The following is a 57,428-nucleotide window of genomic DNA, read 5'->3' as shown; positions in this document are numbered from 1 at the left end:
GAATAGCAATGAGAAAAATTTTACCATTGGCCTTACTGATTTTAAGCAGTCATGCTTTTGCCAGTGAGTTACGGTGTGGCTGGTTACAAAATCCTACGCCATCTAATCAATGGCTTATTGATAAAGATGGTACTTGGGATATTTCGTTGCAAGGTGGATATTCTGCCCCAGGCATCGAAAAATTAAAGGATTTCCCGGATGAACAATTTGTTAAAACCAACGGAAACTATGGGTATGGTTGCTCATGTATTCGAGTTGATGTAAACAAAAGCGATAAGAAGGTTACACAGATTTATAGCTCTAAAGTTCTACCTCTTAGCCGTTGCGAAACAGATAAAACTCTCCCAAAACCCTAATTTCTAGCCTAAGCGGAGGAAATTCAGCCTCCGCTTTGCACTCACATAGTTTTTTGTTCTACAGAACCTCTACCAGTTCAACCAACCGCGAGACATCAACACCTTTTCCGTATCGGTTATAAGTTATCGTCGCGTTAGAATGTCCGAGTACCTGCGAGGCGGACTGTTCAGGGAAGCCATTTTGTTTGAATGTTGTGGCGGCGTAGTGACGTAACGAATGATATTCAGGTAAACCATGCTTGCCCCGGAACCTTGTGAACCAGCGGCTGAAATAGTGACCATAGCTACCAAGATGCAAAGTTAGCTCAGGGAACAGATGCCCTTTTCTGTCTTTGATGAAATCAAGCAGACCAAGCGTCAGCAGTTGAGAATGAATTGGTACAAACCGCCGCGAACTGTCCGTTTTAAGCGTCTGATTTGGGTTCAGGTTATCGATACGGAAACACCCGATCCCGTCGATCTTCATCACGTCGTTGTGATAAAGCTGGCAGTTTTCATTCTGTCTCATGCCAGAATAGCGACCAATCAGAATGATCCACCGCTTCCAATCCTTCACACCATGTAAAGCAATGTGCAAGCGTTTCAAATCGTTGAGTGTATACGCTGGACGGCGATCCATCGGTGCGGTTGTTTCCTTAACGCCCATTCCCTCGATGGGTTTCGAATGTCTTCATCTGGACGAGTCGCAAACCATTTGAAAAACGCCGAGTTCTTTTTGATGTAACGGTTTCTGGTGGATTCTGAACCTTCAAGACCATCAACAAACGCCGCCGCGCTTCTTTTACTAAAAGGCTCTTTTGTAGAATTCAGATATGCATTCACGCACCTGTTGATGGTCAGTATTTCCCGTTCACCAACTGATCCCACTTTGCTTTTCGTATACTTATCAAGCTCATTCTTCAGGCTCTTGAATGGCTTTTTCTGTTGTGGCTGTTGGAAGGAAGCAGACGGGGTTGCTGTGTGTGCCGGGATGGACTGCGGAACGCAGTGGAAAGGTTGTGAGATGACATATTTCTCCACACGGAGCAAAGCTTCACGCTTGGAACGTGTGCGAAGAGAAATACGAATTTCACGGCGTTTCCGAGGTGCCAGGTAGACCCTTCGGTAGTACCAGATCCCGTGACGGGAAAGCATAAGATGCGACATTGATTAGCGTCCTAAGTGATACACAAAAGTTGTATCACCGCCGTTTCAATGCACTAAAAAAGAGGGTTACATGATGGGCATCATGCAGTTAGCAGAATTGGGTGGGGGCCCTGCCAGCTACATCCCGGCACACGCGTCACCTGCTGCGGCTGCTTCCTTCCGGATCTGACCGAGTTCACAAGTTAGCATTGCGGGAGAACCAACCGGGCCCCCATTGAGTGCTCCATCAGATGGAGCGAGGGCATTATCAATGAAGCCCCAGGCAATTGCAAGCCCGTGCCTGGCAACCGTTGCTTTCTTGCGCAACCCCCTGTCATTCTGCCTATCTGATTGTTTTCAAAGCCGATACGTCACCTCCCCAGCCGCTGTTATAACGTCATGAAATCGCTTCAGATGTTCCTCACTTTCGATTACTGTGGTGAATCATTGAGGGAGGACAGATGGATCGCCACGACAGCTTTCAACAACGTGTTTATCAGATACTCGCCGCAATCCCCTACGGTAAGGTCACCACCTACGGCGATATTGCTCGTCTTGCTGGTTCTCCGCGCGCGGCTCGCCAGGTCGGTGGCGTGCTGAAGCGACTGCCGAAAGGCAGCAAGCTTCCCTGGCATCGGGTGATTAACCGGCTTGGCGAGATTTCGTTAAGCGGCGACAATCTCGATCGCCAGCGCCAGGCGCTGCTGGAGGAAGGTATTGAGGTTAGCCCGGAAGGCAAGATAGTGCTAAAGCAGTACCGCTGGGAAGGTGACTAAATCCGCCCCTTGCGGGGCGGAAAGGCTCACAGTGAGGAAGGCGCAGGAATAGCTGCTGAAGGATTCACCTGCGTCGGTGAGGTTGAAGGTACGGTTGTTGCCGCTCCGCCTTGCGTTGGCATCGCCATTGAAGGCACCGGCACTAACAGCAGCTCCTGCTTAGTGCCGCCATTGTTTATCACCGGCTTAACCGCATCGGTAATAAACATCATTTTGCCGTCCAGGGTGATGGCCGCACTCAGCAAAATACGGGCGTTCGGCTGAATATCTGCCGGATTATAGGGCAGAATAAAGGCGAACGGCGCCTGCTTACCGTCCGTTCTTACCACGCGCTGAGAGATGACCCTGGAAGGCGCATCGGCAAGCGAAGCATCAGACAGCGTGACGGTCAGCACCGCATCAGGCGGCAGGGCTATACGCTGACGAATAAAGACAGAACCGCTAACGTTAGGCTGGCGAAGCGTTGACTGCTCCCCCGCTACCTGTGAAGCCAGCGTCGCCGTCGGCACATCTTTTCCTTTGTCAGCACACCCAGAAAGCGCCACCGCCAGCGCGGCACCAGTTAGCATTGGCCAGATTTTCATTGATTTATTCTCCTTATGATCAATGCAGATAGTGATGTTTCAGTTAGCCTGAAAACCGTGATTTACTGTTCTGTAAGCCTTAATTCTGGCACAACTTACTGATTTTTTCCTGGTCGCTCCCTTTTCCCGCACGGTGGTAAAGATAATTAGCCCGCCCCGTTGACGGTAACTGGTCGGATCTCGCAAAATGAATGCAGTGTATCACCGAGGAAAAACCCCATGAGTCAGGCCCTGCAAAACCTGTTAAACCTGTTGAACCTGGAAAAGCTGGAAGAAGGCCTGTTTCGCGGCCAGAGTGAAGATCTTGGCCTGCGCCAGGTCTTTGGTGGTCAGGTCGTAGGGCAGGCGCTGTATGCGGCCAAGCAGACCGTCCCGGCCGACCGCATCATTCACTCCTTCCATAGTTACTTTTTGCGCCCCGGCGACAGCCAGAAGGCCATTATATATGACGTGGAGACGCTACGTGACGGGCAGAGCTTCAGCGCCAGAAGAGTCAGCGCCGTGCAGAATGGGCATCCTATTTTCTATATGACGGCGTCGTTTCAGGCACCGGAGAGCGGCTTTGAGCATCAGAAAACCATGCCCAACGTTGTCGGCCCGAATGACCTGCCCAGCGAAGGCGATCTCGCCAGACAGCTGGCCCATTTTATTCCTGAAAAAGCGCGGGAGAAATTTCTCGCCGAGAAGCCATTTGAAATCCGGCCGGTTAAGTTCCACAACCCGCTGAAGGGCCACGTTGACGAGCCCACCCGCCACGTCTGGATACGGGCAAATGGCAACATGCCCGATGACAAACGGATCCATCAATATCTGCTGGGCTACGCTTCAGACTTCAACTTCCTGCCCGTTGCGCTTCAGCCTCATGGTAAAGGATTTCTTGAACCCGGTATGCAGGTTGCCACCATCGATCACTCGATGTGGTTCCACCGCCCGTTCGATTTGAATCAGTGGCTACTCTACAGCGTCGAGAGCACTTCAGCCTCCGGTGCCCGTGGTTTTGTACGCGGGGAGTTTTATACCCAGGACGGTACGCTGGTTGCCTCAACGGTGCAGGAAGGCGTAATGAGGGTCCGCAACGGCAAACAGCCGTAAACAGCAGAAAAAGAAACGGCTCCCGCAGGAGCCGTTTTTCATTGTTGTTGAGCGCACTACTTTTCTGATTTTATCTTACTGGTTGTAAGCATTCTCGCCGTGGCTGTTCACGTCCAGACCTTCACGCTCCTGGTCTTCAGGTACGCGCAGACCTACGATCATGTCAGCAACTTTGAAGGCGACAAAGGCGACAACGCCGGTCCAGACAATGGTCACGCCCACGCTGAACAGCTGAACCCAAACCTGATGGCCCATGGTCACACCTTCGGCATAACCTACGCCGCCCAGTGAAGAGGAAGCGAAGACGCCGGTGAGGATACAGCCTACGATGCCGCACACGCCGTGAACACCGAACACATCGCAAGGGTCATCGACACGCAACCATTTCTTCAGGGTGGTCACACCCCACAGTCCGGCAAGGCCACCGACGATACCGATAATCAGCGCACCGCCGACGCCAACATAACCACAGGCAGGGGTGATAGCAACCAGACCAGCGATCACGCCTGAGCAGACGCCCAGCAGGGAAGGTTTGCCGCGCAGCGCCCACTCACCGAAGGTCCAGCTGAGCATTGCGCCAGCGGTAGCCATGACGGTATTCAGGAACGCCAGGCCAGCGATTTCGTTGGCGGCACTGGCTGAGCCAGCGTTGAAGCCAAACCAGCCCACGTAGAGGATCGCGGTGCCGGTGAAGACCATTGGCAGATTGTGTGGCTTAAACGCTTCTTTGCCGAAGCCAGCGCGTTTGCCTACCAGGTAAGCCCCCACCAGGCCAGCAACTGCGGCGTTGATGTGCACTACGGTACCACCAGCGAAGTCCAGCGCACCGTCCTGTGCCAGCAGACCGCCTGACCAGACCATATGCGCAATCGGCAGGTAGGAGAAGGTCAGCCAGATAGCCACGAAGATCAGCACCGCAGAGAAACGTACGCGTTCAGCGATGGAACCCACAATCAGACCCACGGTGATACAGGCGAATGAAGCCTGGAAGGCAACGTGAATATACTGATAGAAAGAACCGACCAGCGCGGTCAGCTGAATGTTTTTCAACATGGCCAGGCTGAAGCCGCCGAAGAAGGCATTTCCTTCACTGAAGGCCAGAGAATAGCCATAAATCATCCACAGCACGCAAACCATAGCAAAGGTCACGGCGACCTGAGTCATCATGGAAAGCACGTTCTTTCCACGAATCAAACCGCCGTAAAACAGGGCAATGCCTGGCAGCGTCATGAACAGCACCAGCGCGGTGCAGATCATCATAAAAGCATTATCGGCTTTATCTGCCACTGCCGGGGCTGCCGCCATAGCAAGCGACGGTAACAATGCCAGGCTGGCGAGGCCAAATACAGCAAGTTTTTTCTTCATTTTATCCCATCCCATCACAATTCTAAGCCCCGAGATTACAGCGCTGCTTCGTCTGTTTCGCCAGTGCGAATACGGATGACTCGCTGCAGCTCTGCAACAAAGATCTTACCGTCACCAATTTTGCCGGTATAGGCAGCCTTGCTAATGACATCAACCACTTCATCAAGCTGGTCGTCTGCAATCGCAATATCTATTTTTACTTTTGGCAGGAAGTTCACGCTGTACTCAGCACCGCGATAAAGTTCTGCATGTCCCTTCTGGCGACCAAAACCTTTTACTTCGGTAACGGTCAGCCCCTGAATACCGATAGAGGACAGTGCTTCACGCACGTCTTCCAGTTTAAACGGTTTGATTACCACGGTAACCAGCTTCATACGATCCCCTCCAGGTATTGAAAATGGTTGTTTAGCCCGACACGGATGGATTAAAGCAAAGGCTGTGCCATATATTAAAAATTGGCATTTTTCAGACGATTAGTCAGTCTGGCCCTGAGTTCCTGTCAGCGCCGTTTCGCGGGGAGTGAGAAACAAACTGAGAAGCAGGCAGAAAAAACGCACCCTAAAAGTGCGTTGCGCATTAAGAAAGTGCATGTGAGGTGTTTTGCCAATTTTTATGCCCGATTGAGGTGCAGCGAAGCGGCAGCGTTTATACCGCTTCACCTGCCTCCAGTTCCTCACCGACCTGCTGTAATTGATACATTTGCCAGTAGCGGCCCTGTTTCTCCAACAGCGTCTGGTGGCTCCCCTGCTCAACGGCACGGCCACGGTGCAATACCAGGATGGTATCGGCATCAACAATCGTCGAAAGCCGGTGCGCAATGACCACCAGCGTGGTTTTTTCACCTACGGCTTTCAGCGCCTGCTGGATTGCCTGCTCGGTGCCGGAGTCGATATTCGCCGTGGCCTCGTCCAGGATCAGTATTTGCGGTGAAGCAACCAGCACTCTTGCCATCGCCAGCAGCTGCTTTTGCCCTACCGAGAGGGTATTCCCCTGCTCACCCAGGCGGGTGTGAATCCCCTCCGGCAAGCCGCGGGCCAGCTCAGCAAGCTGGACCGTTTCCAGTGCGGCCCAGACATCCTCTTCCGGGATTGCCCGCCCCAGCGTCACGTTGGCAAAGAAGGTGTCGGCCAGGACCACCGGGTCCTGCTGGACCATCGCCACGCCCTGGCGCAGGACGCGATGGCTAAGGCTGGACAGCGGCCGTTCATCAAGGTAAATCTCTCCCTGCTGCAACGGGTAATAGCCCATCATAAGATTAGCCAGCGTGCTTTTGCCGCTGCCGGTATGCCCTACCAAAGCAACGAAGTTGCGCGAGGGTATGTCCAGAGAAATGTCGCTCAGCACGTTGCGCTCGTCCCGGTAGGCAAAGGTGAGATCCTTCACCGCAACCTTCCCGGAGGCCAGAGGCCTTTCATCAGTGCCATAGCGCTGGCGAGGGGCATCGATTAGCTCGAAGATGCGCTCCCCGGCCACCACCGCCTGCTGTAGCATTGACTGCTGCGTGGTCAGCTCGATCAGCGGTTCATTAAGCCGGCCAAGGTAGTTAATAAAGGCATAGAGCACGCCGACCTCGATACTGCCCGTAGAAGAGAAGCCAAACAGGATCATCAGCCCGCAGAGGATCAGCGCTGAAAACAGGCTCAGCAGCGGTCGCAGCAGGAAGCCATCCAGCTTCAGGGTTTCCATCCGCGCCAGGTAGTGCGAACGGCTGGCTTCCCCCATCCGTTCGCCAAAGCGCGCCTGCTGGCGAAACTGCTGGATTACGCTCATACCGTTGATGACTTCATTAAAACCGTTATTGATATCGGCCAGATAGCTGCGAACGCGACGCACGATAGGCGTGCTGTAGCGCTGATAAATCAGCATCACCGTCAGCACTGCCGGAAAAATGAGGATCGCCACCAGCGCCATGCGCCAGTCCAGGCTGAACATCGCCACCAGCATCGCGCCGATCAGCGCGGCGCTGCGCAGCACCGTGGCGACAACCGTGACGTAAAGATCGCGAACCACTTCGGTATCGTTGGTCACGCGTGAGATAATTTGCCCAACGGGTTGGGTATCAAACGCGCTGAGCGGCTGACGCAGTGCCGCGTCCATCACGTCCATACGGAGCTGCTGGACGACGCCTACCGCCGCCTGATTAAACAGCAGTGACTGCCAGTAATGCAGAGCTGCCGCGAGGATCTGCAGCAGAATAAAACTGGTCGCCAGCCCGGCTACCAGCGCTACCGGCATACGGTGTCTGGCTACCATATGATCAATGAAATAGCTGACCAGGACCGGCCCCATCACCTCTGCCGCCGCCGCAATCCACAGCAGCAGCACGGCCAGGCCAAGCGACTTGCGCCATGGCGATCCGTAACTCAACAGGCGTTTCAGCGTGGGCCAGAGTGGGTTAAGACTAGCCATGCGAAACGCCCTTTTCGTTCTCTTCTTCATCCAGCGCCGCCTCAAGCTGCTGATAGCGATACATATCCTGATACCAGCCCTTCACGGAGACGAGCTGCTCATGCTGGCCGCGCTGTACGAGCGCGCCTTTCTGCATCACCAGGATTTCACTGGCTTCCGTCAAAGCAGACAGGCGGTGCGCGCTGATAATCACCGTTCTACCCTGCCCCCAGCGCCGCAGATTATGCAGGATCTGATGCTCCGTTCGGCCATCCACGGCCGAAAGCGCATCGTCCAGGATCAGGATTTCGGCATCCAGCAGCAGCGCCCTGGCGATCGAGATACGCTGCTTTTGCCCGCCGGAAAGCATCACGCCTCGCTCACCAACCGGCGTCTCGTAGCCCTGCGGCAGCCGCAAAATGTCTTCATGGACGTTAGCCAGCCTGGCAGCCTGCTCAATCTCGCGAAGCTCCGCGGTTGGGCGACCCAGCGCGATATTGTTCGCCACGGTATCTGAAAACAGGAACGGCGTCTGGCTGACGACCGCCAGGCGGCTCCGCCAGCCATCAAGGCGAAGCTCGGTCAGGGGAATATCGTGAAAGCGAATATCGCCCTGAGCAATATCGAAGTGGCGCTGAATCAGGCTCAGCAAAGTACTCTTCCCTGAGCCCGTTGGGCCACACAGCCCCAGCATATGCCCCGGCTTGAGCTGCACGTTAACGTGCCGGAGGGCAGGATGCTGCGAGCCAGGATAGCAAAACTCCTTAATAGCAATCTGTAACGATCCGCGCTCTTCCGGAAGAGTCTGGCTGCCCTCCCCGACCGTCGGCGCTTCTGACAGCAGCGAACGAATCCGGCTCCAGGCCGCGCTTCCTCGCTCTACAATATTAAACATCCAGGCCAGCGCCAGCATCGGCCATATCATCAGGCCGAGGTACATTACGAAGCTGGTCAGCTGCCCCAGCGTCATCATCCCGTGCCAGACCAGCCAGCTGCCGCCGCCAATCGCCAGCAGGTTAGACATGCCGATCGCGATATAGATCGTCGGGTCGAAACGCGCATCGACTCTGGCCACCCGCATATTTTTCCTGCCGGTATCTCTGGCAATATCCGCGAACTGTCCTGACTGGTGATCTTCAAGACCAAAAGCCTTAATCATCCTGATGCTGGTTAAGCTTTCCTGAGTCTGGTCGTTGAGCGAGGAGAACGCCGCCTGCGCCAGCTTAAAACGGTTGTGCAACTGGTCACCATAGCGCTTGATCACCAGCGCCATGATCGGCATCGGCAGCAGAGCCAGCAGCGTCAGCTGCCAGCTAATTTGCGTGCTCATGACGAACAGCACCACCAGGCCCATCACCAGGGAGTCCACCAGCGTCAGTACGCCTTCGCCTGCGGCAAAGACCACCCGGTCGACATCATTAGTGGCGCGGGCGATCAGGTCTCCGGTACGGTGGCGCAGATAAAATTCGGGATGCTGTCGGCTTAGCTGGCGATAGAAATCCTGGCGTAGCTCAACGGCCAACTGATAAGAGGCCCCGAACAGCAGCACCCGCCAGACATAGCGCAGCAGGTAGACCACCACAGCGGCGATCAGCATCACGCCGACCCACATCAGTAGCTGCGAGGTGCTCATCTGCTGGCGGGAAACGCCGTCAACCACCATCCCGACCACTTTGGGCGGCAGCAGTTGCAGAAGAGCGATAACAATCAGTAGAGCAACGGCCCCGAGGTAGCGTCGCCATTCGCGAATAAAATACCAGCTTAATTGGCTAAACAGTCGCACAGAAAACGTCCTGGTTAAGATTGAGCAGAGGCGACCGACTCATTTCAGCGGTAGCGCCGTGGTGTATTTTATCTCTTCCATCGCAAAGCTCGAAGTCACATCCAGCAATCCTGGAACCCCGTTCACTAAACGTTTATAGAAGGCGTCATAGGTTTTCATATCCGCCGCCTGAATCCTCAACAAATAGTCATATTCACCGGCCATGCGATAGCACCCCATCACTTCCGGCATCGCCTGCACAACCTCTACAAATTGCTGATACCAGCTGCTGCTGTGCTGCTGCGTTTTGATCAGCATAAATGCCGTCAGCGACAGATCGAGCTTGTCCGCGTCCAGCAGCGCAACGCGGCCGCGAATATAGCCTTCATCCTCCAGCCTTTTCAACCGTTTCCAGCAGGGCGTGGTGGTCAGATGCACGGCGTCGGCCAGCGCCTGGAGCGACAAGGTGCAGTCCTGTTGCAGGAGCGCCAGCAGCTTAAGGTCAGTTTTGTCTGTCATTGCCATATCCGGGAGAATATTTTTCTCTTAATGGGTCATTTTACAGGAAAGAGAGTAAACCTTTTTTCCGCTGAGTGCCGTACTCTTTAATAAATTTTTCCGGGGAAGAAACATGTCAGATTCATGGGTATCGCACGCAATAAAAGAGATTAATGCCGACATTCAGCGCTCGGCTGATACGCATCTGATCAGGCTGCCGCTGGCTGCTTTTCCAGGGATTTGGCTCTACCTGAAAGATGAAAGCACGCATCCCAGCGGCAGCCTGAAGCATCGCCTGGCGCGATCGCTGTTTTTATTCGGCTTATGCAACGGCTGGATTAAAGAAGGCACGCCGATCGTTGAAGCTTCTTCCGGCAGTACCGCCGTTTCTGAGGCTTACTTTGCCCGGCTACTCGGCCTGCCGTTTATCGCCGTCATGCCTGCCACCACCGCCAGACGTAAGGTCGAACAGATTACTTTTTACGGCGGGCGTTGCCATTTTGTCAGCGATCCCTGCCAGATGTATGCCGAATCGGAGCGACTGGCGAAAGAGTTGAACGGCCATTTTATGGATCAGTTCACCTTTGCCGAGCGGGCCACCGACTGGCGCGGCAATAACAATATTGCCGACAGCATTTTTCAGCAGATGAAGAATGAGCCGTTCCCGGTGCCGGAAAGCATTGTGATGAGCGCGGGCACCGGCGGCACGTCGGCCACCATTGGCCGCTACCTTCGCTATCAGGGCTATGCCACACGGCTGACGGTGGTCGATCCTGAAAACTCCGTGTTCTATGATTACTGGCTGCAGCGGGATAAAACGCTGCGTAACCCCCTGTGCGGCAAAATCGAGGGGATTGGCCGCCCGCGCGTCGAACCTTCGTTTATTGCCGACGTGGTAGATGAGATGATCCGCGTCCCGGATGCCGCCAGCATTGCCACCATGCTCTGGCTGGAAAAACAGCTTGGCCGCAAGCCTGGCGCTTCAACCGGTACCAACGTCTGGGGTGCGCTACAGATTGCCAACAGAATGGCCGAAGAAAAACGTCAGGGGTCGATCGTCACGCTGCTGTGCGACAGCGGGGAGCGCTACCTGGACAGCTATTATAATGCCGACTGGGTCAGAGAAAATATCGGGGATATCAGCCCGTGGCAGCAAATGCTGGGCTAAAACGCCGGACTATCCCGTCCGGCTCGAGTGACACAAGAACTACATGACCAGACCATCCTGTCCGGTAAGCTGACCTCAGTATTCGGGGGAATAGTCGAGGTTAGGGGTGGAAAGCCAGTGGTTTAGATAGTGAGAAACGCCCTGCGTCTCGCAATGGCCGATAACCGGCAGATGAGGCAGCAGGGATTTCAGCTGACTCATCGCGTTGCCCATAATGAAACCGCGCCCGACGGTTTCAAGCATCTCCCGGTCATTCATCGCGTCGCCAAACGCCATGCACTCCGCCAGGCTGATCCCCAGAGATCCCGACAGCGAAGCCAGCGCGGAGCCTTTATTGCAACCGGGAGGTAGAACTTCCAGACAGTCTCTGGCTGAGAAGCAGATATGGGCGCGCTCGCCCAGCGCATCCCTCAGCTGCCCCTGTAGCTGGCAGAGATCGTTATGCTCCGCAATAAAACACAGCTTGGTGACCTGATGCGCCGGAATGCGCTTCAGGTCTGCCAGCTGATAGCGAAAGCCGCTCATCTGATGCGCATGGAGGATCTGCGGCAGGTCGTGCTGAGTCAGCCAGCCGTCATCGTTAAACAGATGCAGACTGGCCGCGGTATTCCAGTGGGTGTGGATAACCTCTTCCGCAACCTCTGGCGAGAGGTCGCTGGCGGACAGTAGATTGCCCTGCCGGTCGTGTACGCGAGTGCCGTTGCCGGTGATCAACCAGGCGTCAAGCTTAAAATCGGCAATCAGCGGCTGCATTTCAAGCCAGTGGCGACCAGTAGCGAAGGTCAGCAAAACGCCCCGCTCATCCAGCGCGCGCAGAGCCGCGAGGGTTCTCTCCCCCAGCTGATGGTCGGGCATCAGCAGAGTACCATCCATATCAAATGCCGCCAGACGGGCCATCGTTACTCCAGTGTCTGTTTTTTCATCGAGCGCTGAGTATCACCTGGTATTTACGGAACTAATAGTGAATACTTCCTGAAAAGCGTTCCGGGTTTACTCTATGCGTCAGCTTAACCGACTAAATCAGTATCAGCGCCTGTGGCAGGCCAGCCTTGGCAACCCGCAGCTGACCAGCGTGGCCGGGATTGCCCTGCGCTGCATCTGTAGCGAGCGTCATGCGCGAACCCTGCTCAATCAGTGGCAGAGGCTGGGCTGGCTGGACTGGAAAGCACAGCCCGGACGCGGGAAGCGCGGCGAACTGACATTTATACACTCTCCAGAACAGCTCAGAACCGCCCTGCTGCAACAGCAGTTGGATCGCGGCCTGTCTCATCAGGCGCTGGAACTGGTACAGATTGCGCCGGAACAGTTAAACCAGCTGCTTAAGCCGTTTATGGGCGGGCAATGGCTGGACGACCGGCCGACATTACGTATCCCCTATTATCGCCAGCTCGATCCCCTCAATCCCCTTGATATGCCGGGCAGAGCAGAACAGCACCTTGCAGGGCAGATTTTTTCCGGACTGACCCGATTTCAGGACGATCGGGTGGTGCCCGATCTGGCGCATCACTGGCAGTGCAGTAAAGACGGACTGAGCTGGTTCTTCTTTCTGCGGCCACAGCTGTTCTGGCACAGTGGAGAGCGCGTTTCGTCGCAACAGCTGATGCAGCGCCTGCAACAGATCGTTGCCAGTCCACTGGGCGCACGCCTGCTGGCGAGCGTTAAATCTCTCTCGCTGCCGCAAACAATGTGCCTGCGCATTGACCTGCACCGTCCCGATCACTGGCTGATCTGGCGGCTGGCAACGGTGCCCTGCCTGTTGACTCACCCCGAAGAGAGCTCGCTGGGCACCGGTCCCTGGCGGCTGAGCCACTGGTCACCTGAGCTGGTACGGATAGAAAATCATGAGCGCTACCATGGCCCTCAGCCTTTGATGCAAATGGTTGAATACTGGATCACTCCACAGCTTTTTGACAAAACGCAGGGGACAAGCTGTCGCCATCCGGTACAGATAGCCATCGGGGAACTGCATGAGCTGTCGCTGCTGAGACCGGTCAGCCGTCGGATCAGCCTGGGATTTTGCTATCTGGCGCTGAAAAAGAATGCGGCGCTTTCTCCTGCCCAGGCGCAGAAAATACTGACATTGATCCGCAGCAAAAACGTGGTTGCCGGGCTGCCGCTTGAAGAGGGTCTGATCACCCCAAGCCAGGAGATGCTGCCAGGCTGGCCGGTGCCGGAAGTGAACGACAGCGAGCCCATCGGGCTACCCGCTACGCTCAGTCTCCACTATCATCTGCCCGTAGAACTGCACGCGATGGCGGAAAAGCTGAAGGACGTGCTGGCCGAAGAGGGTTGTACATTAACGCTGCACTTTCATCCGGGGAAAAACTGGCAGGGTTATACCGGGCTGGAAACTGCGGACATTATTATGGGTGACCGCCTGATCGGTGAAGCGCCGGAATTCACGCTTGAAAGCTGGCTGAGGCTGGACCCGCTCTGGCCCACGCTGCTGGGCGAGGGTGCGTATCGCTCGCTGCTTGGCGGGCTTGACGATATTCAGTGCAGCAGATTGCAGGACGAACGCCAGCGGGGACTTCAGCAGACTTTTCATCAGTTGATGGCGATGTCGGTGATCACTCCGCTGTTTAACTATCGCTATCAGGTTAGCGCCCCGCCCGATGTCGAAGGTATCGCGCTGAATGCCTGGGGATGGTTTGATTTCTCCCGCGCGTGGATCCCGCCGCCGGTTGCCATTTCCTGAGCAGAACTACCCTTCTGCCGCTTCAGGCAGTACCATACGGCGTAACTGATGATTAAGGTGATAAACATGAAGCGTGCGGTAGTGGTTTTCAGCGGTGGCCAGGACTCAACAACCTGCCTGATTCAGGCTCTGCAACAGTATGATGAGGTGCACTGCATCACCTTCGATTACGGTCAGCGCCATCATGCGGAAATCGATGTTGCCCGCCAGCTCTCGCTCTCTCTTGGCGCGCGTGCGCATAAGGTGCTCGACGTAACCTTGCTGAATGAACTCGCCGTCAGCAGCCTGACTCGCGACAGCATTCCGGTTCCGGCTTACGATGCCAATGCCAGCGGGCTGCCAAGCACGTTTGTGCCGGGGCGCAATATTCTGTTTCTCACGCTGGCCTCCATCTATGCTTATCAGGTGGAAGCCGAAGCGGTGATTACCGGCGTCTGCGAAACGGACTTCTCAGGCTATCCAGACTGCCGGGATGAGTTTGTGAAGGCGCTGAACCACGCTGTTGCGCTGGGCATGGCGCGCGAGGTGCGCTTTGAAACGCCGCTGATGTGGCTGAATAAAGCCGAAACCTGGGCGCTGGCTGATTACTGGCAGCAGCTACCGCTGGTGCGTAACGAAACGCTGACCTGCTATAACGGCATCAAGGGCGACGGCTGCGGGGAGTGCGCTGCCTGCCATCTGCGTGCCAACGGCCTGACGGGCTATCAGGCTGACAGCGACGTGGTGATGGCTGAGATGAAGCGCAAGACCGGCCTACGCTGACAGCATCTCCTCCATTCGTCTTTTCAGTTCGCCCTCCATCGGCTGTGCCTTTTGCGTGCGCAGATCGATGCAAACAAAGGTCAGCGTGGCGTCGGCAATGGCTTCACCGTTCGGCGCCAGCGTCACGTTCTGACCAATAACGCCGCTTTTGCCGCCCAATTGCACCAGCCTGCTGTGGATGTCCAGTACGTCGCCCATTACAGCCGGGCGACGATAGTTGATGTTAATGTTCACCACCACAAACGCCAGACGGTTTTCCTGTAGCCAGCTGAATGACTCCAGCCTTTCCAGCCACTCCCAGCGGGCTTCCTCAAGAAACTCCAGATAACGGGCATTATTAACATGTTGATAAACATCCAGATGATAACCGCGAACTTTAATAGTGGTATGCATAGCGACGCTGCCCTTTCAAGTAGAGGCCACACCAACTGGTATGACCTCTACAGATTAGCAGCCGTTTTCCATGCGGTGCAGAGAAAGCGTTAAAGTCGCGAGAGAAATCACAGTTTCAACCGCGACAGGTTTCTCTCCACCAGCGCATTGCCGATCCCCGGCACTTCTCTCAGCTGCTCAAGATCGGTAAAATCCCCGTACTGCTCGCGATAGCTGACGATGGCCTCGGCTTTTTTTAAGCCTACGCCATTAAGCGCCGCGACCAGCTCCTCAACGCTTGCCTGGTTCAGACTGACTTTCTCGTTCGCCTGCCCAGCCATTTGTCGGGCAGCCGGAGAAGATGCCGCAGGCAGAACGTCCGCCGCACTTACCGACTGCGCAACCATCATCACTGCGCCCATCACCCCGGCAAAACAGAGCGCCTTTAGTGTTTTTTCCATGCTGTATTCCTCCATGTGTTTGACAGCACGACTACCCTACTGTGGCCCTGGAAAGGAAACAAACGCCGGATGACAGAAATGGAAAAGGCCGCGTAAGCGGCCTTTAGGATTACAACTCGTTGCAGAAAATTTGCGAGGCTTACTGAGCCTGCGCCGCCGCACCGTATTTGATCTTAGCGTCCTTACGCAGGTTGCTCAGCAGCGCTTCAAAGGCGATCTGCGCATTATTTTGCGTCACGCCCTGAACCATCGCCTTCTTCTGCGCCTCCGGCATTGAGCCGCTGCGGACCTGATCCAACGCCAGCAGCAGCACGTTACCTTCACCATCTTCGCCGGTCGCGTAAGAAGGCTGGCCCTTTTCAGGCAGGCTCATAGTAAACACCGTCTGCGCTGCAGCATCCTGGCTGTTACGAGTCAGCGTTTTCTGGCTACCGAAGCTCAGGTTACTGGCTTTCATCGCCTCATCGCCCTTGCCTGCCTTCAGATCGGCCAGCAGTTTATCCGCCTGTGCTTTGGCTTCTTTCTGCGCCTTCTGCGTTTTCAGCGTATCGGTAATCTGCGCCGTCACCTGATCCAGCGGCTTAACGGCCTCCGGCCTGTGCTCGCTAACGCGCAGAACAAAGGCGCGGTCGCCGTCGACGGTAATAATGTCAGAGTTGCTGCCCGGCGAGCCGTTTTCACCGACTAAGCCGCCGTTGAAAATCGCCTGCTCAACCTGCTTGAAGTTCAGCTCCGCTGGCGGATTGTCATGGCTGAACCAGCCTGTCTCCACCGCTTTCACTCCGGCAGCCTGCTCAGCTCCGGCCAGCGACTCATTATCATTACTCGCTGCATCGCTCACTTTCTGCTGCAGTTTATAATAAGCATCAATCGCTTTTTCCTGTTTAACCTTCGCCGCGATATCGTCATGTACCGCAGAGAGTGGCTTAATCTGCTGTGGCTGCACGTCGACCAGGCGAGCGACAAGGAAGCCGACGGAAGATTTGATCACCCCGGAAAGCTGCCCCTTCTCGTTCAGACCCGCATTTTTCAGCTCGTCAGGCGTAGTCTCCGGCTCCAGCCAGCCCATATCGCCGCCGTTGCGGGCAGAAATCGGGTCAGCGGACTTCGCCTTAGCCAACGCGGCAAAGTCACCGCCCTTATGCAGTTCGTCCAGAATTGCCTGAGCTTCCGCCTCGGTTTTGGTCTGGATAATACTGAAGCGGCTGCGCTGCGGCTGCGTGTAGTCAGCCTGGTGCTGATCGTACCAGCTCTGGATATCGCTCTCGCTGGCCGTTTCCTGCAGGGATGCCGCATCCAGCTTGATGTAGCTCACGCGGAACTGCTCGGGAGACATCAGGCTGGTTTTGTTCTGCTCGTAATAGTTTTTGATCTCTTCAGGGCTGACGCTCTGCTTCGCCACCAGCGCCGCCACGTTGATCGTCGCTTCGCGCACCAGACGCTCCTGAGAAACCAGCGAGGCCAGCGCGTCCGTTTCACCGGTCAGCATAAAGTCGGTGCCGGTCACCGCAGCAATCAGCTGCTGAGTGGTCAGCTGCTTACGCAGCGCTTCCGCATAGCGGTCGGCAGAGAAGCCCATCTGGTTGATCAGACCAAGGTATTTGGCATTATCAAATTTGCCGTCGGTCTGGAAGGCTGGCTGGCTGAAGATCGCCTGTTTGATTTGATCGTCGCCGATCGCCAGGCCCAGCTCATTGGCGTAGCCGGTCAGCAGCGATTCATCTACCAGCTGAGACAGCGCCTGCTGGCGGACCTGTTGCACCCAGGCAGGATTGCCAGCCAGTTGGGAGAACTGATCGCCCAGCTGCTGCTGCTGACGTGAACGCTCGTTGGAGAAGGCGTTCTCAAGCTGCGCGCGGCTGATTTCCTGTCCGTTAACCCTGGCGGCATAATCTCCGTTACCGCCAATAAGGTAGTTGCCCACCCCGGTCAATACAAAAGACAGAATGATCAAAGCCAATATAATTTTGAGCACGACATGGTTCGACGCCGCGCGTAAATTGTCCATCATGGTGTGACAACACTCCGCTGTAGTATGAATGTAAAACCCTTGCGCTTTCGTCCCGACTTCCTGGGGACGCTCCACGCCGCTGCGTAGCAAACCGCACGCCATTATGACAACCGCATTGAGCAAATGTCATCGAAACATAAAAAAAGGCACATCGTTTTTTTGATGTGCCCCGTATGGTACATGAGAACGCCAACACAATCCTCACTCCACCGAAGAATTTACTGGTGGATACATACCGCCGTTAGTTTACGGCGTCTTTCAGCGCTTTACCGGCACGGAAGCCAGGTACTTTACCCGCAGGGATAGTGATCTCTTTGCCAGTCTGTGGATTACGACCGGTACGTTCTGAACGGGCGCGCACGGAGAACGTGCCGAAACCGACCAGCGCAACTTCATCGCCCTCTTTCAGCGAATCTGAAACGGAGCCCATAAATGCATCTAAAACGCGTCCTGCTGCCGCTTTAGAAATGTCGGCGCTTGCAGCAATTTTGTCGATCAACTGTGACTTATTCACTCAATAATCCCCTCTTTTATTATTCACTTCGTAACCGGGCTTCCCACCCGATACGAACGCGTATCAATTATCTGGATTCAGTCTTTGTTATGCCGACCACGACCACAGCCGCCACTGGCCTAACAGCACTCTAAATTAACGGCACAAAAAAACGCTGGCAAGTCCCAATTTGCCTGCCAGCCCGGCTTTTGGCCTGTTTTTGCCTTAAATCACTATTTTGCCGTCGCAACCTGCATCCCGTAAGGGGCATTTTGCAGGGCCAGGGTCAACACTTCCTCAATGCGCTTCACCGGATGGATGTCCAGGTCGGCAATAATGTTATCCGGGATTTCTTCCAGATCGCGCTTATTTTCATCAGGAATTAGTACCGTTTTAATTCCACCACGATGGGCAGCCAGCAGCTTCTCTTTCAGCCCGCCAATCGGCAGAACCTGACCACGCAGGGTGATCTCTCCGGTCATCGCCACGTCGGCGCGTACCGGGTTACCCGTCAGGCAGGAGACCAGCGCGGTGCACATTGCAATACCGGCACTTGGGCCATCCTTCGGCGTAGCGCCTTCCGGAACGTGCACATGGATATCACGCTTTTCGTAGAAATCACCATTGATACCCAGCTTCTCAGCACGCGCGCGGACGACGGTCAGCGCTGCCTGGATGGACTCCTGCATGACTTCGCCCAGCGATCCGGTATAGGTCAGCTTGCCTTTGCCCGGTACGCAGGCGGTTTCGATGGTCAGCAGATCGCCACCCACTTCGGTCCAGGCCAGCCCCGTAACCTGACCAACGCGGTTTTCATTGTCCGCACGGCCATAGTCGTAGCGCTGAACGCCCAGATAGTCTTTCAGGTTATCCGCGTTGATCACGATATGCCTGACGGTTTTATCCATCAGCAGCGTTTTCACCGCCTTGCGACACAGTTTGGACAGCTCGCGCTCAAGGCTACGGACGCCAGCTTCACGGGTGTAATAGCGAATGATGCTGACAATCGCACTGTCTTCCACCGTCAGTTCGTTATCCTTCAGCGCGTTACGTTCAATCTGCTTCGACAGTAAATGCTGTTTGGCAATGTTGAGCTTCTCGTCTTCGGTATAGCCGGACAGGCGGATAACTTCCATACGGTCCAGCAGCGGCGCAGGAATGTTCATCGAGTTAGAGGTTGCCACGAACATCACATCGGAGAGATCGTAATCCACTTCCAGATAGTGATCGTTAAAAGCAATGTTCTGTTCCGGGTCCAGAACTTCCAGCAGGGCTGAGGCCGGATCGCCACGCATATCGGAGGACATTTTGTCAATTTCGTCCAGCAGGAACAGCGGGTTTTTCACGCCCACTTTGGCCATTTTCTGGATTAACTTGCCCGGCATGGAGCCGATATAGGTACGACGGTGACCGCGGATCTCCGCCTCATCACGCACGCCGCCCAGTGCCATACGCACATATTTCCGGCCGGTGGCTTTAGCAATGGACTGGCCCAGCGAGGTTTTACCCACCCCCGGCGGTCCAACCAGGCACAGAATCGGCCCTTTGATTTTGCTGACGCGACTCTGCACCGCCAAATATTCCAGGATACGGTCTTTCACCCGCTCCAGGCCGAAATGGTCGGTATCCAGCGTTTCCTGCGCCTTCACCAGGTCTTTCTTCACCTTGCTGCGCGCGTTCCACGGAACCTGAACCATCCAGTCGATATAGCCGCGCACCACGGTCGCTTCGGCGGACATCGGCGACATCATTCTCAGCTTTTGCAGCTCGGCTTCGGTTTTATCCCGCGCCTCTTTCGGCATTTTTGCCGCATCGATTTTGCGTTTCAGCGCTTCATTTTCGTCAGGCGCATCATCCATTTCGCCCAGCTCTTTCTGAATCGCCTTCATCTGTTCGTTCAGATAGTATTCGCGCTGGCTTTTTTCCATCTGCTTTTTGACGCGATTGCGGATGCGTTTTTCCACCTGGAGCAGATCGATCTCTGACTCCATCATCGCCATCAGGTATTCCAGCCGCTCGTTGACGTCTGACATCTCCAGCACGGACTGTTTATCCGCCAGCTTCAGCGGCATATGCGCCGCCACGGTATCCGCCAGGCGCGCGGCATCTTCGATGCTGTTCAGCGAGGTCAGAACTTCCGGCGGGATTTTCTTATTCAGTTTGATATAGCCTTCAAACTGATTGATCGCGGTGCGCACCAGCACTTCCTGCTCGCGCTCATCAATATCCGGAGACGCCAGGTATTCCGCCTGGGCGGTGAAATGGTCACCATTATCAGCAAGCGTGGTGATATGCGCACGCTGCAAGCCTTCCACCAACACTTTTACCGTGCCGTCCGGCAGCTTGAGCATTTGCAGAATTGAGGCCACGGTCCCTACCGAGAAGAGATCGTTAATGCCAGGTTCATCCGTTGAAGCTTCTTTCTGTGCGACCAGCATGATTTTTTTATCATGATCCATGGCGGCTTCAAGGCAGCGAATCGATTTCTCACGACCGACAAACAACGGAATTACCATGTGCGGATAAACCACTACGTCACGCAACGGCAACACAGGGATTTCAATGCGTTCAGAACGCTCAGGATTCATAGAGCTCTCTCTTAGTTTAATTTCCGCCAGGGTGATGGGAACCGCAACAGACAACTAAAGTGCAGTTTTACCCACAGGTAGTTGAGTATATGGGGATGAATGCGGGACATTCAATGTTATCAGCGAGAGAAAAACAAAAGGGGGAATAAATTCCCCCTTTTTGAGCTAACCAACTGGAAACAGGTGGTTATTTATTCACCAGAAGCCTGCTGCGCTTCCTGTTTTCCGTAGATCAGCATGGGTTCTGTCTGGCCCTCAATCACTGAATCGTCAATCACCACTTTTTCCACATCGTCCATGGAAGGAAGATCGTACATGGTGTTCAGCAGGGCGCCTTCCACAATGGAACGCAGGCCACGAGCACCGGTTTTGCGCGACATCGCCTTTTTGGCAATGGCCGTCAGGGCTTCATCCCGGAACTCCAGGTCAACGCCTTCCAGGTTGAACAGCGCCTGATACTGCTTGGTGAGAGCGTTTTTCGGTTCACGCAGGATCTGAATCAGCGCCTCTTCACTCAGCTCGTTCAGCGTTGCTACCACCGGCAGACGACCGATGAATTCAGGGATCAGGCCGAATTTAATCAGATCTTCCGGCTCAACCTGCTCCAGCAGCTGCCCCTCGGTGGCTTTCTCAGCCTTGCCCTTCACGGTGGCGCCGAAGCCGATACCCGATCCGGTTTCCACCCGCTGGGAGATGACCTTATCCAGACCAGCAAAGGCGCCGCCGCAGATAAACAGGATTTTGGAGGTATCAACCTGCAGGAACTCCTGCTGTGGGTGCTTACGCCCGCCCTGTGGCGGTACGGCCGCGACGGTGCCTTCAATCAGCTTCAGCAGCGCCTGCTGCACGCCCTCGCCCGAAACGTCACGAGTGATTGACGGATTGTCCGACTTGCGGGAAATCTTGTCGATTTCATCAATGTAAACAATGCCGCGCTGCGCTTTCTGCACGTCATAATCACACTTCTGCAGCAGCTTCTGGATGATGTTCTCCACATCTTCACCGACATAGCCTGCTTCGGTCAGGGTGGTGGCATCGGCCATCGTGAACGGCACGTCGAGCAGACGAGCCAGCGTTTCCGCCAGCAGCGTTTTTCCGCTCCCGGTTGGCCCAATCAGCAAAATATTACTTTTTCCCAGCTCAATACCGTTGCTGGTGTCGCCGTTGCGCAAACGTTTGTAGTGGTTATAGACCGCTACGGCAAGCACCTTCTTCGCCCGCTCCTGGCCGATAACGTAATCGTCAAGGTGATGGCGGATTTCATGCGGCGTCGGAAGCGCGCTGCGTTCACGATGCGGCGCGACCTCTTTAATCTCTTCGCGAATGATGTCATTGCATAAATCGACACACTCATCGCAGATATACACTGACGGGCCGGCAATCAGCTTGCGCACTTCATGCTGGCTTTTGCCGCAGAAAGAGCAGTACAGCAGCTTTCCTGAACCGTCTTTGCGCTTATCTGTCATCAGTTAACCTCTTCTATTATCTTCGTCCGCACTCTGTTGCGGCGATGATGCCGCCCTGCGGCACCCTCATTCGTAGCCCCACCCCACCCTTAATTATAGACGAGGATGGGCAGCAGGCTTACGTGCGATGCGTCAGAATGGAATCTACCAGCCCATACTCTACAGCTTCGCTAGCGGACAGGAAACGGTCACGTTCCGTGTCTCTCTCGATTTCTTCAAGAGTTTTTCCCGTATGTTCGGCCATCAGCTCATTCATACGCTGCTTCACTTTCAGAATTTCGCGCGCGTGAATTTCAATGTCAGTCGCCTGACCCTGATAACCGCCCAACGGCTGGTGAATCATCACGCGTGAATTTGGCAGGCAGTAACGCTTGCCTTTCGCTCCGGCAGTCAGCAGGAACGCCCCCATCGAGCACGCCTGGCCCATACAGATGGTGCTGACGTCAGGCTTGATAAACTTCATGGTGTCGTAGATCGACATCCCTGCGGTAATCACGCCACCAGGAGAGTTGATGTAAAGATGGATATCTTTTTCCGGGTTCTCGGCTTCCAGAAACAGCATCTGAGCGACGATCAGATTCGCCATATGATCCTCAACCTGTCCGGTCAGGAAAATAATGCGCTCTTTGAGCAGGCGAGAAAAAATGTCGTAAGAACGCTCTCCGCGAGAGGTTTGTTCGACCACCATCGGCACTAAAGCCATATGAGGTGCAGTTTGTTCACGTTCGCCACTGTATGACATTACCGTCTCCTGGATAAATTTCAGTTTGGCAACACTCCGTACCAATTCTACTTGAGAGCCGTACGGAACACTATGTTTCCATTACTTTCCCCACAATCCCCGGTGACCAACAAGACAGGTCTCGGTACGCCATAATTTTCTATCTGGGGATGCTGCCCCGCTGATTCAAGCATAACAACGTTTTTATCAACTGCTAACCGGGAAAAGTAGCTTAGTCGATATTTTGCCGCTTTAATGAGCGAACAGGCACCCTAAGGCACTTCCGCGCAGCGGATAAAAGCAAAAAGCCCGCGGTCATCACAACCGCAGGCTTTTATTTAACTTGCAGAATCAGAGGATCAGGCTGGCTGCGCCTGGTTCATCAGTTCCTGGAAGTTAGTGGCTTTTTCGGTCACTTTGGCTTTCTCCAGTACGGCTTCCACCGCCTGTTCTTCCAGCGCAACGTTACGCATGTTGTTCATCAGCTCGTTATTCTTGCTGTAGAACTCAACAACTTCTGTCGGATCTTCGTACGCTGAAGCCATCTCTTCGATCAGCTCTTTCACACGATTTTCGTCAGCTTTCAGCTCGTGGGTACGAATTACTTCGCCCAGCAGCAGGCCAACGACAACGCGGCGCTTAGCCTGCTCTTCGAACAGTTCACGAGGCAGCTCAAACGCCTGCTTCTCGTTACCGCCAAAGCGCTGTGCAGCCTGGCGGCGCAGCACGTCGATTTCACCATCGATCAGAGCAACCGGCACCTCGATGTCGTTAGCGCTGACCAGACCGTCGATAGCCTGAGTCTTCACACGGTTACGCACGGCGCCTTTCAGCTCGCGCTCCATGTTTTTACGCACTTCAGTACGCAGACCCGCTACGGAACCATCTTCCACGCCGAAACGCTTGATGAACTCTTCAGTGAATTCCGGCAGCTCGCGCTCTTCCACTTTCTTCAGGACGATTTCAAACTTGGCTGCTTTCCCTTTGAGGTTTTCAGCGTGGTAATCTTCCGGGAAGTTCACGTCGATAGTGAAAGTTTCGCCCGCTTTGTGGCCGACAACACCCTCTTCAAAGCCTGGGATCATGCGCCCCTGGCCCATTGCCAGAACGAAGTCGGACGCCTTGCCGCCTTCAAACTCTTCGCCGTCTACAGAGCCGCTGAAGTCGATAGTCGCGCGGTCTTCAGCTTCAGCTGCACGGTCAGTTTCTTTCCAGGTGGCCTGCTGCTTGCGCAGGGTGTCCAGCATGGTATCAACGTCAGCGTCAGTCACTTCCACAATCGGTTTTTCAACTTCGATCGCTTCCAGGCCTTTCAGCTCAACTTCCGGGTACACTTCGAACTCAACAGAAAAGGTGAAGTCTTCGCCCAGTTTGTACTCGCCCGGCACGTAGTTTGGCGCGCCAGCCGGGTTAATTTTTTCTTTGATAATGGCGTCAACGAAGTTGCGCTGCATCAGTTCGCCCAGAACGTCCTGGCGAACAGAGGCACCGTAGCGCTGCGCTACGACGGTCATCGGTACTTTCCCTTTGCGGAAGCCGTCAATACGTATCTTTTTAGACACGTTGACCAGCTCACTTTTCACCGCGTTATCGATCACATCTTTAGCAACGGTAATCGTAACGCGACGGCCCAGGCCCTGAGTTGTTTCTACTGAAGCTTGCATCTTATTACCTCAAAAAAATCACGTACTCGGTCAACTTCAGACCCTCCCTGCTCCGCAAGAAACAGGATAGAGACTAAGAACCGGGACGGCTTCTGGTGCCAGAATCGCATTCCCTGTTATCAGAAGCGTCCCGAAGACATTCCGAAAAATAGACGCAGCATTATAGCGGCAACGTCTTAACGAGTCGAGGCTGCTCACCCCAGACATTGCGCTAACTTGCGCTCTTTTATCCGATAAATCGTAGAAAAGTGGGACGAGGTGCAGATTTTTCTGCAAAAATGACAAAGCGGCCCGCAGGCCGCTCTGGAGGAAATCGCTGCGATCAGGCCAGAGTCCCTGCTCCACGACAGTTTGGCGAGGCGGGAACCGTATCCTGTAATCCCTCCCACTCTTTGACGGTGTAGGTATGCAACGCCAGCGCGTGTACGCCGCCAGCCAGCTCATCTGCCAGCGCCCCATAGATAGCACGGTGGCGCATCAGAAAACGCTGATTGAGAAAGCTGTCGCTGACAATGACCACTTTAAAGTGACTTTCCGCACCGGCTGGGACGTTATGACGGTAGCTTTCGTCATGCACTTCCAGATGAACAGGTGCAAATGCCGTTCTCAACTTTTCTTCTATTTCTTCGCGGATCATACCTGGACTCCTCTACGACAGTGAGCTGTACCCATCTCTTTCAATATTAGCTGGTTTTTTACCTTTCCCGCTTCGATCGGCTAAAAATATCCGGCGATGAAGGTCCGCTACTGTGCATTTTCCACTTAACTGCTGCAACCCAGCGCAGGAAAAAAGGTCGAAGGTTTTGCGGATGAGCCGCGCTGAAAAAGTGCAAGATGATGAATTTACGCGCTATCGGGGCTTCCTCTTGTAACAGGCAATGTTATGATGACCGCAGTTTTGTCAGCACTACACCCTTTGTCATCGAGAAAATAAGCATGTTAAAAAAATTAATTTTTCCTCTGCTGGCCGTGTTTATTCTGGCTGGCTGTGCAAGCAACAGCAATACGCTTACCGTTTCACCTAAAATCCAGCTGCCGCAGCAGGACCCCAGCCTGACCGGCATCACTGTCAGCATCAACGGCGCCGATCAGCGTAGCGATCAGGCGCTGGCCAAAGTGAACCGCGATGGTCAGTTGGTAACGCTAACGCCGTCACGCGATCTACGCTTCCTGCTCCAGGAAGTGCTGGAGAAGCAGATGGGCGCGCGCGGTTATATGATCGGTCCAAACGGTGCGGTTGACCTACAGATCGTGGTCAATAATCTGTATGCGGACGTTACCCAGGGCAACGTGCGCTACAGCATCACCACCAAAGCCGACATCTCTATTATTGCTACCGCGAAAAACGGCAACAAGCAGGTGAAGAACTATCGCCAGACCTATAGCGTGGAAGGCGCGTTCTCAGCCACCAACGATAAAATCACTAACGCGGTTAACTCCACGCTTAGCGATGTGATTTCTGATATGGCTCAGGACACCAGCATCCACGAGTTCGTTAAGCAAAACGCCCGTTAATTAGCTTATGCCCGTCGGCAACCCGACGGGCTCTGTTCTAAGGTTTGTATGTCCAACCACTACCTCCAGATATTTACCCAACGTAACGCAGCCCTTCTTCTGATCCTTGGTTTCGCTTCCGGTCTGCCGCTGGCGCTGACATCCGGTACGTTACAGGCCTGGATGGCGGTGGAAAACGTCGATATCAAAACCATAGGCTTCTTCTCGCTGGTAGGACAGGCCTACGTTTTTAAATTCCTCTGGTCACCGCTGATGGACCGCTACACGCCGGCGTTTTTAGGCCGTCGTCGCGGCTGGCTGCTGGTGACGCAGCTGCTGTTAATCGTCGGGATAGCCCTGATGGGCTTTATGGACCCTTCACGTAATTTGACCATGCTGGCGGCGCTGGCCGTGCTGGTCGCCTTTTGCTCTGCCTCTCAGGATATTGTCTTTGATGCCTGGAAAACGGATGTGCTGCCTGCCGAAGAGCGAGGAAGCGGTGCGGCGATCAGCGTGCTGGGCTACCGTCTGGCCATGCTGGTATCGGGAGGACTGGCGCTGTGGCTGGCCGATCGCTATCTGGGCTGGCACGCCATCTGGTGGCTGATGGCGGCGATGATGGTTCCCAGCGTGATAGCCACGCTGTTAGCCAGAGAGCCAACCTATCCGGTTGCCCGCCCGCACAGCCTTGAACAGGCGGTGATCGCTCCCCTGCGCGACTTCTTTAACCGCAATAATGCCTGGCTGATCCTTTCACTGATTGTCCTTTATAAGCTTGGCGATGCTTTTGCCGCCAGCCTGACCACCATTTTCCTGATTCGCGGCGTAGGCTTTGATGCCGGTGACGTCGGGCTGGTGAACAAAACCCTCGGCCTGATAGCGACCATCATCGGAGCGCTTTACGGCGGGATCCTGATGCAGCGCCTGAGCCTTTTCCGGGCGCTGATGCTGTTCGGCATTTTGCAGGCGGCGTCGAACCTGGCCTACTGGTTCCTTTCGGTAACGGACAAGCATCTGTACAGCATGGCGGCTGCGGTGTTTGTCGAAAATCTGTGTGGCGGCATGGGGACCGCGGCCTTTGTGGCGCTGTTGATGACGCTGTGCAACAAATCCTTCTCAGCTACCCAGTTTGCCCTGCTTTCGGCTCTTTCCGCGGTGGGACGGGTTTACGTCGGCCCGGTGGCTGGCTGGTTTGTCGAGAGCTGGGGCTGGCCGACGTTTTATGCGTTCTCGGTTGTTGCCGCCCTGCCGGGGCTGGTTCTGCTGGCCGGTTGCAAAACCACGCTGGAACGGGCGCAAAGCGGCGAAGACTTTGCCCCGCGTAGCCACTTCACCTCCGGCTATCGCTGGGCGTTGAGAGCGCTGAAATCCGGCGCTGCGCTGGTGGCGGTCGGTCTGATCCTGCTGGCGCTAGGGGCTGGCGGCCTGCTGGATGCCGGTGCCATGACTGGCCTGCTGTTGCAAAGCGGAATGGCGCTGGCCGTGGTCGGAATCGTCTGCGGCAGCCTGCTGGATTACCTGGCGCTGCGCCGATCCCATCTGCTGTGACCGGCAGCCAGCGGGAAGGAGAGCTATCGCCGCCCGGTGTTAAGCGGGAAGGAGAGCTATCGCCGCCCGGTGTTAAATGAACACATTGGGGCAGAAAACGCAGCCGCGCAGCACGCTTTACTTTCTGCTGTAAAAAATTTCGCCCCCTAACAATAACGTAACAAAATGGCTGGTTTTATCGCCAGATAACCGCTCTGCACGAACAGGGCGCCAGCCGATTTTTAACAATTTTTTCTGCGGAAAAATTAGCCCCTCTCCGTTATGTCCGAAAAGGTTTTACCCTTTACATTGCTCAAAACAGAATATTAAAAACCGGTACGTTATTATTATTGTATAAACTTAATCACACAAATGATGCAGGCATGTTAAATAATTGAGTGCCAAATTCGCTGTTTATAGCAGAGACCATCTTAAAGACGGGGATATCATTGGTTTTTGTTATATTGCCAGCAAGCCCTTGCTGCTATTCATATTTTGTCACCTACAGCAACATCTGTGACAGCCTTTGCAAAAGGTGTCAACACGGCGCTGACACAAGACGTTGTTGGTTTACAGTACTGAAACGTTCCCGTAAAATGCCGCCACACTTAAACGACAATAGAGCCCTTGTCATTGAGGTCGTTAAATGAGACTCAGGAAATACAATAAAAGTTTGGGGATTTTGTCATTAATTGCAGGCACTTTATTGTTAAGTGGCTGTGATAGTGCGTTATTGAATCCCAAAGGACAGATTGCACTGGAGCAACGTTCGCTGATACTGACAGCTTTTGGCTTGATGATGATCGTCGTTATTCCCGCAGTCTTAATGGCCGTGGTGTTCGCCTGGAAATATCGGGCATCCAATACCAATGCGAAATACAGCCCTAACTGGTCACACTCGAATAAAGTGGAAGCCGTGGTCTGGACTGTCCCCATTTTGATTATTATTTTCCTTGGCATCCTGACGTGGAAATCGACCCACGCGCTCGAACCAAGTAAACCTCTGGCCTCCGACGTGAAGCCGATTGAGATCGATGTGGTTGCATTGGACTGGAAGTGGCTGTTCATCTACCCGGAACAGGGTATTGCGACAGTTAACCAGATCGCATTCCCGGCAAACACGCCAGTGAACTTTAAGATCACGTCTAACTCCGTCATGAACTCCTTCTTCATTCCGACCCTCGGCAGCCAGATTTACGCGATGGCGGGTATGCAGACTAAGCTTCATCTGATTGCGAATGAACCAGGCACCTTTGACGGCATCTCCTCTAACTTCAGTGGTCGCGGTTTCTCTGGCATGAAGTTTAAAGCGATTGCCACGCCTGACGGTGCTTCATTCGATCAGTGGGTAGCAAAAGCGAAAGAATCATCCAACACACTCACCACAATGGATGACTTCGAGAAACTGGCTGCACCAAGCGAAAACCATCCGGTTGAGTTCTTCTCTACGGCCAATCCTGAATTGTTCAAGCAGATCATCGGCAAATTCAAGATGAACCACGGGAAGATGGACATGTCGGGACACGAAGGCATGGACATGAGCGAAGCCGCTAAAGCGGGAGCCGAGGAATAATACGATGTTGGGAAAATTAACCCTTGATGCAGTACCGTATCACGAGCCGATTATCGTGGTTACGGTTGCCGCCATCATTCTTGGTGGTCTGGCTGTTGCTGGAGCAATTACTTACTTCGGTAAGTGGCAATACCTGTGGTCAGAATGGCTGACGTCAGTCGACCACAAAAAACTCGGTATCATGTATATCATCGTGGCCTTCGTCATGCTGCTGCGCGGCTTTGCCGATGCGGTAATGATGCGTAGCCAACAGGTGCTGGCTTCGGCCGGTGAGGCCGGGTTCCTCCCCCCTCATCACTACGACCAGATTTTCACCGCCCACGGCGTGATCATGATCTTCTTCGTAGCGATGCCGTTTGTTATCGGTCTGATGAACATCGCTGTTCCTCTGCAGATCGGTGCGCGCGACGTAGCCTTCCCGTTCCTGAACAACCTGAGCTTCTGGTTCACGGCTGTCGGTGTGGTGCTGGTTAACCTGTCGCTGGGCGTGGGCGAATTCGCTCAGACCGGCTGGCTGGCTTATCCACCGCTTTCCGGCGCAGAGTACAGTCCGGGGGTCGGCGTTGACTACTGGATATGGAGTCTTCAGCTGTCGGGGATCGGGACGACGTTAACCGGGATTAACTTCTTCGTTACCATCATGAACATGCGCGCGCCTGGCATGACCATGTTCAAGATGCCCGTATTCACCTGGGCCTCGCTGTGTACTAACGTTCTGATTATCGCCTCGTTCCCGGTTCTTACCGTAACGCTGGCGTTGCTGACCCTGGATCGCTATCTGGGCTTCCATTTCTTCACCAATGAAATGGGCGGCAACATGATGATGTACGTCAACCTGATTTGGGTTTGGGGTCATCCAGAAGTGTACATCCTGGTTCTGCCGGTCTTCGGGGTCTTCTCCGAAGTGGTGGCAACCTTCTCTAAAAAGCGCCTGTTTGGTTACACCTCACTGGTCTGGGCAACGATTGTTATCACCATCCTGTCCTTCATCGTGTGGCTGCACCACTTCTTCACCATGGGTGCCGGTGCGAACGTTAACGCCTTCTTCGGTATTATGACGATGATTATCGCCATCCCTACCGGCGTTAAAATCTTCAACTGGCTGTTCACCATGTACCAGGGCCGCATTCAGATGCACTCTGCTATGTTGTGGACCGTCGGCTTCCTGGTCACCTTCTCTGTCGGTGGTATGACCGGTGTTCTGCTGGCGGTGCCGGGCGCAGACTTCGTGCTGCACAACAGTCTGTTCCTGATTGCCCACTTCCATAACGTGATTATCGGCGGTGTGGTGTTCGGCTGCTTCGCTGGTGTGACCTACTGGTTCCCGAAAGCTTTCGGCTTCTGCCTGAATGAAAAATGGGGCATCCGCGCCTTCTGGTTCTGGATTATCGGTTTCTTCGTCGCCTTTATGCCGCTGTACGCGCTGGGCTTCATGGGGATGACCCGTCGTCTGAGCCAGGACATCAATCCACAGTTCCACCCTCTGCTGGTGGTGGCTGCGGTCGGTGCTGCGCTGATCGCCTGTGGCGTTCTCTGCCAGATTACTCAGTTCTGGGTCTCCGTACGTGACCGTGAGCAGCTGCGTGACCTGACTGGCGATCCGTGGGGCGGTCGTACGTTGGAGTGGGCAACCTCTTCACCACCGCCGTTCTACAACTTTGCTGAAGTGCCTTTGGTCCACGAGCGCGATGCGTTCTGGGAAATGAAGGAAAAAGGTGAAGCTTACAAACAGCCTGCGCACTATGCCGAAATCCACATGCCGAAAAACAGCGGTGCTGGCGTGGTGATCGGGGCATTCAGCCTGGTGTTTGGTTTCGCCGCTATCTGGCACATCTGGTGGCTGGTTGGTCTGTCGTTCCTCGGAATGATTCTTAGCTGGGTAATCAAGAGCTTTGATGAAGACGTTGATTATTACGTTCCCGTTGCCGAGATCGAAAAAATCGAGAATCAGCACTTTGACGAAATTAGCAAAGCAGGTCTGAAAAATGTCGACTGAAACTCTGACTAAACACCACGACGCCCATGCGGAGCATGGGCATCACGATGCGGGAGCCAATAAAGTCTTTGGCTTCTGGATCTACCTGATGAGCGACTGCATCATCTTCGCCACCCTGTTTGCTACCTTCGGTGTGATGGTTAACAACACCGCGGGCGGCCCGGCTGGTAAAGATATTTTTGAACTGCCGTTCGTTCTGGTTGAAACCGCCCTGCTGCTGTTGAGCTCCATTACCTATGGTTTTGCCGTAATCAACATGAACAAAGGCAGCAAAGGCGCCGTTATCGGCTGGCTGGCGCTGACCTTCCTGTTCGGCGCAGGCTTCATCGGGATGGAGCTGTATGAATTCCATCACCTGATTGAAGAGGGCTTCGGTCCGCAGCGCAGCGGTTTCCTGTCAGCCTTCTTTACGCTGGTGGGGACTCACGGTCTGCATGTGACTTCTGGCCTGATCTGGATGGCGGTGCTGATGTACCAGATCGCCAACCGTGGTCTGACGGCAACTAACCGTACCCGAATCCTGTGCCTGAGCCTGTTCTGGCACTTCCTGGATGTTGTCTGGATTTGCGTATTCACCATTGTCTACCTGATGGGAGCCATGTAATGAGTCATTCAGCAAACGAACATGGTGCCTCACACGGTAGCGTGAAGTCTTATATGATCGGCTTTATCCTGTCGATCATTCTGACAGCGATACCTTTCTGGATGGTCATGGATGGCGGCGCGTCAAAAGCGACCATTCTGGGTGTGGTGCTGGTGTGTGCGGTGGTTCAGGTGCTGGTGCATTTGGTCTACTTCCTGCACTTGAACACCTCCTCTGAAGAGAGATGGAACCTTGTGGCGATTGTGTTCGCTGCAATCATCATTTTGATAGTTGTTGTTGGCTCGCTGTGGATCATGTGGAACCTCAACTACAACATGATGGCCAACTAACCGAGTTACCCGTGATGATAAAGCTATACCTGCAAGTAACGAAACCAGGAATTATTTTCGGAAATTTAATTTCTGTCATCGGGGGATTCCTGCTGGCTTCTAAAGGCAGCATCGACTATCCCCTGTTTCTCTCCACCTTAGTCGGCGTTTCGCTGGTGGTCGCATCGGGTTGTGTTTATAACAACTTTATAGACCGTGACATCGACGTAAAAATGGAGAGAACCAGAAATCGAGTGCTGGTTCAGGGCCTCATTTCTCCGACAATCTCTCTGGTTTATGCAACCGTTCTGGGTATTGCTGGATTCGCGTTGCTGTACTTCGGAGCAAACCCGCTGGCCATGTGGCTGGCGGTGATGGGCTTTGTGGTGTATGTCGGCATTTATAGCCTGTATATGAAGCGCAAGTCGGTATACGGCACGCTGATCGGCAGCCTTTCGGGCGCGGCGCCGCCGGTGATTGGCTACTGTGCGGTGACCAGTCAGTTTGATGCTGGCGCGCTGATCCTGCTGGCGATCTTTAGCCTGTGGCAGATGCCGCACTCGTACGCGATTGCCATCTTCCGTCTTAAGGATTACCAGGCAGCGAATATCCCGGTTCTGCCGGTGGTAAAAGGGATCTCCGTGGCAAAAAATCATATTACGCTCTATATCCTGGCGTTTATGATTGCCACCCTGATGCTGACGCTGGGCGGCTATGCGGGTTACAAATATCTGGTGGTTGCCGCTGCGGTTAGCGTGTGGTGGCTGGGGATGGCGCTGTCGGGCTATAAGACGCAGAATGACCGCGTCTGGGCACGTAAGCTGTTTGTCTTCTCCATCGTCGCCATTACCGCGCTGAGCGTTATGATGTCGGTCGATTTCATGGCCCCGGCCTCGAAAGACCTGCTGACCATGGTCAGGTAACGCAAAACTCATCACGCAGGGCGCGACTATCGCGCCCTTTCTTTTTTTGTTACCACTTCGCGACAAGTATTATTTTACCCGCCCTGCCCCGCCACCTAAAATACGTCGACCAGATAAACCGAGGTAGTAATGAACGATAATAAAATGACTCCAGTCGAGCTGCGTGCGACATGGGGTTTGGGGACGGTATTTTCCCTGCGAATGCTGGGAATGTTTATGGTTTTGCCGGTCCTGACAACGTATGGCATGGCATTGCAGGGAGCCAGCGAAGCATTAATCGGCCTTGCCATTGGCATCTACGGTTTAGCGCAGGCCGTCTTCCAGATCCCCTTCGGGCTGTTATCGGATCGCATTGGCCGTAAGCCCCTCATTATCGGTGGATTACTCATTTTTGTTCTCGGCAGCGTGATTGCCGCGAGCACCGCGTCTATTTGGGGCGTGATACTGGGCCGTGCCCTGCAAGGCTCTGGCGCGATCGCCGCCGCCGTTATGGCGCTGCTTTCCGATTTGACCCGCGAACAGAACCGCACCAAAGCGATGGCCTTCATCGGCATCAGCTTTGGCGTGACCTTTGCCATCGCGATGGTGTTAGGGCCGATCGTCACGCATGCACTGGGGCTACATGCGCTGTTCTGGATGATTGCGATTCTGGCAAGCAGCGGGATTGTCATAACGCTGCTGGTGGTGCCGTCGACCCCTAATCATCTTCTCAACCGTGAATCGGGCATGGTTAAAGGATCGATCAAAGATGTGCTGGTTAATGGCCGCCTGATAAAACTGAATTTCGGCATTCTTTGCCTGCATATTTTATTAATGTCGAGCTTTGTCGCGTTGCCGGGTGAATTTGAACGAGCCGGTTTTCCTGCTGAGCAGCACTGGAAAGTGTACCTGGTCACCATGCTGATTGCCTTCTGTAGCGTGATCCCGTTTATCATTTACGCCGAAGTGAAGCGTCGTATGAAACGGGTATTTATCTGCTGCGTTGCGCTGATGCTGATTGCCGAGATTGTGCTGTGGGGCGCCGGGAATAATTTCTGGACGCTGGTGGTCGGCGTACAGCTGTTCTTTATCGGCTTCAACCTGATGGAAGCGATTTTACCGTCGCTGGTCAGCAAAGAGTCTCCTGCAGGCTATAAAGGCACGGCGATGGGGCTGTACTCCACCAGCCAGTTCCTGGGTGTGGCGATTGGCGGCAGCATGGGCGGCTGGGTATTCGGTCATTTCGATGCGCAGTCCGTGTTCCTGGTCGGTACGCTGGTTGCCGCCGTCTGGCTGCTGGTGAGCGGCACCATGCAGGAACCGCCTTACGTCAGCAGCCTGCGCATTCTGCTGGATGAAAGCCCGCTGGAGAAGGATGAGCTGGAGCAGCGTCTGAAGGCGCAGCCGGGTGTGGCGGCGGTGTTCATCGTGCCGGAAGAGAAAAGCGCCTACGTGAAGATCGACAGCAAGGTGACCAATCGCGCGGAGCTTGAAAAGCTGGTGGCCGAAGCGGCTTAAACGTTAGCTGAGGGGCGGGCGAGGCGAAAACCTGCTGCAATAGCCCGTTAGCCAGCATCCCGTAAATACGTCTTTGCAGGTCCGGCTGCCGCATCCTTGCGGCAGACCTCAGAATAACGGGCCACGTCATTCCCCCGCCACATCCAGGCAGCTTAGTCGCGGAAGTTTTTAAACTGGAACGGCTGGCCCAGATCGCCGCCACGCACCAGCGCCATCGCGCCCTGTAGATCGTCGCGGGATTTCCCGGTAACGCGCACTTCTTCACCCTGAATCTGCGACTGCACCTTAAGCTTGCTGTCTTTAATCAGCTTAACCAGCTTTTTTGCCACGTCGGTTGGAATGCCCTTCTTCATTTTGGCCTCCACGCTCCAGGATTTTCCGCTATGCTCGATCTCTTCCGGGATCTCCAGCGCCGCGCCCTCAATACCGCGCTTGAGCAGCTTCTCACGCAGAATGTCCACCAGCTGTTTAACCTGAAAGTCAGACTCGCTCAGCACTTTGACCGATTCGCTTTTCTCATTCAGCTCGTAGCTGGCGGTGACGTTGCGAAAATCGAAACGGCTTGAGATTTCGCGGTTGGCATTTTCCACCGCATTTCGGACTTCCTGCATGTCAATTTCTGAAACAATATCGAAAGATGGCATGATATCTTCTCCTGATTCTAAAGTGACATGCATAATACCCACTTAGAGCCGGTAAAAAAACCATCGGCGTTGAAAGCTATAATAAGGTTAACAAGCCAGCGTGGCGCCGGTCAGGGCCAACGACATGGTTGAGCCAACGCAACCCGTACGCGGGGAGGACGCATGAAGATTACCGTATTGGGATGCGGTGCATTAGGGCAAATCTGGTTAGCTGCCCTCAACGCTCAGGGTCATGAAGTTCAGGGATGGCTGCGGGTGCCGCAGCCCTACTGCTCAATAAACGTCATCGATCTGAACGGCACAGCGATTAATAAGACCTGTATCGCCAACGATCCGAAATTCCTGGCGGAAAGCGACCTGCTGCTGGTCACGCTAAAAGCCTGGCAGGTTTCCGAGGCGGTAAAAAATCTCCAGTTCATCTTGCGCGACAACTGCCCCATCCTGCTGCTGCATAATGGCATGGGCACGCTGGATGAACTGAAAGCCTTGCCGCAGCCGCTGCTGCGGGGGATTACCACCCACGCGGCAAAACGTGATGGCACGGTGATTATTCACGTCGCGGCAGGCATCACCCACATCGGCCCCACTTCTCCTGACGCGGCAGCGCTCAGCGAGTGGGCTGAAATCCTACAGCAAGCTTTGCCCGACGTGGCCTGGCATAACAATGTGGCTTCTGCCGCGTGGCAAAAGCTGGCGGTGAACTGCGTGATCAACCCCCTCACCGTGCAGTATGACTGTCCAAACGGCGAGCTGCTTAACCACCTGCCGGAAGTCACGGCGCTGTGTAATGAAGTGGCTCAGGTTATGGAGCGCGAAGGTCAGCACACTTCACGCGAAGGGCTGCTTGACTACGTGCTGGACGTTATCGCCACCACATCGGCTAATACTTCCTCAATGTTGCAGGATATCCGCGCCGAACGCCGCACGGAGATAGATTACATTACCGGCTACGTCATCCGACGGGCGCGGGCGCAGGGGCTGGCGACGCCTGAAAACAGCCGACTTTATGAATTGATTAAGCGAAAGGAACAAGACTATGAGCGCGAACGCATCGGTACTGGTTTGCCTGGCACCTGGCAGTGAGGAAACGGAGGCGGTCACCACAATCGACCTTCTGGTGCGCAGCGGCTTAAACGTCACTACCGCCAGCGTAACGGATGACGGCAGTACGGAAATTCGTTGTTCAAGAGGCGTGCGCCTGCTGGCTGATGCGCCGCTGGTTGAGGTGGCGGACCATGAGTTTGCCGCTATCGTCCTGCCCGGCGGATTAAAAGGGGCTGAAGCCTTCCGTGACAGCCCGCTGCTGGTAGAAACCGTGCGCCAGTTTCACCTCTCCGGCCGCATCGTGGCGGCGATTTGTGCTGCAGCTGGCACCGTTCTGGTCCCCCATAACCTGTTTCCAGTGGGAAATATGACCGGTTTTCCGGGACTCAAAGAGACTATACCCGAAGAGAAGTGGATGGATAAGCGCGTGGTTTGGGACCCACGGGTCAATCTGCTGACCAGCCAGGGACCGGGGACGGCTATCGATTTTGCCCTGAAGCTGATTGACCTGCTGGTGGGGAAAGAGAAAGCGCATGAGGTCGCCAGCCAACTGGTGGTAGCGGCGGGTATTTTTGATTACCGCGAGTGGATCGAATAACAGGGATGGAAGAACTGTAAGCCTGCCAGCGGACGTTTCGCTGGCAGAGGTAAGGCTGAGTGAGGATGAAAAGGCTCATCCTCATCATTCAGGGCCGGTAAACCTTCACATTTTTAAACCCCTGCTCATGCAGATACAGCGCCTGTAAACGGCTCATCACGCCGCGCTCGCAGTACAGCAGCCAGGTTTTGCTCTGATCGAGGTCAGCAAACTGGGTGCTGAGCTTGTAGAACGGCAGCCCTTTCACTTCAACCTCTTCCAGCTCCAGCGGGCGATCGTCCTGCTCATCCGGCGAACGGATATCCAGCACCACATCGTCAGGGCCAAACGAAACGACCGTTTCTACTTCGACCACTTCCTGCTGGGTATCCTCCGCAATTCTGCGAATATCGACGTTGGTCGCTTCCGCCACCATCCGATCGAGGATGGCAAAATCGAAGTTCTGCTCTTCCGCCTCGATCTTCGCCTTGACCGCTTTTACGGTGGGACTTTTGGAGATCACGCCACAGTATTCAGGCATGGTGCGGGCAAAATCTTCCGTACCGATATGGCGCGCCAGATTGATGATGTGCTCTTTATCATGGGAAATCAGCGGACGCAGGATCAGCGTATCGCTGGCATTATCAATCAGCCTCAGGTTGGTCAGCGTCTGGCTGGACACCTGGCCCAGCGCTTCGCCGGTCACCAGCGCCTGCACATCGTAACGCTCGGCGATTTTTGACGCGGCGCGTACCATCATGCGTTTCAGCACGACGCCCATCTGCCCGTCTTCAACTTTTTCCAGGATCTCCCCCACCACCGGCTCAAAGTTGATCGCCACAAAACGCACCTTATGCGAACGCCCAAAGCGGTTCCACAGGTAATGCGCCACCTGACGGACGCCGATCTCATGCGCCGCGCCGCCCAGGTTAAAGAAGCAATAGTGCACGCGGCAGCCGCGACGCATCAGCATATAGCTGGAGACGCCGGAGTCAAAACCGCCAGAGATCAGCGACAGCACGTCTTCCTGGGTGCCGATAGGGAAGCCGCCAATGCCTTCATGACGCCCGGTGACCAGCAGCAGGCGGTCGTCTTCAATCTCCAGATTCACCGTCACCTCAGGGTGGTTCAGCTTCACCTGGGCGCTCTCGACGTGCTGGTTCAGCCCGCCGCCAACGTAGCGTTCAACGTCCTGCGAGCTGAAATCATGCTTACCGCGACGCTTCACGCGCACGGCAAAGGTTTTCCCTGCGATACGTTCGCGGTTCAGCTCCAGCGTCTGCTCAAAGATGTGGTGAATATCGGTATAAGCCCGATCTTCCACCGCCAGCACATGGTGGATACCGGGAATACGCTGCAACTCGTCGACAATCACCGCGCGCTTGCTTTCGTCTTTTGAACGCAGTTCGATATGGTCCCAGTGGCGGACTACGGCCAGCGTCTCATCGCTGTCCTTGAGTACGTTGCGGATGTTCGTCGTCAGGATTTTGATAAAACGCAGGCGAACGGTCTGACTTTTGATGGTAATTTCGGGGAACAGCTTAATGATAAACTTCATGGTGGCATGGGTTCGTTGAGCAATTAAGTGCTAAAATGAAACGCACTTAGCTGGTAAAATCATCGTATCGCAAAGCAGCCTGCGGCCCTTTACATCCAGCATTTAAGTCTATCACATCCGTCTGCTGGCGCGTGAGCAGCATCATTATTTTGCTAATCATTTCGAGTCGGCTACCATGAGCAACTTATCCGTAAAAAAAAGACCGAGCAGAATGCCACTATGCCGAAAAAAGCCGAACAGCCAGCCAGCTTCGAAACCTCCCTGCAGCAGTTGGAGCAGATAGTCTCCCGTCTGGAAAGTGGCGACCTGCCGCTTGAAGAGGCGCTCAATGAATTTGAACGCGGCGTACAGCTGGCGCGGACCGGCCAGCAGAAGCTACAGCAGGCGGAGCAGCGCGTGCAGATCCTGCTCAGCGAAGATAAAAATGCCGATTTGAAGCCCTACACGCCGGAAAATGACTGATGGATTTTAGCACCCTCCTGACTGCGCACCACGCGCGGGTGAACCGGGCTTTACAACGTTTTATCGCGCCGCTGCCGTTTCAGAATTCCCCGCTGGTGAATGCTATGGAGTATGGCGCATTATTAGGCGGTAAGCGACTGCGCCCCTTTCTGGTCTACGCGACCGGCGAAATGCTCCAGGCAGAAAGCGCAGCCTTAGATGCCCCAGCGGCAGCGGTTGAATGTATTCATGCTTATTCGCTGATCCATGACGATCTGCCCGCGATGGATAATGACAGCCTGCGACGGGGTCAGCCGACCTGCCACATTAAGTTTGGCGAAGATACGGCAATTTTAGCCGGTGACGCGCTCCAGACGCTGGCCTTCTCGATTCTCGCCGACACGCCAATGCCGGGCGTCAGCGCAGAATTCCGCCTGGCGATGATCTCCGAGCTGGCTCAGGCCAGCGGCGTGGCGGGCATGTGCGGCGGGCAGGCTCTGGATCTGGCTGCCGAGGGCCAGCAGGTGAACCTGACCGATCTGGAAAGGGTTCACCGCCATAAAACCGGCGCATTAATTCGCTCGGCCGTGAGGCTGGGCGCGCTGGCTGCCGGGGAGCGAGGGCGTGCGGCGCTGCCCGAGCTGGACCGCTATGCCAATGCGATAGGGCTGGCGTTCCAGGTGCAGGACGATATTCTGGATGTGGTAGGTGATACCGCCATCATCGGCAAACGGCAGGGAGCCGATCAGGATTTAGGCAAAAGTACTTACCCGGCTCTGATGGGGCTTGACGGTGCGCGGGCTAAAGCGTGGGAGCTCTATCAGGAGTCGCTCAGCGCATTAGAAACGCTTGCAGCGCAATCTTTTACAACAACATCACTACAGCTGCTGGCAAGTTACATAATTGAACGCAATAAATAACTTCCACAATGAGTCTCTGATGAGTTTTGATACTGCAAAATATCCGACGCTGGCGTTGGCCAGCACGGTACAAGAATTACGTTCGCTTCCCAAAGAGAGCCTGCCAAAACTTTGTGATGAGCTACGCCAGTATTTACTCGACAGCGTAAGCCGCTCCAGCGGCCACTTTGCCTCCGGGCTGGGCGTGGTGGAACTGACCGTCGCGCTGCATTATGTTTACAACACGCCGTTTGATCGCCTGGTGTGGGATGTTGGTCATCAGGCGTATCCGCATAAGATCCTGACCGGGCGCCGTGACCGCATCGGCACGATCCGTCAGAAAAATGGCCTGCACCCTTTCCCCTGGCGCGATGAGAGCGAGTTTGACGTGCTGAACGTGGGCCACTCCTCCACCTCGATCAGCGCCGGGCTTGGGATGGCCGTGGCCGCTGAGAAAGAAGGGAAAGGCCGCCGTACGGCCTGCGTCATCGGCGATGGTGCAATCACCGCCGGGATGGCCTTTGAAGCCATGAACCACGCCGGGGATATTAAATCCGATATGCTGGTGGTGCTGAATGACAACGAAATGTCGATTTCCGAAAACGTCGGCGCGTTGAATAATCGGCTGGCGCAGATCCTGTCCGGTAAAACCTATTCGCGCCTGCGTGAGGGGGGGAAAAAGGTGCTGGGCGGCCTGCCGCCGATCAAAGAGCTGGTGAAGCGCACCGAAGAGCACCTGAAAGGCATGGTGGTGCCGGGCACGCTGTTTGAGGAACTGGGCTTTAACTATATTGGTCCGGTTGACGGTCACGATGTGCTGTCGCTGGTGCAGACGCTGAAAAACATGCGCGACCTGAAAGGCCCGCAGTTCCTGCATATCATGACCAAAAAAGGCAAGGGCTACGCCCCGGCGGAAAAAGATCCCATCACCTGGCATGCGGTGCCAAAGTTCGATCCGGCCAGCGGCCTGCTGCCAAAAGCCGCCGAAGGGCTGCCGAGCTACTCTAAGATCTTCGGCCAGTGGCTGAGCGAAACCGCTGCGGATGACGGCAAGCTGATGGCGGTCACGCCTGCTATGCGCGAAGGATCTGGCATGGTCAGTTTCTCCCGCGATTATCCGGCGCAGTATTTCGACGTGGCGATCGCTGAACAGCACGCGGTGACATTTGCCGCAGGCCTGGCGATTGGCGGCTATAAGCCGGTCGTCGCTATCTACTCTACCTTTCTCCAGCGCGCCTACGATCAGCTGATCCACGACGTCGCCATCCAGAAACTGCCGGTGCTTTTCGCTATCGATCGCGGCGGTATTGTGGGCGCAGACGGGCAAACTCACCAGGGCGCTTTTGATATTTCATTCCTTCGCTGCATCCCGAATATGGTGATCATGACGCCCAGCGATGAAAACGAATGCCGCCAGATGCTTTATACCGGCTATCACTACTCGCGGGGACCAAGCGCGGTGCGCTACCCACGCGGCACGGGAACCGGCGTGGCGCTACAGCCACTCTCCTCTCTTCCACTGGGCAAAGGCCTGATAAAACGTGAAGGGGAAAAGCTGGCGATCCTCAACTTCGGTACTTTACTGCCTGAAGCCGCAGCGGTTGCTGAACAACTCAACGCAACGCTGGTCGATATGCGCTTCGTTAAGCCGCTGGATGAGACGCTGATTGTCGAGCTGGCCGCCAGCCATGAAGCGCTGATTACGCTGGAAGAAGGGGCAATCAAGGGCGGCGCGGGCAGCGGCGTCATTGAGCTGCTGATGGCGAAACGCCTGCTGACTCCGGTGCTGACACTCGGTCTGCCGGACGAGTTTATTCCTCAGGGTACTCAGGATGAGATCCGCCATGACTATCAGCTGGATGCTGCTGGCATAGCTCAGCAAATCAGCCGCTGGCTGGCACAGTAACCTTCCTTTGTTCTCAGACGCGGGAAAAGACATTTTTTCGCGCCTGAGGACATTGTGTTTCTCCCTTCTTTTGGTAACAGGCGATTCGGTCTCGTCGTTGTCGCACTCAGATAAGCATCTTAAAAAAACGGATATAATTCGCACCATTCTTCTTATAAAGATATAACGTTTTGCTCACTCCACCTCATTATTACCATTACGTTACCAGCAATATTTAGATAAAGTTCTATAGATTTTAAATTTGATCTACTTATAATTCTCACCCGAAGCATGTTGCTTCAGTAAAATATTTAAATCAGCTTAAATTAAGGAAAATTAAGATGAAAAAATTATCCGTAAATGAAATCAATGCTGTTTCCGGTGCGGGCCTGCAGGAGATGTATGAAGGGGCAGTGATCGGTGCGACCACCTTTGCATTTATTGGCGGAAAATGGGGCGGTCTCAGCATTCTGAACTTTGGTATCGGACAGCTTATCGGCGTTGGTCTGGGCCTGCTGGTTGGAGGGACTGGCGGCGCACTTTACGGGGCAACTCACACCTCGGATCAAGTTGAACAGTTCTTTAACAATATCATGGATTATACTGGTTAATCGTTAATTTATTCACTCAGGAAATGGTCTTATACATTACCTGAGTGATTTCTCTTATCCTAAAAATGATGAAAGCGCAGCATAAAAACTCAGGACATTAATTATAAAAACACGCCACATTTATTATTAAATACAAAAATCATTTTTAAAACACTATATGATGCCCGACATAATAAAGGATGCCAGCGGAAATTATTCCGGCGATAATATCATCGACCATAATTCCCATCCCGCCATGCACGTTGCGATCGAACCAGCGGATCGGCCAGGGCTTCCACATATCCAGAATACGGAAGATCACAAACCCTGACAAAACCCACTGCCAGCTGTTAACCGGGATCGCCATTAGCGTGATCCACATCCCAATAAACTCATCCCAGACGATGCTGCCGTGATCGTGCACGCCCATATCCTTCGCCGTACGGTGACAAAGATAGACGCCGATACAGATGCCAAACATCACCAGCAGAGAGTAGATATCCTGCGGCAAAAAGGTCATCAGATACCAGAAAGGAATGGCCGCGAGCGATCCCATGGTGCCAGGCACGTACGGGCTTAAGCCACTGCCAAACCCCGTCGCCAGCAGGTGCCACGGGTTACTCATTTTCAGGCGACTTTTCGCCACGTCTTTATCGCGCGTCAAAATGATCAAATCCTTTCAGGCTGAAATCCACCGGCTTGCCATCCTGCAGCAGAACCATTCCCTCCGACTGCGGCGCAATTTGCCCAACACAGGTAAACGGCACGCCGTAATGCCCCAGCGCCACGTCAAGCGCGCCACGGTTTATCTCCGGCACGGTAAAGCACAGCTCGTAATCCTCGCCGCCGCCCAGCGCCCAACGGATAGCCTGTCCCGGCTCAAAGTGCTGCTTCATGACTTCTGAGAGCGGCAGCGCATCCAGGTTGAGGCGCGCCCCACAGTCGCTGGCAGTAAGAATATGCCGCAAATCGGAAATCAGGCCGTCAGACAGGTCGATAGCCGAACTGGCCAGGTCGCGCAGCGCCTGCCCCTGTAAAATACGCGGCATCGGGCGAAGATGGCGCTTGAGCAAGGCTTCATGGGCGACCGGATCGCCGATCTTCATCCGGTGCTGAAGCAGCGCCAGCCCTGCGGCGCTGTCTCCCAGCGTGCCGGTGACATAAATCCAGTCGCCGGGGCGAGCGCCGGAACGCTTCAGCGCCCGGCCCTGAGGCACCAGGCCGTGAATGCCCAGCGTAAGGCTCAGCGGCCCGCGCGTGGTATCGCCGCCAATCAGCTGCATATCGTAATAATCCAGCAGCTGGAACAGGCTGTCGCTGAAGTCCTTCAGCCAGGCTTCGTTAACCGAGGGCAGCGTCAGCGCCAGCGTCAGCCAGGCCGGGTCTGCACCCATCGCGGCCAGATCGCTCAGGTTTACCGCCAGCGCTTTATAGCCAAGGTCGGCTGGATGGATATCACGCAGAAAATGAACGCCTTCCACCAGCGTATCGGTGCTGATGGCCAGGGTCTGTTTTTCGGGCAGCGTCAGCAGCGCGCAGTCGTCGCCGATGCCCTTTTCCACATCGCGTCGGGAGCTTGTCACGCGGTCAAAATAGCGCGCGATAAGTTCAAATTCTCCACATGCCATACAATGCGTTCCGAGGTTGGAAAATGAAGAAGGCCGGAAAACCGGCCTGGGAGGATTACTTCTTGTTGGGGCGAATATGCGGAGCGGCTTTATCCAGCACGCCATTGACAAACTTGTGGCTGTCTTCGGCGCCGAACACTTTTGCCAGCTCAATGCCCTCATTGATGGCCACCTTGTAGGGAACATCGGCACGCTTGCTCAGCTCGTACAGCGAAATGCGCAGAATGGCCTTTTCCACCTGGCCCAGCTCTTCGAGCTGGCGCGACAGGTAAGGCTTCATCAGGCCGTCGAGATACGCGCTGTTGGTTGCAACGCCGCCCAGCAGCTCGCGGAAATAGCTGATATCAACGTCTTTGACGTCTTGCTCCGCCAGAAACTGGTATTCGACATCTGAGATGTCGTTTTTAGACAACTGCCAGGAGTAAAGCGCCTGGACAGCACATTCACGGGCGCGGCGACGAGCAGCAGGTTTCACGAAATTCCCCTTAAAATCAGGCTTTGATGGCTTTCAATACGTTAATCATTTCAAGTGCGGTCAGCGCAGCTTCTGCACCTTTGTTGCCCGCTTTGGTTCCGGCGCGTTCGATGGCCTGTTCGATGTTTTCCGTCGTCAGGACGCCAAAAGCAACGGGAATATCGCTGTTCATCGCCACGCTGGCCAGGCCAGAACTCGCTTCACCAGCGACATATTCGAAGTGGGCAGTGCCGCCGCGAATAACGGTTCCCAGGGCGACAACGGCGTCATGCTTACCGGCTTTCGCCAGCGCGCGAGCGGTCATTGGCATTTCATAAGCGCCCGGCACCCAAACCACGGTGATGTTTTCATCTTTCACCTGGCCAATGCGTTTTAAGGCATCGAGTGCGCCGCTCAGCAGGCTGTCGTTGATAAAGTTGTTGAAGCGGGCGATAACGATAGCAACGCGCGCGTCAGGAGTGGCAACAGCAGCTTCAATAACGTTCATAATCTTCCTTTCAGGGTTCAGTTATGGCCCCGCAGGGGGGCGGATTCTATCATACTCTTTCGGGGTCTGCTCTGGGTTTTACGCAGCACTCTGTCCGGGCGTGAGCGTAAGACGCAAATCCGGCCCGACCTGACGAATATCGCTGAAGGCAAAAGCTGGCGCGTCAGCCAGTTGTGCTATGCCGGGTAAATGGCACAAACCGCGCGCGCTATCGCCCAGTAATTTAGGCGCCAGATAAATAATCAGCTCGTCGACAACCCCGGCGGCCAGTAGCGCCCCAGCAAGCTTAGCGCCAGCCTCGACCCAGACGCTGTTAATCTGCCGACGTCCCAGCAGCATCATCAGCGATACCAGGTCAGTCTGGCCGTTATGGCGTGGCACGGTGAACTGCTCAACGCTGTTGGGCCAGCTCAGACCGTCTGCCTGCTGACGCGCCAGCCAGATCTCGCCGGGCTGAGATATCAGGCGATGCGCTGGGGTGACCTGATTTGCACCGTCGATAATCACGCGCACCGGCTGGCGCAAATCCTCTTCGGCGTAAACAGCCTGCGTGCTGACCGGCAGATCCCGCCAGCGAACGTTCAGCGTGGGATCGTCCGCCAGCACCGTTGCGCTGGTACTGAGGATGGCGGAACTCTGCGCGCGCAGGCGCTGCACGTCACGACGGGCTTCAGGCGAGGTAATCCACTGGCTCTCGCCGCTGGCCATTGCCGTGCGACCATCCAGAGAGGCGCCAATCTTGAGTTGTACCCACGGAAAACCGGTGCGCATCCGCTTGAGAAAGCCACGATTAAGCGCTTCGGCGTCCTGCATCATCAGTCCATGACTGACCTCAACGCCCGCCTGCTGCAAACGGTACAGTCCGCGTCCGGCTACTTCAGGATTGGGGTCCTGCATGGCGGCTACCACCCGGCTGACGCCTGCGGTAATCAGGGCATCGCAGCAGGGAGGCGTACGTCCATGGTGGCTACAGGGTTCAAGAGTGACATAAGCCGTTGCCCCTTTCGCCTTCTCCCCCGCCATTCGCAGGGCATGGACTTCGGCATGAGGCTCACCGGCGCGGAAATGGTAGCCCTCGCCGACGATCTGTCCGTCGCGGACTATCACGCAGCCAACGTTTGGGTTTGGCGTGGTGGTAAAGCGGCCGCGTGCGGCAAGCTCAAGGGCGCGCGCCATCCAGATTTCATCGCTCATGGCTCAGTCCTGTAAACGGGCGATCTCTTCGCCAAACTCACGAATGTCCTCAAAGCTGCGGTAAACCGAAGCAAAGCGGATATAGGCGACCTTATCCAGCTTTTTCAGCTCATCCATCACCAGGTTGCCAATCATCTTGCTGGGCACTTCACGCTCGCCGGTCGAACGAAGCTGGCTTTTAATATGGCTGATCGCGTTTTCCACATCGTCGGAGCTGACCGGACGCTTCTCCAGCGCCTTCATTAAGCCGCTGCACAGCTTGTCTTCGTTGAAGGGTTCACGCACATCATTGCTCTTCACCACCCGAGGCATCACCAGCTCGGCCACTTCAAAGGTGGTGAAACGCTCATGACAAACCAGGCACTGGCGGCGACGGCGCACCGAAGTGCCTTCCCCTACCAGGCGGGAATCAATCACTTTGGTATCCACAGCAGAACAGAACGGGCAATGCATGATGCTTCCTGATAATCCTCAAAATGGGTTCACAGTGTAGCGCGAAGTGACAGCTAACAAAATAACAGGGGCATCATTTACAGGCTTTGCCTTCTGCCAGCAAGCGTGCCATTTTCAGGCAGACGCTTAGGGGTATTTTCCGTTTTAACCGCTATAATTAGCTGGCTATATGGCGTAATTTTTTCTCTTATCAAGGATTAACCGGAGGATATATGGGACTATTTAACTTCGTTAAAGAAGCAGGTGAGAAATTATGGGACTCCGTGACTGGCGGCGATGACCAGAACAAAAAGCTACAGGATCATATTTCCAGCCTGAATTTACCGGGCAGCGATAAGATCGAGGTGAAGGTAGCGGACGGTAAAGCCAGCATCAGCGGCGAGGCTCTCTCACAGGAGCTGAAGGAGAAAGTGCTGATCGCGGTAGGCAATGTGGCCGGGATCACCGCGGTAGAAGACAACGTCAGCGTTCAGCAGACGGCACCCGAAGCCACATTTTACACGGTGAAAAAAGGCGATACGCTGAGCGGTATTTCGAAAGAAGTCTATAAAGACGCAAGCAAATACAATAAGATATTTGAAGCTAACAGGCCGATGCTGTCGCATCCGGACAAAATTTATCCGGGGCAGACGTTGCGCATCCCTGAATAAATTAATGGCAAGGAGCGATGAGTGGCGATGCTGAAAGAAAGAAACAGGACACCTTTTCTGCTCATTGCAGCGTTAATGCTGGCAGGCTGTGCTGCGCCAAAGCAGCAGCCGCAGCTGAATAAGTTGCACAATCAGGTGGGTAAACTGAACGCCGAAATGCGCCAGCTTACCCAGCAGGCTGCCAGTCTTGAACAGCAAAATATGCTCAACAGCACGTCCGATCAGGGCGCGTGGCTGCTGCCAGCTACCAATACGGCGGTGGCGCTGAAAAGCCAGGCGGGAGAAGTGCGTCTTTCTCTGAGCCACATTGAAGGCGAAGCCAACGGTACGCGCGCCCTGCTGCATATCCGTGCAACAGCGGAAAAAACCCTCCCTCCCTTTACCGCCCAGGTCGAGTGGGGAGAGATGGACCCCATCACCGGTAAACCTTTACAGGTAGACAGCCAGAGTCAGTTAATCAGCGTGAAGGACTCCCTGTTGCCCCGGAGTGAAGTGACTGTGCCGCTGCGCCTGAGCAACATTACGCCTGAGCAGTTGGGCTATGTGCGGGTCCACGGCATCGTCGTGCAGGGTTCGCCACAACCGGCTAACGCCACGCCATAAAAAAAGGGCCGCTTACGCGGCCCTTCCTCATTACATCATGCCAGCTTACGGCAGAATCGAAGGCTGATCGGCGCCTTCTTTTTCCACTTTCTGCTGTAGCATGTGCTCGCGCTTCATCCCCAGTTTCAGCGCCAGCGCCGAAGCTACGTAGATGGATGAAACGGTCCCGATAGTCACGCCGATAAGCATGGTCAGCGAGAACCCTTCCAGCAGCTTGCCGCCGAAGATAAACAGCATCAGTACGACCACCAGCGTAGTCGCTGAAGTCATGATGGTACGGCTTAACGTCTGGGTCAGCGATACGTTGGTGATGTCGTAAGGCGTGCCGCGACGGATCTTACGGAAGTTCTCACGGATACGGTCCGATACCACGATGCTGTCGTTCAGCGAGTAGCCGATAACCGACATCAGCGACGCGATGATCGTCAGGTCAATCTCAATATGGAACAAAGAGAGAATGCCCATGGTGATGATCACGTCATGCGCCAGCGCCAGCACGGCCCCTAACGCCAGCCGCCACTCAAAGCGAAAACCAACGTAGATCAGGATGGCAATCAGCGCGACCAGCAGCGCCATGCCGCCAGTCTGCGCCAGATCGCTGCCCACGCTCGGACCGACGAACTCGATACGCTTCACGGTGGCGTTTTGCTGGCTGCTCTGGTTAATGGTGGTCACCACCTTGTTACCCAGCTCCTGCCCCGCAGTCCCCTCGTGAGGAGACAGGCGCACCAGCACGTCACGGGTGCTGCCGAAGTTCTGCACCTGTGGGTCAGTGAAACCGGAGTGCTGAAGCGCATCGCGCAGGCTGTCCAGTTCCGCTGGTTTTTCCAGGGTAATTTCAATGACCGTACCGCCGGTAAAATCCAGGCCCCAGTTAAACCCTTTCACGCCCATGATCGCAAACGACGCAATCAGCAGCATCCCGGAGAGAGTAAAGGCCAGTTTGTCCCAGCGCATAAAGTCATAAACTTTACGCCCGTAGTTTAGTTGTTCAACGCTATAGTCCTGTGCCACAACGCACTCCTCAGATAGACAGCTTGTTGATGCGTTTGCCGCCGTACAACAGGTTGACGATGGCACGGGTACCGACAATAGCGGTAAACATCGAGGTCACAACGCCGATGGCGGTAGTGATAGCAAAGCCTTTGATCGACCCGGTTCCTACCGCGTACAGAATAATCGCGGTGATAAGCGTGGTGACGTTAGCATCGACAATACTGCTGAACGCGCCTTTATAGCCCTCATGGATAGCCTGCTGAACGGAACGCCCGTTCTTCAGCTCTTCCTTGATACGTTCGTTAATCAGTACGTTTGCATCGACCGCAACCGCCAGCGTCAGTACGATACCGGCAATCCCCGGCATGGTCAGCGTAGCGCCAGGCAACAGCGACATGATGCCGACAATCAGCACCAGGTTAGCCACCAGCGCAGTCGTGGCGATCACCCCGAACTTACGGTAGTAAACCACCATAAACACGATAGAAGCGATCAGACCCCACAGGCAGGCTTCCAGACCCTGAGTGATGTTCTGCTGACCCATGGTCGGGCCAATAGTACGCTCTTCAACAATCTGAATTGGCGCAATCAGCGCACCGGCACGCAGCAGCAGCGACAGCTGACGGGCTTCGTTCGGGTTGCTGATACCGGTGATGCGGAAGCTGTTACCCAGGCGAGACTGGATATGCGCTACGTTAATCACCTCTTCCTGCTTCGCCAGGATCGCCCTGCCGTTGGCGTCTTTCTTACCGCTGTCTTTGTATTCCACAAACAGGGTTGCCATTGGCTTGCCGATATTGTCCTTGGTGAAGTTGGACATGATGTTACCGCCCGCGCTGTCCAGCGAGATGTTCACCTGTGCCTGGTTGTACTCATCCTGGCTCGACGTGGAGTCAGTGATGTGGTCACCAGTCAGGATCACGCGCTTGTACAATGTGACAGGCTGGCCCTCGCGGGTGTTTTTCACTTCTGAATCACCAGGGACACGGCCGCTGGCCGCAGCAGTGGGATCAACGGAGGTGTTTACCAGACGGAATTCCAGCGTGGCGGTTGCGCCCAGAATCTCTTTCGCACGGGCCGTATCCTGAATACCAGGCAGCTCAACCACAATACGATCGGAACCCTGACGCTGAACCAGCGGTTCGGCAACGCCCAATTGGTTAACACGGTTACGCAGGATATTGATGTTCTGCTGAACAGCATATTCTCGAGCTTCGCGCAGGCGATCGTCTGTCATCACCGCCTGTAGCGCATTGCTGCCGGTTTGGCTGATGACCAGGTCACGATGACGGTCAGACAGGTAGCTGACGGCGGCATCACGCGCAGCGGCATCGCGGAAACGAATTTCCAGGCCGTAATTATCGGTTTTGCGAACGTTGGTATAAGGAATATTTTTATCGCGCAAATCGCTTCTGAGGTTGTCAATGTTCTGCTCCTGGAGTTTGCCCAGAGCAGTATCCATATCGACTTCCATCAGGAAGTGTACGCCGCCGCGCAGATCGAGACCGAGTTTCATCGGCTCTGCGGCAAGCAGACTTAGCCAGGTTGGGGTGGCTGGGGCAAGGTTAAGCGCTACAACGTAGTTCTCGCCAAGCAGTTTGGTAATGGCATCACGGGCGCGCAGCTGGACGTCGCCGTTAGCAAAACGCGCCATAATCGCGCCATTTTCCAGGGCAATCGATTTGCTCTGAATATTGTCCTGCTTTAATGCATCTTGGATCTGAACCAGCGTCTGCTCACTGGCGGCGCTTCCGCGCGCACCAGTAATCTGAACGGCCGGATCCTCACCATAAAGGTTGGGAAGCGCGTACAGCAGACCGACGATTAGCACGACGATCAGCATAATGTACTTCCACAAAGGATAACGATTTAACACGGCAGTTCCCTTAGGGAAATCAAAAAATTAAAGCGCCTTCATCGTACCTTTCGGCAGAACGGCAGCCACGAAATCACGTTTGACCACAACTTCCGTCGTTTCGTTCAGCGCGATAGAGACATAGCCCGATTCAGCCACTTTGGTCACGCGGCCAACCAGGCCGCCGGTGGTCAGCACTTCGTCACCTTTGGCAATCGAGTCCATCAGTTTTTTGTGCTCTTTACCGCGTTTCTGCTGGGGACGCAGGATCATGAAGTAGAAGATCAGACCAAAAACCACCAGCATGATAACCAGCGAATACGGACTTCCCTGAGACGGCGCGCCAGCTGCTGCCACTGCGTCAGAAATGAACAAGCTCATTAAATTTCCCTCATTGTTTAATTATCAGACGGCCAGCGATGGAACTGCGCTGCCCGTCCGGTTGTAGAATTCAGTCACAAAGTGCTCTAATTTACCTTCTTCAATCGCCTTGCGTAAACCAGCCATCAGACGCTGGTAATAGCGCAGGTTATGAATGGTATTCAGACGCGCACCCAGTATTTCGTTACAACGATCAAGATGATGCAAGTAGGCGCGGCTGTAATTGCGACAGGTGTAGCAATCACACTCCGCGTCAAGCGTTGCGGTGTCATCTTTGTACTTCGCATTGCGAATTTTTACGACGCCGTCGGTCACAAAAAGGTGGCCGTTACGGGCGTTGCGGGTTGGCATTACGCAGTCGAACATATCGATGCCGCGTCGTACGCCTTCCACCAGATCCTGTGGCTTACCTACGCCCATCAGGTAACGTGGTTTGTCTTCAGGGATCTGCGGACAGACATGCTCAAGAATGCGATGCATATCTTCTTTTGGCTCGCCGACCGCCAGGCCGCCCACAGCGTAACCATCAAAGCCAATCTCTACCAGTCCTTTTACCGACACATCTCGTAAATCTTCGTAAACCCCGCCCTGTATTATGCCGAAAAGCGCATTTTTATTCCCAAGAGAATCAAAGCGATCGCGGCTACGGCGCGCCCAGCGCAGCGACATCTCCATGGAACGTTTAGCGTAATCCCAGTCGGCCGGATAAGGTGTGCATTCGTCGAAAATCATCACGATATCGGAGCCGAGATCGTACTGAATTTCCATGGATTTTTCCGGATCAAGGAAGATCGCATCGCCGTTAATCGGATTGCGGAAATGCACGCCGGCTTCGGTGATCTTACGGATGTCTCCCAGGCTGAACACCTGGAAGCCGCCGGAATCGGTCAGGATCGGTCCTTTCCAGTTCATAAAGTCATGCAGATCGCCATGCAGCTTCATGATCTCCTGGCCCGGACGCAGCCATAAATGGAAAGTGTTGCCCAGAATAATCTGCGCGCCGGTATCGGTGACCTCTTCCGGGGTCATACCTTTAACGGTGCCGTAGGTTCCCACCGGCATAAAGGCCGGGGTTTCTACCACGCCGCGATCAAAAACCAGGCGGCCACGGCGTGCGCGCCCGTCGGTAGTGTCTAATTCGAACTTCATAGTGCCTCCACCAGAGAAACAGTCTGATGATGAGTAAAAAGTGGGGCATTCTAACAACCGTGAAAGCCGCTACACAAGCCAGCCCGCAAAATTAGCGTTTATCGTGCGTCGACGATTTTTTTCTTTATGATTAACCGGATGATGTCGCGCGTGCTGTCAGATGGGATGAGAAGCTTATCGGGAGCCGGGCAGAAGGCTTCCTGCCCGGCAGAGCGGCTTACGCTTACCGCCCCATGGTTGAGATAATAGTTAAAAGCGTTGGCCTCAGAACTCTACGCTTGCGCTGAGCACCAGGTTCCGCGTTTCGCCTTCGGCAACTCGCAGATTACCCCCACTTGAGGTGTAATAGTGTTTATTAAACAAGTTGTTAAGGTTTAATTGCAGGTGCGTATTTTTCCCCAGCAGTTGGTTATCCCAGCTGATAAAACTGTCTGCCACGGTGTACGCTGGCAGCGTGAAGCTGTTGTCTGGATCGCCCGCACGAGTGCCGACATAACGAATGCCGCCGCCGAGACGGAAACTGCCTGGCAGCAGATTAACGCGCACATTATGGCTTAAATATAACGCCCCGGAATTACGTGGTGCGTTTTGCAAACGGTTGCCATTATTACCCGAGTCATTCTTATCATTAACAATTTCCGCCTGGTTGTAGCTGTAATTGGCGCTGATATCCCAGTCTGGATAAATCTCTCCGTTCACTTCCACTTCGACGCCGCTGGAGCGGGCTTTATCTACGGCATAGGTTTCATCATTTAATGATAAGGCAACATTGCGCTCATCAATACGGTAAAGCGCGACCGTGGCTAACAGCGCTGGCGTCATCTGCCATTTACTGCCGATTTCATAGGTGGTGCCCTGCTCCGGCTCTTCAACCTGGTCGTTGTTGTCAGGATTGGTCGATGGCGTAAATGATTTACTCATGCTGCCATAGAAGGAGACGTCCGGCGTCAACTTATAAATCAGGCCCGTTTGCGGCAAAAACTTATTGCCTTCGCTGCTGTAGCTCAGCGTGGCCGGATAACCTTTTGATTCGCGCTGTTCATAATGCTGATAACGGGCGCCGGCCACCGCGGTCCAGTGTGACGTCAGATCAATGCTGTCTTTGAGATAGACAGAGCGGTTGTGAATGCGGTTGAGCAGATTCTTGTCCGAGGATTTTTCCGTGCTACTGTCGGTGACGGTTTCCAATCCATAAACCGGGTTGCTCAGCGTGAAGTCGGTATTCTTTTTGCCGTTATAAGCGTGAGCACGATAGGTTTGATTCATTTCATAATCGGTGCCGACGACCAGGTTATGCGTCATTCCAAAGATTTCCGGCGTACCAATGGCATCCCAGGAAACATATTTCGTTTTGTGGTTAAAACCGCGGAAGGCATCCGGACGCCGGGTCACAACGCCAGTGGTGGCATTAATGGCGGTGGTTGTAACAGTATTACTACTGTACTGGCGCTGGTTCATACCAACGGTAACGCGGGTCGACCAGATGTCGTTGAACTGATAATCCCAGTGCGAACTAAATGTCTGATTACGTCCCCATGCATGGTTTGAATAATCATCCAGACGGGTTTTGTAACCGATGTCTATCGGTTTGCCATTAATAAACGCCGTGCCGCGGTCGTACGGAATATCGTATTGAAAGCTTTCATAGCTGATATTGAAGCTGGCTTTATCGCCATACCACTGTAATGACGGCGCCAGCAGATTATGTTTTTCGTTGCCGTATCCGCGCCAGTAATTCTGCGCTTGTTTCTCGGCAATCAGGCGGAAAGCAAAACCATTTCCCAACGGTCCGGTAATATCTATACTTCCAGCGCCGCCGCCCGTGCTGTTGTAATGGCCGCCAACAATGGTGTGCCACTCATATTGAGGTTTTTTACTGACGACATTAATCATCCCTCCGGGATTCAAAATACCGTACAACAACGAAGACGAGCCTTTCAGCACTTCAACATGATCCGTGGTGGCATCAAGATTGAGCCCCTGACTGCTGCGGATACCGTCACGGAACACCGAGCCGTCTGAGTTAGAGCCAAAGCCACGGCGAACGATACCGTCCTCCGTCTGGCCCAGCGTATTCGCCTGAGTCGCGCCACTGACAAAGCGCATGGCGTCGGACACGGTGGTGGACTGATAATCATTCAGCTGCTTGTTGGTCACCACGCTAACCGACTGCGCTTCATTCAATTTGGATGTGGGAGTTTTACTTGCGACTGAAGTGGTCGGGCTGGAATATCCACTGTCAGTTTGTTCGGCAGCAGTCACCGTCAGGGTATTATTCTCATCAGCGGCATAACTGCCAACTGACGAAATTAACACGCCGCTGTAAACCGCAAGCCTTATTTTCCCCAAAGGTCGCTTGTAGTACTGAACGTTTTTATATTGATTCATTTCTGCTGTTTTTCCAAACCATTAACACAGGCTATTTTTATGCTTTGACACGATCCCGTCCCGCTTCAAGCTGTTGTTGAGTGGGGTTACTTGATCGGCAAGGCCGGTATTTTAATCATGGTAAGACGTGCATCCCTAATGTAATTGATAATCATTCAAACATGAACAAATGTAGTAGTAAATATAAAAAACAACACAATCACTACATATAATTGCGATAGAATCACCACAAAAAAACACGCCCAGAATCGCCTAAAAAACACCTTACTTTCAATAAGTAAAAACAAATCAATTATCATAAAAAACAACTAATCGCCTGTGATTTCCCTTATTTTCTATGCCTGTATTATTTTATTCACTACTACATCTCATCCATGCAAATCTTGTGAGTATCTCTCGCCAACGTCGGTGTAGCAGCGCGTCATTTCTTAGACCTGGCTGAACAGTTACTGGCGCAACGAGGTGCCGCTGGTAATGCTGAAGGAAATGGGAGAATGAGAGAATGGGAGACGCTGGAGAGGGTCAATAAACAGGCACACCTTCATCGCGACCGCGCCTGGTCGTTGCAAAGAAACGGTCTGATGTTAAGTGTTAACAGCCGCACAGCAAATGCTGTGCAGCCGCGTGTTCTACAGGTTGGCCACTTACTTGCCAACCTGCTCGTTAATAGCCTGCGGATTAAGGGTAATAAACATCGCATCGCCATAGCTGAAGAAGCGGTACTCAGCAGCGACAGCCTGCTGATAGGCCTGCATCGTATGACGATAGCCAGCAAAAGCCGAGACCAGCATAATCAGCGTGGATTCCGGCAGATGGAAGTTGGTAACCAGCGCATCAATCACCTGGTACTGATAGCCAGGATAGATAAAGATTTTGGTGTCATCGAAGAACGGCGCAATCAGCGCATGTTGGGCCGCCTGCGCTGCGCTCTCCAGCGAACGCACTGAAGTCGTGCCAACGGCTACCACCCGGTTGCCACGAGCCTTACAGGCCAGTACCGCATCCACAACATCCTGCGGCACTTCCGCATACTCGGCGTGCATGATGTGATCGGTAATGTTTTCCACCCGTACCGGCTGAAAAGTTCCTGCGCCAACGTGCAGCGTAACAAAGGCGCTTTCAATTCCCTTTGCGCGCAGGGCTTCCAGCATCGGCTGATCAAAGTGCAGGCCCGCCGTCGGCGCGGCTACCGCACCAGGGCGCTGGCTGTAGACGGTCTGATAAAGTTCGCGGTCGGCCTCTTCATCGGGACGGTCGATATAAGGCGGCAGCGGCATATGGCCAACGTCGTTAAGAATATCCAGCACCGCGCGATCATCGTCGAACTGGAGTTCAAACAGCGCATCGTGACGGGCAACCATCGTCGCCTTAACGCTCTCATCATCGCCCAGCAGCAGCTCAGCACCAGGCTTAGGCGCTTTCGAGGCCCGGACATGGGCCAGCACGCGACGATCGTCCAGCATACGTTCTACCAGCACTTCAATTTTACCGCCGCTGACCTTGCGGCCAAATACGCGCGCCGGGATCACCCGCGTGTTGTTGAATACCAGCAGATCGCCGGGATTGAGCAAATCCAGCAAATCGGTGAAGATCCCATGCGACAATTTCCCGTCCGGCCCGTTAAGCGACAGAAGACGGCATCCGCTGCGCTGGGCCTGCGGATAATGGGCAATCAAAGATTCGGGCAACTCAAAAGAAAAATCGGCAACGCGCATGACCATTCACATTCAGAGAAATCAGGGCGCACATTCTAGCTGAAAATACCCCATTTCTAAACAACCTAATCCCTCCGCCGCCAGAATCAGCGCTAACACCTGTACCCTGTAACTGGGGAAGACGATATACTCCACGGATGAATTTTCTTGCTCATCTGCACCTGGCCTCGCTGGCCGACAGCTCCCTTCTTGGCAATCTGATGGCCGATTATGTGCGTGGCAACCCGCATAACGAGTGGCCTGAAGCGGTGGCCGAGGGCATCCTGCATCATCGCCGGATTGATATGATGACCGATTCGCTGCCTGAAGTCCGGGCGGCGCGCGAATTTTTCCGCGCGGAAACTCGCCGGGTTTCGCCCATCACGCTGGATGTTATCTGGGATCATTTTCTGTCACGCAACTGGGATAACCTCGTCCCGGAAATATCCTTGCCAGATTTTTTGGCCCAGGTAAAAACTGTGATCGAGCCCGAATTAGCCGCAACGCCCGAGCGCTTTCAAACGCTTAACCGTTACTTATGGACGGATCGCTGGATGGAGAAATATGCCGACGCAGATTACCTACAGGCGGTCCTGCGCGGCATGGCCAGCCGCCGCCCGCGTCTGGCGGCGCTGGAGGACTCCTGGCAGGACTTCATCGATAACTATCAACGATTTAACGATTTTTTCTGGCAGTTTTATCCTGTTATGATGGAGAAAGCCTCGCGTAAGGCACTTTAACCGGGCGTAAAAAAGTTTGCCGCTTGCCCTTTTGGCGAAAAAGGTTATTGTATGAGGCAACTTTAAGGATTTTGATTTTTTGATAGGTTATACCTATACGAATAATCGGCTTTTAGCATTAGTACCTTCGCACTCGCCGCTCTTATACTGCAGGCGTTTTGTAATTTTAATCCAACCACTTTCTACAGGAGTGAACATGGTCCTGGTAACTCGTCAAGCCCCAGACTTTACTGCCGCAGCCGTACTGGGCAACGGTGAAATTGTTGAAAACTTCAACTTTAAAAAACACACCGCTGGTAAAGCCACCGTTGTGTTCTTTTGGCCAATGGACTTCACCTTCGTTTGTCCTTCTGAACTGATTGCGTTCGACAAGCGTTACGAAGAGTTCCAGAAACGCGGCGTGGAAGTTGTCGGCGTCTCTTTCGACTCTGAGTTCGTGCATAACGCGTGGCGTAAAACGCCAATCGAAAAAGGCGGCATCGGCGAAGTCAAATACGCCATGGTTGCTGATATCAAGCGTGAAGTGCAGAAGGCTTACGGTATTGAGCACCCGGACGCAGGCGTTGCGCTGCGCGGTTCATTCCTGATCGACAAAGCCGGTGTGGTTCGCCACCAGGTTGTTAACGACCTGCCGCTGGGCCGTAACATTGATGAAATGCTGCGCATGGTTGACGCGCTGCAATTCCACGAAGAGCACGGCGAAGTGTGCCCGGCTCAGTGGGAAAAAGGAAAAGAAGGTATGGGCGCGTCACCAGACGGCGTGGCTAAATACCTGTCTGCGAACGCGGCTAAGCTGTAATAGCCCCGTGACTAGTCCTGATATAG

The 57,428-nt window shown here is 54.4% G+C and carries 57 protein-coding genes and 1 other RNA gene (1 of these 58 running past the window's edge); 25 read left to right on the top strand and 33 right to left on the bottom strand.

Annotated features, from left to right (window positions below):
* Positions 1–6: part of a hypothetical protein coding region (locus tag NG99_RS29660; protein ID WP_072017553.1), annotated on the top strand (this coding region is incomplete at its 5' end). The annotated region extends 1,969 nt beyond the left edge of the window; the window shows 6 of its 1,975 annotated nt.
* A gap of 2 nt (positions 7–8) precedes the next feature.
* Positions 9–356 carry a DUF4087 domain-containing protein gene (locus NG99_RS28080; protein WP_072017552.1) on the top strand — a complete coding sequence of 116 codons (348 nt, stop codon included), beginning with the start codon at positions 9–11 and terminating at the stop codon, positions 354–356.
* Between the two features lie 58 nt (positions 357–414).
* Here the strand turns inward: NG99_RS28080 and NG99_RS29895 are convergent, their stop codons facing one another.
* The 3 genes from NG99_RS29895 to ffs all read right to left on the bottom strand — a co-directional run bounded on the left by NG99_RS29895 (position 415) and on the right by ffs (position 1,707).
* Entirely contained in the window at positions 415–975 is a 561-nt protein-coding gene (locus NG99_RS29895; protein ID WP_232298208.1) for a site-specific integrase, read from the bottom strand.
* The gene (locus tag NG99_RS29890; RefSeq protein WP_232298207.1) at positions 939–1,502 is read right to left on the bottom strand and encodes a hypothetical protein; all 564 of its coding nucleotides are present in this window, start codon (positions 1,500–1,502) and stop codon (positions 939–941) included. Before NG99_RS29890 ends, NG99_RS29895 begins: the two co-directional genes overlap by 37 nt.
* Before the next feature lie 108 nt (positions 1,503–1,610).
* Positions 1,611–1,707: signal recognition particle sRNA small type (ffs, locus tag NG99_RS28075), an RNA gene on the bottom strand.
* Between the two features lie 235 nt (positions 1,708–1,942).
* Here ffs and NG99_RS06535 point away from each other — a divergent pair.
* Entirely contained in the window at positions 1,943–2,257 is a 315-nt protein-coding gene (locus NG99_RS06535; protein ID WP_034889819.1) for an MGMT family protein, read from the top strand.
* Positions 2,258–2,283: 26 nt separating this feature from the next.
* Here NG99_RS06535 and NG99_RS06530 read toward each other — a convergent pair whose 3' ends face one another.
* A complete protein-coding gene (locus tag NG99_RS06530; protein ID WP_034889817.1) occupies positions 2,284–2,841 on the bottom strand; it encodes a YbaY family lipoprotein in 558 nt (185 codons plus the stop codon).
* A 219-nt stretch (positions 2,842–3,060) separates the two neighbouring features.
* On the opposite strand from NG99_RS06530, the gene tesB reads away from it, so the two are divergent.
* Positions 3,061–3,933 carry an acyl-CoA thioesterase II gene (gene tesB, locus NG99_RS06525; RefSeq protein WP_034889814.1) on the top strand — a complete coding sequence of 291 codons (873 nt, stop codon included), beginning with the start codon at positions 3,061–3,063 and terminating at the stop codon, positions 3,931–3,933.
* 75 nt (positions 3,934–4,008) lie between these two features.
* On the opposite strand, the gene amtB is transcribed toward tesB, so the two are convergent.
* The 5 genes from amtB to NG99_RS06500 all read right to left on the bottom strand — a co-directional run bounded on the left by amtB (position 4,009) and on the right by NG99_RS06500 (position 9,967).
* A complete protein-coding gene (gene amtB / locus NG99_RS06520) occupies positions 4,009–5,313 on the bottom strand; it encodes an ammonium transporter AmtB (protein ID WP_157032569.1) in 1,305 nt (434 codons plus the stop codon).
* Positions 5,314–5,333: 20 nt separating this feature from the next.
* On the bottom strand, positions 5,334–5,672 hold the full coding sequence (gene glnK, locus NG99_RS06515) for a P-II family nitrogen regulator (protein WP_007886947.1): 339 nt from the start codon (positions 5,670–5,672) through the stop codon (positions 5,334–5,336).
* A gap of 271 nt (positions 5,673–5,943) precedes the next feature.
* The gene (locus NG99_RS06510) at positions 5,944–7,707 is read right to left on the bottom strand and encodes a SmdB family multidrug efflux ABC transporter permease/ATP-binding protein (protein WP_034889799.1); all 1,764 of its coding nucleotides are present in this window, start codon (positions 7,705–7,707) and stop codon (positions 5,944–5,946) included.
* The gene (locus tag NG99_RS06505; RefSeq protein ID WP_034889796.1) at positions 7,700–9,469 is read right to left on the bottom strand and encodes a SmdA family multidrug ABC transporter permease/ATP-binding protein; all 1,770 of its coding nucleotides are present in this window, start codon (positions 9,467–9,469) and stop codon (positions 7,700–7,702) included. Before NG99_RS06505 ends, NG99_RS06510 begins: the two co-directional genes overlap by 8 nt.
* Before the next feature lie 39 nt (positions 9,470–9,508).
* Entirely contained in the window at positions 9,509–9,967 is a 459-nt protein-coding gene (locus tag NG99_RS06500; RefSeq protein ID WP_034889794.1) for an Lrp/AsnC family transcriptional regulator, read from the bottom strand.
* Positions 9,968–10,079: 112 nt separating this feature from the next.
* Between NG99_RS06500 and NG99_RS06495 the strand changes: the two genes are divergently transcribed.
* Positions 10,080–11,114, top strand: a complete 1,035-nt coding sequence (locus NG99_RS06495; protein WP_034889791.1) for a PLP-dependent cysteine synthase family protein — start codon at positions 10,080–10,082, stop codon at positions 11,112–11,114.
* Positions 11,115–11,189: 75 nt separating this feature from the next.
* Here the strand turns inward: NG99_RS06495 and cof are convergent, their stop codons facing one another.
* Entirely contained in the window at positions 11,190–12,011 is an 822-nt protein-coding gene (cof, locus tag NG99_RS06490; RefSeq protein ID WP_034889788.1) for an HMP-PP phosphatase, read from the bottom strand.
* Between the two features lie 100 nt (positions 12,012–12,111).
* Between cof and NG99_RS06485 the strand changes: the two genes are divergently transcribed.
* On the top strand, positions 12,112–13,812 hold the full coding sequence (locus tag NG99_RS06485; protein WP_034889785.1) for an SgrR family transcriptional regulator: 1,701 nt from the start codon (positions 12,112–12,114) through the stop codon (positions 13,810–13,812).
* Positions 13,813–13,878: 66 nt separating this feature from the next.
* Positions 13,879–14,574, top strand: a complete 696-nt coding sequence (gene queC / locus NG99_RS06480; RefSeq protein ID WP_034889828.1) for a 7-cyano-7-deazaguanine synthase QueC — start codon at positions 13,879–13,881, stop codon at positions 14,572–14,574.
* Here queC and NG99_RS06475 read toward each other — a convergent pair.
* The 9 genes from NG99_RS06475 to bolA form a co-directional block, all read right to left on the bottom strand.
* A complete protein-coding gene (locus NG99_RS06475) occupies positions 14,566–14,967 on the bottom strand; it encodes an acyl-CoA thioesterase (protein ID WP_034889782.1) in 402 nt (133 codons plus the stop codon). The genes queC and NG99_RS06475 overlap by 9 nt on opposite strands.
* A 107-nt stretch (positions 14,968–15,074) precedes the next feature.
* Positions 15,075–15,407, bottom strand: coding sequence for a ComEA family DNA-binding protein (locus tag NG99_RS06470; RefSeq protein WP_034889779.1), 333 nt, complete (start codon positions 15,405–15,407; stop codon positions 15,075–15,077).
* A gap of 139 nt (positions 15,408–15,546) precedes the next feature.
* Complete coding sequence (gene ppiD, locus NG99_RS06465) at positions 15,547–17,418, bottom strand: peptidylprolyl isomerase (RefSeq protein WP_034889777.1); 1,872 nt, start codon at positions 17,416–17,418, stop codon at positions 15,547–15,549.
* Positions 17,419–17,659: 241 nt separating this feature from the next.
* On the bottom strand, positions 17,660–17,932 hold the full coding sequence (gene hupB / locus NG99_RS06460; protein ID WP_034889775.1) for a nucleoid-associated protein HU-beta: 273 nt from the start codon (positions 17,930–17,932) through the stop codon (positions 17,660–17,662).
* A 212-nt stretch (positions 17,933–18,144) separates the two neighbouring features.
* The gene (gene lon / locus NG99_RS06455; protein ID WP_034889772.1) at positions 18,145–20,499 is read right to left on the bottom strand and encodes an endopeptidase La; all 2,355 of its coding nucleotides are present in this window, start codon (positions 20,497–20,499) and stop codon (positions 18,145–18,147) included.
* A 191-nt stretch (positions 20,500–20,690) separates the two neighbouring features.
* Positions 20,691–21,965 carry an ATP-dependent protease ATP-binding subunit ClpX gene (gene clpX, locus NG99_RS06450; RefSeq protein WP_034889769.1) on the bottom strand — a complete coding sequence of 425 codons (1,275 nt, stop codon included), beginning with the start codon at positions 21,963–21,965 and terminating at the stop codon, positions 20,691–20,693.
* 118 nt (positions 21,966–22,083) lie between these two features.
* Positions 22,084–22,707: an ATP-dependent Clp endopeptidase proteolytic subunit ClpP gene (gene clpP / locus NG99_RS06445; protein ID WP_024967267.1), complete on the bottom strand. Its 624-nt coding sequence runs from the start codon at positions 22,705–22,707 to the stop codon at positions 22,084–22,086.
* Positions 22,708–23,045: 338 nt separating this feature from the next.
* Complete coding sequence (gene tig, locus NG99_RS06440) at positions 23,046–24,350, bottom strand: trigger factor (RefSeq protein ID WP_034889765.1); 1,305 nt, start codon at positions 24,348–24,350, stop codon at positions 23,046–23,048.
* Positions 24,351–24,672: 322 nt separating this feature from the next.
* The gene (gene bolA, locus NG99_RS06435; protein ID WP_034889761.1) at positions 24,673–24,987 is read right to left on the bottom strand and encodes a transcriptional regulator BolA; all 315 of its coding nucleotides are present in this window, start codon (positions 24,985–24,987) and stop codon (positions 24,673–24,675) included.
* Between the two features lie 299 nt (positions 24,988–25,286).
* Here bolA and NG99_RS06430 point away from each other — a divergent pair, with 299 nt between their 5' ends.
* The 8 genes from NG99_RS06430 to NG99_RS06395 all read left to right on the top strand — a co-directional run bounded on the left by NG99_RS06430 (position 25,287) and on the right by NG99_RS06395 (position 34,272).
* Positions 25,287–25,865: a lipoprotein gene (locus NG99_RS06430; protein ID WP_034889757.1), complete on the top strand. Its 579-nt coding sequence runs from the start codon at positions 25,287–25,289 to the stop codon at positions 25,863–25,865.
* Positions 25,866–25,913: 48 nt separating this feature from the next.
* Positions 25,914–27,392 (top strand): muropeptide MFS transporter AmpG, encoded by a 1,479-nt coding sequence (ampG, locus tag NG99_RS06425; RefSeq protein WP_034889753.1) that lies wholly within the window; start codon positions 25,914–25,916, stop codon positions 27,390–27,392.
* 625 nt (positions 27,393–28,017) lie between these two features.
* Positions 28,018–28,944: a cytochrome o ubiquinol oxidase subunit II gene (cyoA, locus tag NG99_RS06420; RefSeq protein ID WP_034889749.1), complete on the top strand. Its 927-nt coding sequence runs from the start codon at positions 28,018–28,020 to the stop codon at positions 28,942–28,944.
* Positions 28,945–28,948: 4 nt separating this feature from the next.
* A complete protein-coding gene (gene cyoB / locus NG99_RS06415; RefSeq protein WP_034889746.1) occupies positions 28,949–30,940 on the top strand; it encodes a cytochrome o ubiquinol oxidase subunit I in 1,992 nt (663 codons plus the stop codon).
* Entirely contained in the window at positions 30,930–31,544 is a 615-nt protein-coding gene (locus tag NG99_RS06410; protein ID WP_034889742.1) for a cytochrome o ubiquinol oxidase subunit III, read from the top strand. Before cyoB ends, NG99_RS06410 begins: the two co-directional genes overlap by 11 nt.
* Positions 31,544–31,873, top strand: a complete 330-nt coding sequence (locus tag NG99_RS06405; RefSeq protein ID WP_034889739.1) for a cytochrome o ubiquinol oxidase subunit IV — start codon at positions 31,544–31,546, stop codon at positions 31,871–31,873. The genes NG99_RS06410 and NG99_RS06405 overlap by 1 nt, the downstream gene beginning before the upstream one ends.
* A 14-nt stretch (positions 31,874–31,887) precedes the next feature.
* Entirely contained in the window at positions 31,888–32,775 is an 888-nt protein-coding gene (gene cyoE / locus NG99_RS06400; RefSeq protein ID WP_034889735.1) for a heme o synthase, read from the top strand.
* A gap of 129 nt (positions 32,776–32,904) precedes the next feature.
* Positions 32,905–34,272, top strand: a complete 1,368-nt coding sequence (locus tag NG99_RS06395) for an MFS transporter (RefSeq protein WP_034889731.1) — start codon at positions 32,905–32,907, stop codon at positions 34,270–34,272.
* A gap of 152 nt (positions 34,273–34,424) precedes the next feature.
* Here the strand turns inward: NG99_RS06395 and NG99_RS06390 are convergent, their stop codons facing one another.
* Complete coding sequence (locus tag NG99_RS06390; RefSeq protein ID WP_034889729.1) at positions 34,425–34,916, bottom strand: YajQ family cyclic di-GMP-binding protein; 492 nt, start codon at positions 34,914–34,916, stop codon at positions 34,425–34,427.
* Positions 34,917–35,078: 162 nt separating this feature from the next.
* On the opposite strand from NG99_RS06390, the gene panE reads away from it, so the two are divergent.
* Positions 35,079–35,999 carry a 2-dehydropantoate 2-reductase gene (panE, locus tag NG99_RS06385; protein WP_034889726.1) on the top strand — a complete coding sequence of 307 codons (921 nt, stop codon included), beginning with the start codon at positions 35,079–35,081 and terminating at the stop codon, positions 35,997–35,999.
* Complete coding sequence (yajL, locus tag NG99_RS06380; RefSeq protein WP_034889723.1) at positions 35,953–36,558, top strand: protein deglycase YajL; 606 nt, start codon at positions 35,953–35,955, stop codon at positions 36,556–36,558. Before panE ends, yajL begins: the two co-directional genes overlap by 47 nt.
* Before the next feature lie 88 nt (positions 36,559–36,646).
* On the opposite strand, the gene thiI is transcribed toward yajL, so the two are convergent.
* The gene (thiI, locus tag NG99_RS06375; protein WP_034889720.1) at positions 36,647–38,095 is read right to left on the bottom strand and encodes a tRNA uracil 4-sulfurtransferase ThiI; all 1,449 of its coding nucleotides are present in this window, start codon (positions 38,093–38,095) and stop codon (positions 36,647–36,649) included.
* Between the two features lie 219 nt (positions 38,096–38,314).
* Between thiI and xseB the strand changes: the two genes are divergently transcribed.
* The 4 genes from xseB (at position 38,315) to NG99_RS06355 (ending at position 41,931) form a co-directional block, all read left to right on the top strand.
* Positions 38,315–38,557 carry an exodeoxyribonuclease VII small subunit gene (xseB, locus tag NG99_RS06370; RefSeq protein WP_034889717.1) on the top strand — a complete coding sequence of 81 codons (243 nt, stop codon included), beginning with the start codon at positions 38,315–38,317 and terminating at the stop codon, positions 38,555–38,557.
* Entirely contained in the window at positions 38,557–39,456 is a 900-nt protein-coding gene (gene ispA / locus NG99_RS06365) for a (2E,6E)-farnesyl diphosphate synthase (protein WP_034889714.1), read from the top strand. Before xseB ends, ispA begins: the two co-directional genes overlap by 1 nt.
* Before the next feature lie 19 nt (positions 39,457–39,475).
* Positions 39,476–41,341, top strand: coding sequence for a 1-deoxy-D-xylulose-5-phosphate synthase (gene dxs, locus NG99_RS06360; protein WP_034889711.1), 1,866 nt, complete (start codon positions 39,476–39,478; stop codon positions 41,339–41,341).
* Between the two features lie 320 nt (positions 41,342–41,661).
* Positions 41,662–41,931 (top strand): hypothetical protein, encoded by a 270-nt coding sequence (locus NG99_RS06355; RefSeq protein WP_034889708.1) that lies wholly within the window; start codon positions 41,662–41,664, stop codon positions 41,929–41,931.
* Between the two features lie 145 nt (positions 41,932–42,076).
* Here NG99_RS06355 and pgpA read toward each other — a convergent pair whose 3' ends face one another.
* The 6 genes from pgpA to nrdR form a co-directional block, all read right to left on the bottom strand.
* Positions 42,077–42,583: a phosphatidylglycerophosphatase A gene (pgpA, locus tag NG99_RS06350; protein ID WP_072017551.1), complete on the bottom strand. Its 507-nt coding sequence runs from the start codon at positions 42,581–42,583 to the stop codon at positions 42,077–42,079.
* Entirely contained in the window at positions 42,561–43,538 is a 978-nt protein-coding gene (gene thiL, locus NG99_RS06345) for a thiamine-phosphate kinase (RefSeq protein ID WP_034889702.1), read from the bottom strand. The genes pgpA and thiL overlap by 23 nt, the downstream gene beginning before the upstream one ends.
* Before the next feature lie 55 nt (positions 43,539–43,593).
* Positions 43,594–44,013, bottom strand: a complete 420-nt coding sequence (gene nusB, locus NG99_RS06340) for a transcription antitermination factor NusB (RefSeq protein WP_034889700.1) — start codon at positions 44,011–44,013, stop codon at positions 43,594–43,596.
* A 16-nt stretch (positions 44,014–44,029) separates the two neighbouring features.
* Complete coding sequence (gene ribH / locus NG99_RS06335; protein ID WP_034889697.1) at positions 44,030–44,500, bottom strand: 6,7-dimethyl-8-ribityllumazine synthase; 471 nt, start codon at positions 44,498–44,500, stop codon at positions 44,030–44,032.
* Between the two features lie 78 nt (positions 44,501–44,578).
* Positions 44,579–45,694, bottom strand: a complete 1,116-nt coding sequence (gene ribD / locus NG99_RS06330) for a bifunctional diaminohydroxyphosphoribosylaminopyrimidine deaminase/5-amino-6-(5-phosphoribosylamino)uracil reductase RibD (protein ID WP_034889696.1) — start codon at positions 45,692–45,694, stop codon at positions 44,579–44,581.
* A 3-nt stretch (positions 45,695–45,697) separates the two neighbouring features.
* Entirely contained in the window at positions 45,698–46,147 is a 450-nt protein-coding gene (gene nrdR, locus NG99_RS06325; RefSeq protein WP_034889693.1) for a transcriptional regulator NrdR, read from the bottom strand.
* 212 nt (positions 46,148–46,359) lie between these two features.
* Here nrdR and lysM point away from each other — a divergent pair, with 212 nt between their 5' ends.
* Positions 46,360–46,797: a peptidoglycan-binding protein LysM gene (gene lysM, locus NG99_RS06320; RefSeq protein ID WP_034889690.1), complete on the top strand. Its 438-nt coding sequence runs from the start codon at positions 46,360–46,362 to the stop codon at positions 46,795–46,797.
* A 27-nt stretch (positions 46,798–46,824) separates the two neighbouring features.
* On the top strand, positions 46,825–47,400 hold the full coding sequence (locus tag NG99_RS06315; RefSeq protein WP_034889825.1) for a SadB/YajI family lipoprotein: 576 nt from the start codon (positions 46,825–46,827) through the stop codon (positions 47,398–47,400).
* A 45-nt stretch (positions 47,401–47,445) separates the two neighbouring features.
* On the opposite strand, the gene secF is transcribed toward NG99_RS06315, so the two are convergent.
* From secF to queA, 6 genes are all read right to left on the bottom strand, one after another.
* Positions 47,446–48,414 (bottom strand): protein translocase subunit SecF, encoded by a 969-nt coding sequence (secF, locus tag NG99_RS06310; RefSeq protein WP_034889687.1) that lies wholly within the window; start codon positions 48,412–48,414, stop codon positions 47,446–47,448.
* Positions 48,415–48,424: 10 nt separating this feature from the next.
* Entirely contained in the window at positions 48,425–50,272 is a 1,848-nt protein-coding gene (secD, locus tag NG99_RS06305; protein WP_072017550.1) for a protein translocase subunit SecD, read from the bottom strand.
* Between the two features lie 27 nt (positions 50,273–50,299).
* Positions 50,300–50,632: a preprotein translocase subunit YajC gene (gene yajC, locus NG99_RS06300; RefSeq protein WP_034889680.1), complete on the bottom strand. Its 333-nt coding sequence runs from the start codon at positions 50,630–50,632 to the stop codon at positions 50,300–50,302.
* 24 nt (positions 50,633–50,656) lie between these two features.
* Positions 50,657–51,781 (bottom strand): tRNA guanosine(34) transglycosylase Tgt, encoded by a 1,125-nt coding sequence (gene tgt, locus NG99_RS06295; RefSeq protein WP_034889677.1) that lies wholly within the window; start codon positions 51,779–51,781, stop codon positions 50,657–50,659.
* A 264-nt stretch (positions 51,782–52,045) separates the two neighbouring features.
* Positions 52,046–54,169: a TonB-dependent siderophore receptor gene (locus NG99_RS06290; protein ID WP_034889675.1), complete on the bottom strand. Its 2,124-nt coding sequence runs from the start codon at positions 54,167–54,169 to the stop codon at positions 52,046–52,048.
* A 644-nt stretch (positions 54,170–54,813) separates the two neighbouring features.
* Positions 54,814–55,884: a tRNA preQ1(34) S-adenosylmethionine ribosyltransferase-isomerase QueA gene (queA, locus tag NG99_RS06285; RefSeq protein ID WP_034889822.1), complete on the bottom strand. Its 1,071-nt coding sequence runs from the start codon at positions 55,882–55,884 to the stop codon at positions 54,814–54,816.
* Between the two features lie 137 nt (positions 55,885–56,021).
* Here queA and NG99_RS06280 point away from each other — a divergent pair, with 137 nt between their 5' ends.
* Both NG99_RS06280 and NG99_RS06275 read left to right on the top strand, forming a co-directional pair.
* Complete coding sequence (locus tag NG99_RS06280; RefSeq protein WP_034889673.1) at positions 56,022–56,603, top strand: ACP phosphodiesterase; 582 nt, start codon at positions 56,022–56,024, stop codon at positions 56,601–56,603.
* Positions 56,604–56,799: 196 nt separating this feature from the next.
* The gene (locus NG99_RS06275) at positions 56,800–57,402 is read left to right on the top strand and encodes a peroxiredoxin C (RefSeq protein ID WP_034889670.1); all 603 of its coding nucleotides are present in this window, start codon (positions 56,800–56,802) and stop codon (positions 57,400–57,402) included.
* The last annotated feature ends 26 nt before the right edge of the window (positions 57,403–57,428 follow it).

The sequence above is a fragment of the Erwinia typographi genome (assembly GCF_000773975.1).
Taxonomy (GTDB): domain Bacteria; phylum Pseudomonadota; class Gammaproteobacteria; order Enterobacterales; family Enterobacteriaceae; genus Erwinia; species Erwinia typographi.
This window is presented reverse-complemented; position numbering and strand designations above follow the sequence as displayed.

Coding starts and splice junctions, on each gene's coding strand:
- NG99_RS28080 (WP_072017552.1), top strand. CDS start 9: ATGAGAAAAATTTTACCATTGGCCTTACTGATTTTAAGCAGTCATGCT.
- NG99_RS29895 (WP_232298208.1), bottom strand. CDS start 975: ATGGATCGCCGTCCAGCGTATACACTCAACGATTTGAAACGCTTGCAC.
- NG99_RS29890 (WP_232298207.1), bottom strand. CDS start 1,502: ATGTCGCATCTTATGCTTTCCCGTCACGGGATCTGGTACTACCGAAGG.
- NG99_RS06535 (WP_034889819.1), top strand. CDS start 1,943: ATGGATCGCCACGACAGCTTTCAACAACGTGTTTATCAGATACTCGCC.
- NG99_RS06530 (WP_034889817.1), bottom strand. CDS start 2,841: ATGAAAATCTGGCCAATGCTAACTGGTGCCGCGCTGGCGGTGGCGCTT.
- tesB (WP_034889814.1), top strand. CDS start 3,061: ATGAGTCAGGCCCTGCAAAACCTGTTAAACCTGTTGAACCTGGAAAAG.
- amtB (WP_157032569.1), bottom strand. CDS start 5,313: ATGGGATGGGATAAAATGAAGAAAAAACTTGCTGTATTTGGCCTCGCC.
- glnK (WP_007886947.1), bottom strand. CDS start 5,672: ATGAAGCTGGTTACCGTGGTAATCAAACCGTTTAAACTGGAAGACGTG.
- NG99_RS06510 (WP_034889799.1), bottom strand. CDS start 7,707: ATGGCTAGTCTTAACCCACTCTGGCCCACGCTGAAACGCCTGTTGAGT.
- NG99_RS06500 (WP_034889794.1), bottom strand. CDS start 9,967: ATGACAGACAAAACTGACCTTAAGCTGCTGGCGCTCCTGCAACAGGAC.
- NG99_RS06495 (WP_034889791.1), top strand. CDS start 10,080: ATGTCAGATTCATGGGTATCGCACGCAATAAAAGAGATTAATGCCGAC.
- cof (WP_034889788.1), bottom strand. CDS start 12,011: ATGGCCCGTCTGGCGGCATTTGATATGGATGGTACTCTGCTGATGCCC.
- NG99_RS06485 (WP_034889785.1), top strand. CDS start 12,112: ATGCGTCAGCTTAACCGACTAAATCAGTATCAGCGCCTGTGGCAGGCC.
- queC (WP_034889828.1), top strand. CDS start 13,879: ATGAAGCGTGCGGTAGTGGTTTTCAGCGGTGGCCAGGACTCAACAACC.
- NG99_RS06475 (WP_034889782.1), bottom strand. CDS start 14,967: ATGCATACCACTATTAAAGTTCGCGGTTATCATCTGGATGTTTATCAA.
- NG99_RS06470 (WP_034889779.1), bottom strand. CDS start 15,407: ATGGAAAAAACACTAAAGGCGCTCTGTTTTGCCGGGGTGATGGGCGCA.
- ppiD (WP_034889777.1), bottom strand. CDS start 17,418: ATGATGGACAATTTACGCGCGGCGTCGAACCATGTCGTGCTCAAAATT.
- lon (WP_034889772.1), bottom strand. CDS start 20,499: ATGAATCCTGAGCGTTCTGAACGCATTGAAATCCCTGTGTTGCCGTTG.
- clpX (WP_034889769.1), bottom strand. CDS start 21,965: ATGACAGATAAGCGCAAAGACGGTTCAGGAAAGCTGCTGTACTGCTCT.
- clpP (WP_024967267.1), bottom strand. CDS start 22,707: ATGTCATACAGTGGCGAACGTGAACAAACTGCACCTCATATGGCTTTA.
- tig (WP_034889765.1), bottom strand. CDS start 24,350: ATGCAAGCTTCAGTAGAAACAACTCAGGGCCTGGGCCGTCGCGTTACG.
- bolA (WP_034889761.1), bottom strand. CDS start 24,987: ATGATCCGCGAAGAAATAGAAGAAAAGTTGAGAACGGCATTTGCACCT.
- NG99_RS06430 (WP_034889757.1), top strand. CDS start 25,287: ATGTTAAAAAAATTAATTTTTCCTCTGCTGGCCGTGTTTATTCTGGCT.
- ampG (WP_034889753.1), top strand. CDS start 25,914: ATGTCCAACCACTACCTCCAGATATTTACCCAACGTAACGCAGCCCTT.
- cyoA (WP_034889749.1), top strand. CDS start 28,018: ATGAGACTCAGGAAATACAATAAAAGTTTGGGGATTTTGTCATTAATT.
- cyoB (WP_034889746.1), top strand. CDS start 28,949: ATGTTGGGAAAATTAACCCTTGATGCAGTACCGTATCACGAGCCGATT.
- NG99_RS06410 (WP_034889742.1), top strand. CDS start 30,930: ATGTCGACTGAAACTCTGACTAAACACCACGACGCCCATGCGGAGCAT.
- NG99_RS06405 (WP_034889739.1), top strand. CDS start 31,544: ATGAGTCATTCAGCAAACGAACATGGTGCCTCACACGGTAGCGTGAAG.
- cyoE (WP_034889735.1), top strand. CDS start 31,888: ATGATAAAGCTATACCTGCAAGTAACGAAACCAGGAATTATTTTCGGA.
- NG99_RS06395 (WP_034889731.1), top strand. CDS start 32,905: ATGAACGATAATAAAATGACTCCAGTCGAGCTGCGTGCGACATGGGGT.
- NG99_RS06390 (WP_034889729.1), bottom strand. CDS start 34,916: ATGCCATCTTTCGATATTGTTTCAGAAATTGACATGCAGGAAGTCCGA.
- panE (WP_034889726.1), top strand. CDS start 35,079: ATGAAGATTACCGTATTGGGATGCGGTGCATTAGGGCAAATCTGGTTA.
- yajL (WP_034889723.1), top strand. CDS start 35,953: ATGAGCGCGAACGCATCGGTACTGGTTTGCCTGGCACCTGGCAGTGAG.
- thiI (WP_034889720.1), bottom strand. CDS start 38,095: ATGAAGTTTATCATTAAGCTGTTCCCCGAAATTACCATCAAAAGTCAG.
- xseB (WP_034889717.1), top strand. CDS start 38,315: ATGCCGAAAAAAGCCGAACAGCCAGCCAGCTTCGAAACCTCCCTGCAG.
- ispA (WP_034889714.1), top strand. CDS start 38,557: ATGGATTTTAGCACCCTCCTGACTGCGCACCACGCGCGGGTGAACCGG.
- dxs (WP_034889711.1), top strand. CDS start 39,476: ATGAGTTTTGATACTGCAAAATATCCGACGCTGGCGTTGGCCAGCACG.
- NG99_RS06355 (WP_034889708.1), top strand. CDS start 41,662: ATGAAAAAATTATCCGTAAATGAAATCAATGCTGTTTCCGGTGCGGGC.
- thiL (WP_034889702.1), bottom strand. CDS start 43,538: ATGGCATGTGGAGAATTTGAACTTATCGCGCGCTATTTTGACCGCGTG.
- ribH (WP_034889697.1), bottom strand. CDS start 44,500: ATGAACGTTATTGAAGCTGCTGTTGCCACTCCTGACGCGCGCGTTGCT.
- ribD (WP_034889696.1), bottom strand. CDS start 45,694: ATGAGCGATGAAATCTGGATGGCGCGCGCCCTTGAGCTTGCCGCACGC.
- nrdR (WP_034889693.1), bottom strand. CDS start 46,147: ATGCATTGCCCGTTCTGTTCTGCTGTGGATACCAAAGTGATTGATTCC.
- lysM (WP_034889690.1), top strand. CDS start 46,360: ATGGGACTATTTAACTTCGTTAAAGAAGCAGGTGAGAAATTATGGGAC.
- NG99_RS06315 (WP_034889825.1), top strand. CDS start 46,825: ATGCTGAAAGAAAGAAACAGGACACCTTTTCTGCTCATTGCAGCGTTA.
- yajC (WP_034889680.1), bottom strand. CDS start 50,632: ATGAGCTTGTTCATTTCTGACGCAGTGGCAGCAGCTGGCGCGCCGTCT.
- tgt (WP_034889677.1), bottom strand. CDS start 51,781: ATGAAGTTCGAATTAGACACTACCGACGGGCGCGCACGCCGTGGCCGC.
- NG99_RS06290 (WP_034889675.1), bottom strand. CDS start 54,169: ATGAATCAATATAAAAACGTTCAGTACTACAAGCGACCTTTGGGGAAA.
- queA (WP_034889822.1), bottom strand. CDS start 55,884: ATGCGCGTTGCCGATTTTTCTTTTGAGTTGCCCGAATCTTTGATTGCC.
- NG99_RS06280 (WP_034889673.1), top strand. CDS start 56,022: ATGAATTTTCTTGCTCATCTGCACCTGGCCTCGCTGGCCGACAGCTCC.
- NG99_RS06275 (WP_034889670.1), top strand. CDS start 56,800: ATGGTCCTGGTAACTCGTCAAGCCCCAGACTTTACTGCCGCAGCCGTA.